We start from the raw sequence: 55,980 nt of genomic DNA on the forward strand, positions 1-55,980 counted from the left end.
ACGGTTTACCTGCCGCCGGCTGCATTGGGTTGTTCTGTCACCGCCGTGCGGCGGCAGATAAACGCTAACTGTTAGGCCTCATGAAGAGCAATCCCGCGCATCCTCCGCAGAAGCCGAAGCGTCGCACGCCGAGCGTCTGGCGAGGGCCTATCCGAAAATACGCCGTTGCCATCGGTGAACTCGTTTGGGCCGCCAACCAAGCCCAAGCATCGCTAGCTGATCTTTTTTCAGTACTGGTGGATCCGAAGGATCTAGATCCGGGTTTGGCCATTTGGCTCTCAATCGCTTCTGACAAAGGCCAGGTTGGTGCTCTCCAAGCTCTGCTAAAGACTAGAGCGGCGCCAACCACTCGCCTCTATCGGAGTATCAACTGGGTGATCGCTGTCGTCGGGAAACTCGCAGAAATTCGGAATGACGCGGCGCACATGGCAACCGCACCGACGATAGGGCCCGCTGGGGGCATGTTGATTCCCAACCCTATAGGAAATCCAGCATCACGTCTGCAACGGCGCAGCAATACTGACTTTCTCAAGCTGTTCTCGCAGGCGAAGGGGGACTATGTTCAGGTTCAACGGTATGTTCATGACATCTTCTGTCATCTGGCATACCCGGACCAGCATTACCCGTTGCCGCTTCGTCCAAAGCTACTTTCAGTTGTCGTGCTGGTTGGCAAGCGCAAAAAATGAGGCCTAACCATTCGCTCAACCGGACCCGCAACGGCATGCCGCCTTCGGGCCTCATTTCATTCTGGCCCTGCGGCGTCCTGCCGTTGCGGGCCGGTTATCTTCAACGTTAGGCATCACTCGGCATGCGCAAGCAGTACCACTTTCGAAAAAGCGAACAAGGCTTGCTCGCCTGGGATGTTCATCGCTTAATTAGTCTGACTCAAGCCATTCAACCCCGTGCCGTACAGCTTTCTGACATCCGGGAAGTTGATGAGTCGTACTGGTACGACACAGAAGACCCGCCGCCTACGTGCCGTGACCTGATTGAGCACATGCAACTGGTCATGGCTACAGACCTCGCCCACCCAATCATCCTTTCGCCTGACGGCCGAGTTATGGATGGGATGCATCGCGTGGCAAAGGCAATACTGCATGGCCACTCGGAGATCATGGCCGTGCGCCTTCAGGCCATGCCCGAGCCAGACTACATCGGCGTTGATCCAGCTGAACTTCCATATGATGAGGCCTAACAATTCATTCAAACCGAACCCGCTTCGCGGGCCGGGTTAATTCAGGCGCTAGAGCGCAATGACTATCTTGCTCCTTCTATTTGCTGCGTTGTTTTCGTATCTGGCTTTAGATGCTTGGCGTCTCAGTTCGTCATCCAAAGATGCTCCGTACGAAATCGAGGCGAAGACAAGAGGTGAGTCATTGCTTGGCATCCCACTGAGCGAACAACTTCGGCGAAAGAACTTGAACCGACGCTACGGACTTGGCGAACCATCTCATATCGTGTTGGTATGGACAGTTCTTACCATCGGTTGTTTGGCTGCTGCCGGATTTTCGGCATTGGCATGAGGCGCGCTCACTGGTCACTCGAGTGGATCTCCGCCAACTCGAACGTGATAGCGCAAGCCATTTCCCACTCCCCGCATTAGCACCATTCAAATTTGGCATTAGGTCGCTGCAATGGCATTCGAATTCAAGAAGGGCACAGGGCGTGAGGACGTTCTGCTGATCACGCGGCCAGATGGTTCTTCAGAGACCCTTGTCTGCCCCAAGCAAGGCATCATTCCGCATGAAATGGTGCATTACGCGGTGGAGTCGGTGCTGAACCGGAACGGCTTCTTGGCCAAGGTGGTCCAGGGTGAAGTGCCTGGCTACACCATGTCGCCATCCGACGAAGCTGAAAGCGTTGAGCGCCTGGTGGAAGCGATGCAGGCGGATGGCTGGTCGGGCTGGACCACCGATCCTGCGGCCATATTGGACATGTACGCGGTGAGTTGCGATGCCCGTGCGTCCAAGCCGCTGCCGCTGCACGTGGGGGAGATCGCAGAGATCCGCGACTTCATCTTGACGCTCACCGCCCAGTGGTCGGAAGTCGCGCCAGGGCAATCACTCAAGCTGCCAGGCTGGTGAATCCCGCAAACTTGGCCAGCGCTCGCTCGACAAGGCTGGCAAGGTCTGGGCAACTTGTGGACCTCATTTCATTTTCGCCCCCCCGGCATCCTGTCGCCTTGGGCTGCATCGCTAGAACCATAGGCATCAAAAAGCCATGACCACTTCCACTTCCGCGTCCGTTTCGCCAGCCCAATCGTCAAGCACTGGCTTGGCCTTTCTTGCTGCATGCGGCGCGGGCGTCCTGTGGGGCACTGGCGCGCTAATTGTGAACTTGCTGGTCGAGAAGCATGGGTTCACACCGGCCAATATCTCGTTCTGGCGTTTCCTTGTGGGTGCCGTCGTACTGCTGGCTGTTTTCGGCAGGCAAATCTCTTGGGGCCGGCTGCGCCCGCTGCTGGGAACCGTGCTGATGGCGGGCCTCGCCATGGCGGGCTATGTGCTACTTTGGTTCCTCGGCATTGAGCAAATGGGGGCGGCCGTGCCGACCTTGATTGCACTTTGCCTGCCGCCGGTGATCGTCACGGCGATTGCCGTCGCTCGTGGACAGGAACGCGCCGACCTCCAACTCCTGCTGGTGCTCGTGGGCGCGATCGTCGGCACGGTGCTCATCGTCCTCCAACATGGCCCTCATGCAAGCAGCAATGGCTCGGCCAACGGGATCACACTCGGCATCGCCTTTTCCATTGGCTCAGCACTTCTCTACGCAGGCTTCTCCACGATCAGCGGACGAATATCTGTAGCGCTCGGTGCTGGTCCTGCCACCACTTGCCTGACCGTGGTGGCTGCCGCTGCCATGGGCTTGTTTGGCTTGTATCGCCCGCTTGCGTGGCCAAGCGATGTGCCGCCACAAGCTTGGTTTCTTTACTTAGGCGTTGTGACCGCTGCACTTGCCCTGCTTGCCTTCAGCTGGGGCGCTGCACGCCTGAAGCCTACGGCCTTGACCGTCGCGACCCTGCTCGAACCGCTGACCGCCGTCGTTTTATCGACCTTGCTGCTCGGCCAGCACCTCGGCGTCACTCAGTGGTTCGGTGGCGTGCTGCTTTTGCTCAGCATCTTCGTGCTGGGTAAGCGTGCGGCAGGCAAGGCGCCGACACACTGATTGCAAAGCGCGGACTCAAGCGAGCTTGCAGCGCCCCGACGGGCTCAACCGTCGGCTAAAGCGATCCTCTCGGCATGGACGGCTCGAACATCTGAAACGTATTGCGCCCTGCTTTCTTTGCCTCGTACATGGCGGCGTCAGCAGCGGGGCACAGGTCATCAAAGCCTTGGTGCCCTTCGTTCATCAAGGTAGCGCCAATGCTGACAGTCGTGGTGCACTGCGCCTCACCAAGCACATAGGGCTGGGCGAGACAGGCCAAGATCTTCTCGGCGATGGCTCGCGTTTTCTTTGTGGCTTCGACGGCATCGGAGCTGAGGTTCTCCAGCATCACCACAAACTCATCCCCTGAAATGCGCGCCACCGTGTCGGCCTCTCTGACCGCAGACCGCAGGCGCGAGGCCATTTCCTTCAATAGCAAGTCACCCGCCTCGTGACCATATTGATCATTGACGCCCTTGAAATTGTCGGCATCCAGAAACAAGAGCGCGCCGATCTGCTGAGTTCTCTTGGCGCAAAAGAGTGCGTGGCTAACGCGGTCGATCAGCAGGCGGCGGTTGGGGAGTTGGGTCAAGGCATCGGTCATTGCCATGTGATGCAGGCTGGCATTCAACTGCTCCAGTTGCGCTTTTTGAGCGGACAGCTCGAGGTTGAGGCGTTTCAGCTCTTCCTCTTGTTGGCGCCGGGCGTGGACGTTGTAGGTGACGCCGATCAAGTGCTTGGCTTCCGGGTGACCCGCTCGCTCGATGATTTTTCCGCTGTTGGCGTACCAAACCCAAGCGCCCGACTTCGCCTTAATCCTGAATTCGCATTGGTATTTGGGCGTCTTGCCGCTCGCGTGCTCATTGAGCGCGTGTTTCATCCGCTCGACATCCTCGGGGTGAACGATGGCGAAGATGTTGTCCATGACGTCGCCCACCTCTTGCGCGGTGTAGCCGAGTTCTGCATAGACCTTGGTGGCATTTCGGGTGACCCGGCCGCTGACGAGCTCGTTTTCCCAAACGTCCAAGTCAGCTGCCTCCATGACCACTTGTAGAAATTCTTCCCGTGGCATCTTCATGGGCTGTGTTCCCTTTGCAATGTCATGGCGCTCATTCTCGAAAGAGAAAGTCAACTGCACAAAGCAAAGTATGGCGCATGCGGAGGGCTAGCCGAGACTTCCATTCGTCCCTGCCGGGTGCTGGCGGCGCCGTCACTGTGGAAAATTTCGCTCGCGTCGGCGCTGGGGAACGCCAAGCGGCTCGCGGCGCGGGCATCAGCAAGTGCCGCTCAAGAATTGCCCGCCCGTCAATGTCGAGCGCCTGATCTCCCTTGGCAGCCAAAGGGAGGAGAACTGGGGTGCCGACCAAGACCCCCAGCAACAAAAGGCCCAGCGCCAACGCGAAGACATGCGGATTCGCATTGTGCGCAAAGCGTACGCCTGCTGACACCGGCCTGCGGCGGCCAGCTTCAGCCTGCACCAGCCAACACCGATCAGGCGCGGCTAGACCTGGAGCCACGCCTTGCGCGCATCGCTATTGCAGCGCGCTCGGCCGGTGTACCCCGTGGCCTTTCGCTTCAGAAGCGATGGCGGATGCCAGCGCCGTAGCTGGCACCACTGCTCAAGCCCGTCAGTTTGTCGCTCATGTAGGCGGCATAGATGTCGGTGCGCTTGGACAGCAAGTAGTCATAGCCGACGGTGAAGGTCGTGCGGTCGGCGCCGGCCGAGGCCGAGATGCGGCCGTACTGCGCCAGCAGCTTGCCGCTGCCCACCGGCACGGCCACACCCACATTGGCGAGCTTGTAGTCGCGCTTGCTGGTGGTGTTCTCCACATCGCTGTATTGGCCGAACAGCTTGGCGACGCCGAAATCGTAGGAGGCCGCCACCTGCATCGTTTCGGTGTCATCCACCGTCGCGCCCTTGGCCACCTTTTGATAAACGGCCGAGGCTGCGAAGCCACCGGCGCCGTAGCCGGCGTTGACACCCCAGTTGCGGCCGCCCGCGCCTTCACCGGCAGCGGCGATCACACCGCCGCTGAAGCCGCCCATTTTCGGTGCCACGTAAAGCACCGAGTCGCTCCAGCCGGAGTCGCCAGTGACGGTGCCGCTGGTGAAGGTGTGGCGGATCGCCGGCGAGAAACCGAAAGAGTCGCCGAAGGCGTTGAACAACAGCGTGCTGACGAACAGCGGCGTGGTGTTGCGGCCGATTTTGAGGGTACCCAGCTCCTGGCTGGACAAGCTAGCAAAGGCATTGCGCGCCCACATGGCGTCGCCATTGAAGCGGCCTGCGGTGCCGCCGTCGGGCTGCAGAAAGCTCTCCATCGCGAAGCCGGCCGTCAGACCGCCGCCCAGGTCTTCACGGCCCGAGAAGCCGATGTAGCTGGTTGTCATGCTGCCGCTTTCGGCCTTCGTGATGGCCTGGCCGCCTGGGGCCTTGAAGGAGCCGACGCTCAGGTCCATCAAGCCATAGAGCGTGACACTGGACTGCGCCTGCGCGGCGGCGCCCAGCAGGGCCAGCATGGCAGCGGCGGCGATCTTGTTGGAGGTCTTCATCGGATGGGTTCCTTTTTTATGGAGGGAGGTGAGATCAGAAAATTTGCGGCGCGGGCTCAGTGGTTCTCGCCACCGCGGTGCGCCCAGCCGGTCAGGCGGCGCTCCAGCACGGCGAACAGCTCATACATAAGCATGGCCATCGCGCCGACGACCACCAGGCCGGCGAAAGCCAGGCCCATCTGCATCGACGCGCCAGCAGAAATCAGCAGATAGCCGATGCCCTCGTTCGAGGCGGTCATCTCGGACACCGTGGTGCCGACGAAAGCCAGCGTGATCGCCACCTTCAGCGCAGCGAAGAAGTAAGGCATGGAGCGCGGCAGGCCGATCTTCATCAGCACATCCCAGCGCCTAGCACCCAGCACCCGCAGCACATCCTCCAGTTCGGGCTCCAACGTGGCCAGGCCGGTGGCGATATTGACCATGATGGGGAAGAAGCTGATCAAAAAGGCCGTCAAGATGGCCGGCCCGACGCCGATGCCGAACCACACCACCAAGATGGGCACGAAGGCCGCCTTGGGCAGCGCGTTGAAGCCGGTCATCAGCGGATACATCGCCCGGTAGGCCAGTTGCGAGCTGCCCATCAGGAAGCCCAGCAGCACGCCCACCACGATGGCGATGCCAAAGCCCGCCACCGTGACCCAGAAGGTGCGCCAGGCATGGCCGAGGATGGTGCTGTGATGCTCGGCCACCGCCTGCCCGATGGCCATCGGGCTGGGAAAGATGAATTCCGAGACCTGCAAGGCGCTGCACAACACCTGCCACAGCAGCACGATGGCCAGCAGCAGCAACCAGGCGGCATAGCGCTGAAACAGCAAATGGGGTTCGCGGCGGCCGGTCATTGGGTCACCTCCGCACTGGGCTTGCCCACATGCCGCAGGGCACCGATATGGCTGCGCAACTCGTGCACGATCTCGGTGAACTCGGGCGTGTAGGTCAGTTCCAACTCGCGCGGCCGCGGCAGCTCGATCTCACGCCTGTGCAGCAGCCGCCCCGGGCTCTTGCTCATCACATAGACCGTGTCGGCCAGGAATACGCTTTCGCGCAAATCATGCGTCACCAGAATCACGTTGAAGCCCTTCTCGGCCTGCAAGTCCCGTAGCGCGCACCACAGCTCTTCACGCGTGAAGGCATCCAGCGCGCCGAAGGGCTCGTCCAGCAGCAGCAGCTGCGGCTCGTGAATCAGCGCGCGGCAGATGCTGGCGCGCTGCTGCATGCCGCCCGACAGCTGCCAGGGGAACTTGTCCTCATAACCGGCCAAACCCACGCTGGCCAGCAAGGCGCGGGCACGCTCGGTGTACTCGGCCTTTTTGGCGCGCAGCTGGCTACGGTGTGGCTCAACGATTTCCAGCGGCAGCATCACGTTCGCCAGCGTCGTGCGCCAGGGCAGCAGCGAGGCCGCCTGGAAGGCCATGCCGCTGATCTTCAGCGGCCCGATGACGGGCTGGCCGTCAACGAAGATCTCACCGCGGCTGGGCTTCTTCAAGCCGGTGGCCAGCTTCATGAAGGTGGACTTGCCACAGCCGGAAGGGCCGACGATGGCGGCGAATTCGCCGCGCTTGAGCGTCAGCGAAATGTCCTCGACGGCAAACTTGCCTTCAGCCCACAGCTGTTCGTTATAGGCCAGCCAGACGCGCTTGAACTCGACGAAAGCAGCGTCTGTCATCACTTTTTCTTCAGCGCCGGCAGCACGTCCAACTCGGCCTTGCTGGGCAGGAAGCTGCCGTTCCACACCGCCTCGGGCACCACCCGCGTCTTGGTGGCATAGGTGTCAGAAACCTGGCTGGCCATCAGGGCCAGACGTGGTGCCAGCACCTGGCCGAAACCTTCGGCACGGGCATCCGGGCTGGCCACCACGGCGTCGATGGCCAGACGCAGACGGCGCTTCTCCAGCGCCTCGTTGATGATGCCGTCACGCTGCTTGACGAAGGCGATGGACGCATCCGGATCGGCCATCACCTCCTTGGCGCCCTGGGCGAAGGCCTTCAGGAAGGCCTTGATCAGCTCGGGCTTTTCCTTAATCAGCTTGGGGCTGGCGATGATGGCGTTGCCATACAGCTTCACGCCATAGTCCGGGTAGGGAAATATGTTCACCTCTTCGGCCTTGATGCCGCGCGCTTCCAGGTTCAGCAGCGAGGTGAAAGAGAAGCCGGTGATCGCATCGACATCGCCGCGCACCAGCATGGTTTCGCGCAGCGGCGGATCCATGCTGACCCAGCTGACGCCCTCGATCTTGTTGGCCTTGGCGAAGATGGGGAAGCCCTTGCGGCCGGCGTCGAACACCGGCGCACCCAGCTTCTTGCCGGCCAGCTGGCCGACCGTATTGATGCCGCCCTTCTTCAGAGTTAGCACCGCGGCCGGCGTATTGTTGTAGACCATCATCACCGCAACCGGCTTGTTCGGCGCGTCGGGGTTGTTGGCGTGGAACTCCATCAGCGCCGCCAGGTCGGCAAAGCCCATGTCGTAGGAGCCCGAGGCCACGCGGGTCACTGCCCCGCCGGAGCCGCTGCCGGCGTCCAACTGCACATCGAGCCCGGCGGCCTTGAAGGTGCCTTTGGCGATGGGTTGCAGGAACAGCGCCGACGGCCCTTCGAAGCGCCAGTCGAGCTGGAACTTGATCGGCGTCTGCGCCAGGCTCAGCGAGCCCAGCAAGCTGAGGGTGGCGCCGAGAGCGGCGTTGCGAAGCCAAGGGCGGCGGGTGAGGCGGGCAATCATGGAGTCTCCGGTCAACAAATGGCGTTGACTCCGTGATTGCAAGCTCCGTGCCATTGCGCTGCGCCCTGCGCTTGTGCGTCTGTGTGGGCAAATGCGTAGGCAAGCAGGCGCCCGGCGCACGCAGATGTGCGTACGGCGGGGCGCGAGGCACCAGTCTGGGGTGCGCGCTTCGCCGATGCCCCACGGCGGGTCAGGCCGCAAGCCTAGACGTCGCTCATAGCGCGCGGCTGAGCGCGTAGGCACTTGGGCAAGCGGGGCGAGCTAGGCGAACTGGGCCTGTCAAGAGCTGGAAGCACGCCAATTCAGCAAGCCTGTCGTCCGGCAAGCGGCGACGCCATGGGGGTGCTGGGCAAGGCGCAAGCCACCCTGCTACCCGACAGCAATGCGAGGCTCTGCAACACAGCCCTGGGGATAGATAGGCCGCCAGCCGACCCCTTCTATGGCCGGATAAGTGCTAGACCTCCAGCCACTCCTTGCGCACATAGCTATTGCCGCGCAGCTCGGCCGGTGTGCCTTCGAAGACGATGCGGCCGTGGCCCATCACATAGCAACGCTGCGAGATCTCCAGCGCGATCGCCAGCTTTTGCTCCACCAGCAGCACGGCAATTCCGCGTTCGCGCAAGGCCTTCAGGTACTCGGCCACCAACTCCACAATCATGGGCGCCAGGCCTTCGGTGGGTTCGTCGATCATGATCAGATCGGGGTCGCCCATCAGGCTGCGGCATAGCGTGAGCATCTGCTGCTCGCCGCCCGAGAGCACGCCGGCCTCGGTGTGCTGGCGCTCTTTCAAGCGCGGGAACATGCGGTACATATCCTCAAAGCCCCAGCGCGACTTCTTCTTCGCGCTTCCTGACTTTTGCCCCAGCAGCAGGTTCTGATGCACCGTCAGCTTGGGGAAGATGTCGCGGTTCTCCGGCACATAGGCCAGGCCCCAATGGGCGATCTCATAAGCCTTGTGGCCCAGCAACTCGCGCTCGCCAAACTTGATCGAGCCTTGCGCATCGACCTGGCCCATGATGGTCTTGACCGTGGTGGAGCGGCCCGAACCATTGCGGCCAAGCAAGCTGACGATCTCGCCCGGCTCGACCCGCATGGTCACGCCATGCAGCACATGGCTTTTGCCGTAGAACGCATGCACGTCTTGCAGTTGCAGCGCGCGACCCATCTCGCTCATAAAACCCCTCCGGCCACCTGCAGCGAATTTGAAAATGCGAGCGTGAGCGTTGTCATGCGTGTGCCTCCGCCAGAACCGAACCCAGGTAGGCCTCTTGCACCTGCACATTGGCGCGTACCTTGTCGGGGGTGTCAAAGGCAATCACCTCGCCGTAGACCAGCACCGCGATCTTGTCGGCCAGGCCGAACACCACGCCCATATCGTGCTCCACCGTCAGCAAGGTCTTGCCCACCGTCACTTCACGGATCAGCTGGATGAAACGCTGGGTTTCGCTCTTGCTCATGCCGGCGGTGGGCTCGTCCAGCAAGATCACGCTGGCGCCGCCGGCAATGGTGATGCCGATTTCCAGCGCCCGCGCCTCGGCGTAGGTCAGGTTCATCGCCAGCACATCGCGGCGCTTATCGAGGCGGATCATCTCCATCACCTCTTCGGCACGATCATTGGCGTCGTCCAAGCCGGCCAGAAACTTCCAGAAGGCATAGCGGTAGCCCAGGCTCCACAGCACGGCGCAGCGGATGTTCTCAAACACCGACAAGCGCATGAACAGGTTCGAGACCTGAAAGCTGCGCGCCAAGCCGCGGCGATTGATCTCGTAGGGCTTGAGGCCGTCAATGCGCGCGCCATGCAGGCGCACCTCGCCGCCGCTGGGCGCAAAGCGGCCGCTGATCAGATTGAACAAGGTGGACTTGCCGGCGCCATTGGGGCCGATGATGGCCACCCGCTCGCCCGGCCGCACCTGCAGCTGCGCGCCGCGAATGATCTCGGTTTTGCCAAAACGCTTGCGCAGGTCCAGCAATTCCAGGGCAAAGGGGCCACCCTGGCCGCCATGGCCCGCCGTGGGGATGTTTGTGCTCAAAGCGCTTCCCTCCGCTTGATCTCTTTTTCGATCTCTTCCTGTGTGGCATCCCACTCGCGCTTGAACTGGCGCCGGGTCAGCTCAAACAAACCCAGGCCCAGCAGCATCACCAGACCGGCGCCAAACCAGGCATCAACATGGCCGCTATTGAGCGTGGCACCCAGAAAGCGCAGCTGCGGACCCATGGCCTCATTCATCTGGCGGTGATAAACCATCTCCACCATGGCCGCAGCGCCGACCAGAATCGTCAAGGCCGTTGCCGCCAGGGCCAGGTAGGCCGTCCAGAGCCGGCGCAGCTTGCCGTAAGCCGCCACGCGCAGATTCATCATGATCAGGCCGGCAAAACCGCCCGGCGCATACATCACCATGAAAACGAAGATCAGGCCCAGGTAAAGCAGCCAGGCCTTGGTCAGCTCTGACAGCAGCACCAGCGCCACCACCATCAGCACCGCGCCGATGATAGGCCCGAAGAAGAAGGTGGCACCGCCCAGAAAGGTGAACAGCAGATAGGAGCCTGAGCGCGCCGCGCCGACGACTTCGGCGGTAACGATCTCAAAGTTCAGCGCACTCAAGCCGCCCGCGATGCCAGCGAAAAAGCCCGAGATCATGAAGGCCATGAAGCGCACCCACTGGGTGTCATAACCGATGAACTCGACGCGCTCGGGGTTATCGCGCACGGCATTGAGCATGCGGCCCAGCGGCGTGCGCGTGAGTGCAAACATGGCCGCGGTGCAAACAAAGCAGTAGACGGCGATCAGGTAGTAGACCTGGATCTGCGGCCCGAAGCTGATGCCCCACACCGCCTGGCCCAGCACCCGGTTGCCGGACACGCCGCCCTCACCGCCGAAGAACTCGGGCAGCATCAGCGACATCGACCAGATCAACTCGCCAATGCCCAGCGTGATCATCGCGAAAGGCGTGCCTGACTTCTTGGTCGACACATAGCCGAACAGCATCGCGAAGCCCAAACCGGCCAGGCCGCCAATCACCGGCAGCAAGCTGACCGGCAGCTGCCAGGCGCCGCTGCTGACCAGATTGAGGGAGTGGATGGTCAGGAAAGCGCCCAGGCCGCTGTACACCGCATGACCGAAGCTGAGCATGCCGCCCTGCCCCAGCAAGATGTTGTAGGCCAGGCAGGCAATGATGGCGATGCCGATCTGCGAGAGCATGGTCTGCGCCAGGCCGCTGGTCCACAGCAAGGGCGCCAGCAGCAAGGCCAGGGCGTACAAGCTCCAAACCAGCCAGCGACCGAAGTTGATCGGTTTGAAATGAAAAGGTTTAGGGGTCCCCATGCTCTTAGTCGTCTCGCGTGCCCAACAGGCCCTTGGGGCGGAAAATCAGGATCAGCACCATCAGCAAATACGGCAAGATGGGCGCCACCTGGGCCATGCTCAGTTTCAGAATCGGATAGCCGAACGTCGTCGGCCCCACGGCCAGGCCCCAGCTCGTGAACAAGCTGGCCAGCGAGCCGTCCACCGTTAACGGCAAGGTCTGCAGCAAGCCGATCAGCAAAGAGCCGACAAAAGCCCCCGCCAAAGACCCCACCCCGCCCACCACCACCACCACAAAGATGATGGAGCCGACGATGACCGCCATATTCGGCTCGGTCACAAAGGTGATGCCGCCAATCACCCCAGCCAGCGCCGCCAAGGCGCAACCACTGCCGAAGACCAGCATCAGCACACGCGGTACGTTATGCCCCAGGGCTTCCACCATCTCCGGATGCGTCAGCGCGGCCTGAATCACCAAGCCGATGCGGGTGCGCGTTAGCAGCAGCCACAGGGCCAGCAACATCAACAGCGCCACGACCATCATGAACAGCCGCGTCAACGGGAAGTTGGAACAGGCCGCGCCCGAACACAGCTGCGCCGGCGCCGCGCCCCAGACCAGGGACAGGCCTTGCAGCGGATGCTGAACAATCGTGAAGGCCGAGCCCTGCAGGGTGGCCGGCGGCGTGAACGGCACGGCCAAACGCCCCCAGATCAGCTGCACCAACTCCAGCACCACATAGGACAGGCCGAAGGTGATGAGCAGCTCCGCCACATGGCCGAATTTGTGCACCCGGCGCAGCGCCAGGCGCTCGAATCCTGCGCCCAAGACTCCCACCAGCAAAGGTGCTAGGACGAGCGCCGGCCAAAAGCCCAGCACGCCAACGAGGCTGTAGGCGATATAAGCCCCCAACATATAGAAGCTGGCATGGGCGAAATTGAGCACGCCCATCATGCTGAAGATCAGCGTCAGCCCCGAGCTGAGCATGAACAGCAGCAGCCCTGAGGACAGGCCGTTGAGCAGATTGATGAGGATTTGGTCCAAGACTTGATCTTTGCAATGGGTTGGACAAGCTGCCTGCACGGCTCACCGTAGCGTGAGCCGGCGGCAGCAAACGTGCCGAGCTGGGTGTGGGGCGGACAGCCCTACTCCCGGTCAGCCTGATTCACAGGCTGCAGCTCGGTTCACGCACTCAGCGAAAGCCTAAAAACCTCAAGGCCGCTTCATCTGGCACGAGGTGGGCGTGCTCGACACATAAGACTCAAAGGTCTTCACCGGTGCCATGGTGTAGCCCGTGCCCTCGGGCGAATAGGGGAACTTGGCATCGGCCTTCTGCCAGACCGAGATATAGAGCGGCTGCTGCAATTGGTGGTCGGTCTTGCGCATCTCCACCTCGCCACCAAAGCTATTGACCCGCAGTCCTTCCATGGCCAGCGCCACCTTGGCCGGATCGGTGCTCTTGGCCTTGGCCATGGCCGAGCCCAGCAAGGTGTAGATGTGAATCACGCTGCCGGTGTAGAAGTCGTCCTTGAAGCGGGTCTGGAACTCGCTCATCCACTTGCCCATCTGGCCGCCCATGTTGTAGTGGTTGTAAGCCACCTGGTAGACCCGGCCGGCGCCCGTGGCGCCCATGGCCGAGGGCGTGCCGGTGACACCGGCGTAGTAGGTGTAGAACTTGCCGTTGTAGCCCGACTCGTTGGCGGCCTTGATCAGCAGCGACAGGTCAGAGCCCCAGTTGCCGGTGATCACCGTGTCGGCGCCGCTGGCCTTGATCTTGGCCACATAGGGCGCGAAGTCGCGCACCTGAGCGATGGGGTGCAGGTCTTCACCAACGATCTGAACATCGGGCCGCTTGCTCGCCAGCAACTCCTTGGCGTACTTGGCCACTTGGTGGCCGTGGGCATAGTTCTGGTTCAGCAGGAAGACCTTCTTCACATCCGGCTGGTCCTTCAAGAAGGTGGTGATGGCCTCCATCTTCATCGAGGTGTCGGCGTCCATGCGGAAGTGCCAGAAGCTGCACTTGCTATTGGTCAGGTCCGGATCCACGGCCGAGTGGTTGAGGAACAGCACCTCTTTGCCGGGATTGCGTTCGTTGTGCTTGTTGATCGCGTCAATCAGCGCCAGCGCCACGCCCGAGCCATTGCCCTGGGCGACGTAGCGCACGCCCTGGTCAATGGCGGACTTCAAGGCATTCAGCGACTCGACCGGGCTGAGCTTGTTGTCGATGGACAAGATCTCGAACTTCACGCCCGCTGGGTTGCTGGCATTGAACTTCTCGGCAAAGAACTGGAAGCTCTTGGCCTGGTTTTGGCCCACCGGCCCCATCAGGCCCGAGAGCGGGTCGATCAGCGCGATCTTCACCGTCTCGCCCTTCTGGGCGTGGGCGGCGAAGGCAGAGGCGGCCAGCAAGCTAGCGATCAGGCTGCTGCGCAAGAGATGCTTGGGCTGTGTCATCGATGTCTCCTTTTTTGTCTCGGGCTTGAACAGGGGGAAAACGGTGTTGTCAGACTCCGGGCAGGCGGTAGTCTTTGAACTGCTGGCGTAGGGCAAGTTTTTGAATCTTGCCGGTGGCGGTGTGCGGAATTTCGTTCACAAAAACCACGTCGTCCGGGACCTGCCACTTAGGGATGCGGCCGTCAAAAAACGCCAGCAAGCCTTCGCGGGTCAACTCGGTGCCGGCCTTTTTAATCACCACCAGCAGCGGCCGCTCGTCCCATTTGGGGTGGACGCAGGCGATCACCGCGGCCTCGGCCACATCGGGGTGAGCCATGGCGACGTTCTCCAACTCGATGGAGCTGATCCACTCGCCGCCGGACTTGATCACGTCCTTGCTGCGGTCGGTAATCTGCATAAAGCCGTCGGGGTCAATGGTGGCCACGTCCCCGGTGGGGAACCAGCCCGGCTCGCCGTCCAGCGTCACCAGCGGCGAAGTGGTCTGGCCGTAATACTGATTGATCACCCACTGGCCGCGCACCAGCAGATTGCCAAAAGCCACGCCGTCCCAGGGCAAGGCGCGGCCCTGATCGTCGGCAATGGCCATATCGATGCCGTAGACCACCTTGCCCTGCTTCTCCAGCAAGCGTTGCTGCTTGTCTTTGGGCAATTCCAGCTGGCGGGTAGTGAGCTTGGCCAGCGTGCCGATGGGTGACAGCTCGGTCATGCCCCAGGCATGAATGACTTCCACCCCGTAATCGTCTTGCAGGGTCTTCATCATGGCCGGCGGGCAGGCCGAGCCACCGATCACCGTACGCTTGAAGGTACTGAACTTCAGCGCATTGGCCTTGACGTAATTGAGCAAGCCCAGCCACACCGTGGGCACGCCGGCGCTGAAGCTGACCTTCTCGGACTCGAATAATTCGTACAGCGATTTGCCATCGAGATGCGGCCCGGGCAGCACCAGCTTGCAGCCGATCAGCGCGCAGCTATAGGGCAAGCCCCAGGCGTTGACGTGGAACATCGGCACCACCGGCAAGATGACATCACGCGCCGAGCAATCCAGCGCATCCGGCAGGGCCGAGGCGTAGGTGTGCAGGAGCGTCGAGCGGTGGCTGTAAACGGCGCCCTTGGGGTGGCCAGTCGTGCCCGAGGTGTAGCAAATGCTGCAAGCGGTGTTCTCGTCGAACTCGGGCCAGACATAGGCGGCGTCTTCGGCGTCCAGCAGCTCGTCGTAGCAGAGCAGGCCGGGCAGGCTAGTCTGTGCGGGCATGTGGGCGCGGTCCGTCATCGCGATGAAGTGCTGCACGCTGCTCAGCTCGGGCGCCAGCTTCTCCACCAGGGGCAGCAAGTTGAGGTCAAAGCACAGGATGCGGTCTTGCGCATCATTGGCAATCCAGGCGATCTGCTCGGGGAACAGGCGCGGATTGATGGTGTGACACACCAGCTGCGAGCCCGAGCTGCCGTAATAGATCTCCAAATGCCGGTAACCATTCCAGGCCAGCGTGGCCACCCGGTCGCCGGGCTCACAGCCCAAGCGGGCCAAGGCCTGTGCCAATTGGCGGGAACGCCGCTCGGCCGAGGCCCAGGTGTAGCGATGTATATCTCCCTCGACCCGCTTGCTGACAATCTCTGTCTCGCCGGCATGCCTGGCGGCATGCTTGATCAGCGAAGAAATCAGCAAGGGCATTGCCATCATCTGCCCCATCAAAGCCACGTTTCGTCTCCTGAATGTTGTCGTCACTCTCACGCTGCCTTGTCGTCGCTTGAAGCGCTCTTGTGCAGGACTTGGCGCAGACTAAGGCACGCTTGCCAGCTTGGATAGTCACCCGCGTTACACCCCGAGGGCAAGCCCTCTAGGGGTATTCACCGGCGCAAGACGCCCTTGTACTCATTAAGGAAAAGACGCGCTGGCTACACTGCGCCCGCAATCACACACCACGCCCTTGGGCTTGAGCTCAGGCGCGGGCCTTCACTTGGGCCTTGGACCCGCCAGCTCGGCCCGGGGCAACGCTGTCACAGACAGCTGCAGCGACAGGAAGCGCAGACATGAAGCAAGACGACAAGACCTACCCCGTGCAGAAAACCGACGCCCAGTGGCGCGCCGAGTTGGACGAGATGCAATACGAGGTCGCCCGCCATGCGGCCACCGAGCGCGCCTTCACCGGCAAGTATTGGGATCATTTCGCAGCCGGGCACTACAACTGCGTCGGCTGCGGCACACCCTTATTCGCAGCCGAAACCAAGTTCGACGCCGGCTGCGGCTGGCCCAGCTATTTCGCGCCCGTCAATGCCGAACTGATCGAACGGGTGGTTGACCATGCGCATGGCATGGTGCGCATCGAGGTGCGTTGCAATAACTGCGGCTCGCACCTGGGCCATGTTTTCCCCGACGGCCCGCTGCCGACCGGGGAGCGCTTTTGCATTAACTCTGCCGCGCTAGACTTCACGCCTTCGCCCCCACACGCGCCTACTTCGGCGACCCCATGAAGCTTCTGCTCGACTTTCTGCCGCTGATTCTGTTCTTCGTCACCTTCAAGTACGCAGACTCACATAAAGACTGGGCCGCCGCTTTTGCCACCGAGCATTTAGGCTTCATGGTCTCGGGCGGCAAGGTCGGGCTGGAAGAAGGCCCGGTGCTGCTGGCCACCCTGGTGGTGATGGCGGCCACCCTGACGCAAGCCCTGATCACCAAGCTACGCGGCAAAAAGATCGACACCATGCTGTGGGTCAGCTTGGCCCTGGTGGTCACACTGGGCGGCGCCACCATCTGGTTCCATAACGAAACCTTCATCAAGTGGAAGCCCACCGGCCTGTACTGGGTGATGGCCCTGGTGTTCTGGGTGTCGAACGCCCTGCTCGGCAAGAACCTGCTGAAGTCCATGCTGGGCGCTGAGCTGGAGCTGCCGGCCGGCGTGTGGAAAAACCTCAACCGCGCCTGGGTACTGTTTTTCTCGGGCCTGGGTATTCTTAATCTCTACGTGGCTTATCACTTCTCCACCTCGGCATGGGCTGACTTCAAGGTGTTTGGCGTGACCGGCATGATTTTGCTGTTCACCCTGGGCCAAGGGCTTTATCTGGCCCGCCACCTGCCTGAATCCGCCGACGAGGGCAAGGAGGATGCCAGCAACAAACACGCCGGCCAGCCGGAATCCAAACCATGAGCCCAACACCCAAAGCCGCTGTCACCGACATCGAAGCCCGTCTGCAGCAGGCCTTGAGCCCGCTGAGCCTGAGCGTGCAAGACGATAGCCACCACCACGCCGGACACGCCGGCGCCCGCGAAGGGGGCCACTACAGCGTGACCGTGGTGAGCGCCCGCTTTACAGGTCTTAACCGGGTGGCGCGCCATCGGCTCGTATATCATTCCCTGGGTGAACTGATGCAAAAAGGCATTCACGCGCTGGTGATTGACGCCCGCACGCCGGATGAACCCAATAAACCCTGAGTCGGTTTGTCATTTGCCCTCAGTACACTGCTGAACTTTACTTCTGCGCCAACCGGCGCAGTTTTTTCACCCAAAGCCAATTGCCCATGATGAAGAAGTTTGTGCTCGCCGCCTCCGTTGTGGCCATGATGTCTGCTGCGCTGCTGCCACTGTCGGCCAGCGCGCAAAATCTCGCCATCGTCAACGGCAAGCCGGTGCCTAAGGCCCGTGCTGAAGCCCTGATCAGCCAAGTCACCAAGAGCGGCCAGCAGCAACGCACGCCCGAGCTCGAAGCTCAGGTCAAGGACGAAGTCGTGCTGCGTGAAATCTTCATGCAAGAAGCTGCCAAGCGCGGCATTCCCGCCTCCGCCGACTACCAGGCGCAGCTGGAAATGGCCAAGCAAAGCATCATGATCCGCGAACTGTTCGCTGACTTCGCCAAGAAGAACCCGGTCTCCGACGCCGACGCCAAGGCCGAGTACGACAAGTTCAAGGCCCAGAACAGCGGCCAGGAATTCCGTGCCCGCCACATCCTGGTGGAAAAGGAAGACGAAGCCATCGCCCTGATCAAGCAGATCAACGGCGGCGCCAAGTTTGAAGATCTGGCCAAGGCTAACTCCAAGGATCCCGGCTCCGCAGTCAACGGCGGCGACCTGGATTGGGCCAATGGCAATAGCTATGTGGCTGAGTTCACCAAGGCCCTGTCGGCCCTGAAGAAGGGTGAGATGACCCAAGAGCCGGTGAAGTCGCAGTTCGGCTATCACATCATCAAGCTGGAAGACCTGCGTGAAGCGCAGTTCCCCGCCTTCGACGACGTCAAGGCTCAGATCGTTCAGCGCCTGCAACAGCAAAAAGTTGCCGCTTTCCAGCAAGAGCTGCGCGACAAGACCAAGACCGACTACAAGTTCTCGCGTTAAGCTGAGCTAACGCTTGATCTAAGGCTCGCACGGGCTTAGTCCTGCCGGCCTCAGAATTCAACCCGCGCCGCCGAAGGGCCGCGCGGGTTGTTCGTATCTGCTCCCTGGGTTTTCACACTTGCCTGCCACCCGATTCGCTCGTCGCATCCTGCCCCACCCCGACGTCTTGGCCAAAACGCCGGGTCTTCGCTGGCTGGGCCATTACCTCGGGCCGCGCCCCTGGCTGTGGGTGGCACACCGCCGCCGCGTTGCCTTGGGCGCTGGTCTTGGCCTGGCGGTGGGCGTGATTCCCCTGCCCACCCAGATGGCCGTGGCCGCGGCCGCGGCCGTGATTTGCCGTGGCAATGTGGCCGCCGCTGTGGTGGCCACATGGCTCACCAACCCCTTCACCCTGGTGCCGATCTGGAGTCTGGCGATTTTTCTGGGCCGCTTGGTGTCAGGCCACACCGGCCCCATCGCCACGCCCGAGATGCTGGCCCTGGAGTGGACGCAGCCCGGCACTTGGCTGGCCTCGGCCTGGTTGTGGATTCAGGCCCTGGGCACGCCGCTGCTGATCGGCCTGCCACTGGCCGGGCTGCTGCTGGGCAGCTTGCTATATCTGCTGGTGTACATCGCCTGGTGGGCGGTGATTCGCGGTGAACGCTGGCGCCGGCTGCGCAGCCGCGCCAAGGCCAAGGTGGGGGCCAACGCGCGCGGCTGATCAAGCCAGCAAATTCAGAGCTTCAATCGCCCGGCCTCGATACGCAGTTGGCGGTCGCAAGCCTGGGCGATCTGCGTATCGTGCGTGACCAGCACCAGGGTCGTGCCGGCTTCACGGTTGAGCTCGAACATCAAGTCCATCACGGCCGCGCCGGTGGCGAAGTCCAGGCTGCCGGTGGGCTCATCGGCCAGCAACAGGGCCGGCCGCATCACAAAGGCGCGCGCCAGCGCCACGCGCTGCTGCTCGCCGCCCGAGAGCACGCGCGGATAGTGCCCCAGGCGCTCACCCAAACCCACCCGGCCCAGCATCTGCGTGGCCAGCGCACGCGCCTCACGCTCGCCGCGCAACTCCAGCGGCAGCATGACGTTCTCCAGCGCGTTCAGATTGGGCAGCAGCTGAAAGCTCTGGAACACAAAGCCCAACTCCGCCCCGCGCACCGCCGCGCGCTGATCTTCATTGAGCGCGAACAAATCATGGCCGCGCAAATGCACGCTGCCGCTGCTGGGTGTGTCCAGCCCCGCCAGGATCGCCAGCAAGGTGCTCTTACCCGAACCCGAGGCGCCGACGATGGCCACCGATTCGCGGGCCTGCAGCTGAAATGAAATGTCGCGCAGAATGGTCAACTCGCCAGAGGCGTCTTGCACGCGCTTGCAGACATCTTTCACTTCAAGCACGGCGATCGATGCGGTTTCGGACATGGAAGGTGACCTAGAAAAATGAGTAGTAGCGATAGCAGCAACAAGAACTCAGCAATGCCACGTCGGGCTTTGAGCCGACGGGCCTTGAGCTTGGCTGCCCTGCACTGTAGCCTGTGGGGCGCAGCTTTGCTGGTGCCAGGTCTTGCGCAGGCGACATCAGCCGCACCGGCAGCTGGCCCCGCTGCCAGCCCCGCAGCCAAAGCCCTGCCGAAGATTTTGGTGCTGGGCGACAGCCTCTCGGCCGAATACGGCCTGGCTCGCGGCGAGGGCTGGGTGGCCCTGCTGGCACAGCGCATCAAGGCGCAAAAGCTGCCCTTCGAGGTACAAAACGCCAGCATCAGCGGCGACACCACCTCCGGCGGCCGGGCGCGCCTGCCGGCCCTGCTGGAGGAACACAAGCCCGCCATCGTCATCATCGAGCTGGGCGGCAATGACGCCTTGCGCGGCTTGCCGCTGATGAGCAGCAGCGAAAACCTGTCGGCCATGGTTCGTGCGGCCACGCATGCCAAGGCCAAGGTCTTGCTGCTGGGCATGCAGGTGCCGCCCAATTACGGCGCCAGCTACGGGCGCGATTTCGCGGCGATGTATGTCGAGGTCGCCAAAGAGCAGCGCACCGCCCTGCTGCCCTTCTTGCTCGAAGGCGTTGCCGACCGGCCGGATGCGATGGAATGGTTTCAGCCCGACCGCATCCACCCCTTGGCCAAGGCCCACCCCGTCATGCTGGACAAGGTGTGGGCCAAGCTCAGGCCGCTGCTGCTGCGTTGAGCTTGAGCGGAGAGCCTCAACCTGGTTTTCTGCGCTGAGCGATCAGCGCTTGTCAGCCTCACCACGGCGCGGTTCACCCTCGCCACGCTCGGCCCGGCGCGGGACACCGCTGTTCTCAACTCGGGCAGGGGCCGGGGCTTGCGGCGCCATTTGCGGGCGCTGCGGCAGCTCAGCGGCGCGAGTTCGCTCGGGTTGGCGCTCGATTTGCCGCTCCGGCGCCCATTCGCGCGTGCGCTCAGGTGTCCGCTCCGGCAGACGCTCCGGGCCACGGTCCGGCATACGCTCCTGCACCCGCTCAGGCGCGCGTTCCTGGCTGCGCTCCGGGGCGCGTTGCGGCAACTGAGCCGGCGACTGCTGCGCACCCCAGCCGGGCCGATTGAAGCCGGGCTCCGGGCTGTGCTCTCGAACTGGCTCACGTGAAGGCTCACGCGCAGATTCACGCATCGGCTCCCGCGCCTGATCACGGCTGCCGCGCCAAGGTAGTTCCCCCGCAGACACCGCAGGCGGATTCACCGGCACTACGGCCGCGTTAGCTGGCGCCGTATTGCTGCCGCGGTTCGGAAGGGCAAGGCCTGGCTCGCGATCACGCGCAAGTTCTCGCTCACGCTCGCGGCGACCCACGTTGTCGCTGCGCCAAGGCAGGTTCTCACCGGGCTGTTGCGTCACTGGGGCCACAGGGCGCTGGGGCTGCACCACCGGCAGATCCTGGCGCCCAGGCGCCACCGGCAAAGGCCGCACCGGGATCGCCTCACTCACAGGCATGGGCCGCACTGCGCCGCCCTGGCTGGGCAAATAGCTGATGGCGCCGACCACATCGCGGTTGCTGCGCGGACGCTGCACCGTGACTGGATCTCGCTCATGGTTCAGGCGTTCGCCATAGGCCGGGCCGTGTCGATAAGAAGGCACATAAACCTCGCGGGGCGCCAGCGGGTACCAGCCATAGCGCGGTGGTGGCGGACGGCCACCACCAATCGTCACGCCCACGCTCACCACCGGCCCGCCCACCCAGGCCACCAGGGCCGGCGCGTACACCGGACGCACCACGTAACGGCCGGGCGACCAGCACCAGCGATTGCCCCAGTAAACCCAACGGCCGTAGTGGAAAGGCGCGAAGCCCCACGGCGCGTCATCCACCCAGCTCCAACCCCAATGGCGGGTCCAGACCCAGCGGCCATGGCGATAAGGCGCCCAGTCCATGGCGACGGCGGAAGGAATCCAGACATTGCCGTAATCAGGCGCTTGTTCCCAGCGGCCGTGGCGATCCAGGTCTTCCACGCCGGTCATCTCGGGCGAGACATAGCGCTGGCTGATGGCGGCAACGGCATCGCCTTCGGCGCGGCCCTGGGCCAACAGCCAGTCGCTGAAGCTATCGGCCTGCAAGCGCTGGCGCTCGACCCTGGGGCCATTGGCCCACCAGACCTCGATCTGCTCGCCACTGTCCAGCCACACCGGCGGCACATTGCCACCGCGCTCGGACTCAAAGCGCAAGCGGCCCTGCATGGCGTCAGCACGGCTGCCGCGGTCCATCTGTGCCAAGCGATACAGGCCCTCACGTTCGGCGAAGAACAGGCCCTCACGGGTCTGCACCTTGTATTCGCTCACCGCCTCTTGCGAGCGCAGCCGCAGGCCCAGATCGCCCTTGGCCAGCAGCAAGAGCACACGACCTTCATCCAAATGGGTGATTTCGAGATCGCTGCGCTCATCCAGCCACAAGCTGCTGGAGCCCACGCGCAGGCTCAGCCGCGCACGCTCATCGGTGCGCAGGCGGTCGCCTTCGGCAATGGTTTGATTGCGGGTGACGCGCGCCCAGGTTCGGGCCTCGGCATCGAAAATCCAGGCCTCACCAATGACCTCGGCCACGCGGCCGGCGCGGGTGGGCGGGTCGGCCGAGGCTGACTGAGCCGACCCGGCGAAACCGGCAAGACCGGTGAATGCCAACAGCACACACAAGCCGGCGCCCAAACGCCGTTTGACCCAAACTGAAAATTTAGCGGCGGCAGTCATGCGTTGCTCCTGTAGTGCAGGCTCAACGCGCCAGCCCCGCTAAAAGACGACGCGAGTTACAAAGCTTTTCACTTCTCTTCTCGTTCATCAATCATCGGCATTTGGGTCCAACTCGGGAAAGAGCACCGAGGTGTAGCCAAAGCGGCTGAAGTCCTTGATGCGCATCGGGTAAAGCATGCCTTGCAGATGGTCGCACTCATGCTGCACCACGCGGGCATGGAAGCCATCGGCCTCGCGCTCAAAGGCCTGGCCAAGCGCATCAAAGCCGCGGTAGTGCAGGCGGGCAAAGCGCGGCACCACACCGCGCAGGCCCGGCACCGACAAGCAACCTTCCCAGCCCTCTTCCAAGTCCTCGGACAAGGGCGTGATGACCGGGTTGATCAGCACCGTGGGCGGCACCGGCGGCGCATCCGGGTAGCGCACATTGCTTTGGTAGCCAAAGATCACCAGTTGCAGATCAATGCCGATCTGCGGCGCCGCCAGGCCGGCGCCATTGGCGGCCCGCATGGTGTCGAACATGTCCTCGATCAGGCTCAGCAGGGCCGGCGTGCCGAACTCGGTCACGGGTTGGGCCACCCGCAGCAAGCGCGGGTCGCCCATTTTCAAAATCTCATGCACGGCCATAAGCGCTCATCCTTGGGTTATCGTTGTTCGAACGATTCTAGGAGGCAGACGGCATGACACCGGACTTTGTAGAAGATTTGGGCCAGGGCATTTACGCCATCGACACCGGCTTTCAGCGCCCGCGTTTCGACGCGGCTTACTTGATGGTGGAGAACGGCCGCGCCGCCTTCATCGACACCGGCACCAATCATGCCGTGCCACGCCTGCTGGCGGCACTCACGGCCCTGGGCCTGGGCGTCGACGCGGTGGACTGGGTCATTCCCACCCATGTGCATCTGGACCACGCCGGTGGCGCGGGTCTGCTGATGCAAGCCTGCCCCCAGGCGCGGCTGCTGGTTCACCCGCGCGGGCAGCGCCACCTGATAGACCCGCGCGCGCTGTGGGAGGGCGCACTGGCGGTGTACGGCGAGGAAGAAATGCAGCGCTCCTACGGCCAGCTGCTGCCGGTGGAAGAGGCCCGCACCCTGGCCAGCAGCGACGAGATGCGCATCGACCTAGGCGGCCGCCCGCTGCTGCTGATCGACACACCCGGCCACGCTCGCCACCACCATTGCCTGTGGGACGCGCGCAGCCACAGCTGGTTCAGCGGCGACACTTTTGGGCTGAGCTACCGCGAATTCGACTGTGAACTGAACGGCGCCTGGATCATGCCCAGCAGCACCCCGGTGCAGTTTGAGCCCGAGCCTCTGCGCCAATCGATTTTGCGCATGCTGAGCTACGCGCCTCGGCAGATCTGCCTGACCCACTACAGCCGCATCGGCCAGAACGGTGATCTGGCGCGGCTGAGCGCCCTGCTCTTGCGCCAAATCGATGAGATGGAAGACCTGGCCCTTGCCACCCCGCCCTCAGCCGATCGGCATGAAAAGCTCAAAGCCGGCTTGGCCGAGATCTATCTGCACCACTTGGCCGCGCACGGCAGTGGGCTGTCGGTGGCACAACAGTTGGAGCTACTGCAAATGGACATCGAGCTCAACGCCCAGGGCCTGGGCGTGTGGCTCGACAAAAGTGCTCAAGCCGGCTTGCGCAAGGACAGCAAGGCGTAAAGCAGAATCGCGCCAAAGGTGGCGGTGCCGATGCCGCCCAGCGTCATGCCGCCGAATTTGAGCGTGTAGTCGCCGGTGCCCAGCACCAGGGTGATGGCCACCACCATCAGGTTGCGAGGCTCGGCAAAATCAACGCCGTTGTCGACCCAGATCTTGGCGCCAGCCACCGTGATCAGGCCGAACACCACAATGCTCACGCCGCCCATCACCGCCAGCGGAATGGCCTGGATCAGCGCGCCGAACTTGGGCGAGAAGCCCATCAAAATGCCCAGCAAAGCCGCCACGACAAAGATCACCGTGGAGTAGATGCGGGTGGCGGCCATCACGCCGATGTTCTCAGCATAAGTGGTCACGCCCGTGCCGCCGGCCGCACCGCTGACCATGGTCGCCAGGCCGTCGCCCATGAAGGCGCGGCCCATATAGCGGTCAAGGTTTTGGCCGGTCATGGCACTCACAGCCTTGATATGGCCCAGGTTCTCGGCCACCAGAATCACCACCACCGGCGCGATCAAGAGTATGGCTTTGGGATCGAACACCGGCGCGGCAAAGTGCGGCACGCCCAGCCAAGCGGCTTGGGCCACCGCGCTGAAATCAATCGGCTTGCCCAGGCCCATGCCATTGGTCAAGACCGCGTAAATCACACTGGCCAGAAGCAGGCCCAGCAAAATCAGCAAGCGCTGCGCCATGCCGCGGCTATACACCGCCACCAGGGCCACGCTAACGAAGGTCGCACCTTGCATCCAGGCATCGAAGCCGGTGGGCGCCATATTCTTGATGGGGATGGCGGCCAGGTTCAGACCGATCACGGCCACCACCGCGCCCGTCACCACAGGCGGCATCAGCCGGTCGATCCAGCTGGTGCCCAGCCAACTCACCAAAGCGCCGACCAAAAAGTACAGCGCCCCGCAAGCAATGATGCCGCCCAGTGCCACAGCGATATTGGCGTTAGGCCCGCTGCCGCCGTAACCGCTGGCGGCTATCACCACGCCGATGAAGGCAAAGCTTGATCCCAGATAGCTTGGCACCCGGCCGCCCACCAGCACAAAGAAAATCAGCGTGCCGATGCCGCTCATCAGCACCGCCACATTGGGATCGAAGCCCATCAGCAGCGGCGCCAGCACGGTGGCGCCAAACATGGCGATCACATGCTGCACGCCCATGGCCAGGGTCTGGCCCCAGGGCAGACGCTCATCGGGGGCCACGGCACGCGCGTCGCTGGGCGCGACCTCACGCCATTTCGGGAAGTAGCTCATCGGGTGATTCCTTGATTTAGATGGCTGGCAGTGTAGTGAAGTGCGAGCCCTTCAACTCGTCAGACTGAAAGCGCTATTCGCGGCCGCCTGCGTCCGCAGCCACCAATAGCAGGCGCGCGAACAAGTCCGCCGCCAAGCTGCCCTCGTCTTCGCTCAGTCGCTGCAGAGCGCTGGGCTGCTGGCCTGCTTCACGCAACAAAAGGTCAATATGCAACCAATCGGTGTCCCGGCCGCCCACCGCCACCACGCGGTGCAGCAGGCCCAGCTGGGCCAGCTGTTTGATCTCAAAGCCGGTGCCGGCGCGGTGCTTTGTCATCCCGCGCAGATCCAGCACGATGGCCGGGCTGAGCTGCATCAGTTGCACCACGGTGGCCTGCCAGGCGGTGTTGAAGCAGAACACTTCGTTGATGCGATAACGGCCCTCTTTGTCGGGCTGGGTGAGCAAGCGGGCCTGCAGATCCGCACGGCTGATGCCGGTGGGCAGAAACAGCTCATGCAAGCGGTTGGCCAGGAACTTCATCAGCTCGTAGGGGTCGACATTCATGGCCACCATGTCCGGCCCGCCAATTTGATGCACGGCCCCCACAAAACGCCAGCGCCCCTGCAACAAGTCCAGCAAATCATGTCGGCGGCTGTCTGCAGAAAACACCCGCAGCATCAAAAGCTGCGGCCCGTGGCCGGCGTCGAGCTCTCGGCCTAAGGCCAGGGCATAGCTGGCGACGGTGCCGCCCAGCCAAACCAGCAGCAAGGCGGCGCCACTGCCTGGGCTGGGGCTGAATTCGGTGGCATAGGCGGCGCTCAGGATCGCCGCCCAGACCACCAGGGTGTAGAGGCTGATCAGCGAGACCTCGCTGAGCCATCCCCGCTCCAGCACACGCACCACCAAGGCCAAAGCGGCAAAGCCCGCCCAGGTCCCCAGCAACATCAACAGGCTGTTCGACAAGGCCCCAAGCAACTGCAGCCCAGTGCCCGCCTTCGGGCTGGCCAAATCGGCCCAGCATGAGCCCAGCTGCGACTGCAGCAGAACGAGCGCTGCGCCCGCGACGCACAGGCCGCTGAGCACAATGATGAAGAGCGGCAAGACCTGGCCCCGCAGGCTGCGATGCAGGCTCACAAAATATGTCGCCCCGACGAGCAAACCCAAGAACAGCGCCTCACCGGCGGAAGTCTCTTTCGCCTCGGCCGCATTGGCGGGCCATGCCGACCAGCACACCAAGGCCGCCAAAGCACAGCTGCTCAACCCCAAGCCCGGCAGCCGCCAGCGCCGGCCGGCAGGCCAATTGTTTTGCACTGCGCCCAGGCCCACCAAGGCGGCGACGGCACTGAAGCCCAGCGCATCCGCCAGTGGCGACCCGGCGTGCCCAAGCAAGAGAAAAAGCCCAGGCAAAGCCACCCAAGCGGCCCAGGCGGCCAGCGAGGCCCGTTGAATGCGGCGCTCGCGCTGCCTGGCCAGGGCCGCCAGGCCTGCGGCATCTGAAGTTCCGAGGCGTGATTCGGGCGCCATTTCAGGCTCGGGCTCGGGCACACAGTTAGGTTCAGCGGGCGCATCGGCCCCTGCCACGCCAAGCTGATTCAGCCCCATCAGGCGGCTGACTTTCTGGCGGTAGCGGCGGCGCATCAACGGCGCCATCAACACCGCAGTGAGCAGTGCGAAGAACAGGCCGCCAATCGCCAGCTCCATCACCGGCGTGTCCAACACCTGCTCACCAGCAGGCAAGGGTGAGCAGGCCGAAAAAATCATGGCCCAGCCTCCTCCTGCGCCACCTTGACCCAGTCATGGCGGTTCAGATACCAGCGATAGCAGCGGCTGGTCAGCGCGCCGATCAACAGCGCTTGCAACAACCAGAGTAGACCCGCCACCTCGACGGGCCAGATCGACTGGGCAAACAGCACCGTCGCCGTGGGCAGCAAGACGGCGAGCAGCACAGCCCAGGCCTTGAAGCCATGAAGCAGCAGCCACAACGGCAGCATGAAGGCGGCCACCCAGGAATAGCCGCTCTCATGCAGCGCGGTGCGGCCGCTGGGATGTCGGTACAGACTCAACTTGCTCAATCCGCCCTCCCCTGCCTCAATGGCGCGGCACTGCCGCGCGGGCGCTTACACGTCCAGGTCCAGCTCTTGAATCTTGCGGGTGATGGTGTTGCGGCCAATGCCCAGCTTTTGTGCGGCCTCGATGCGGCGGCCGCGCGTCACATCAAGCGCCGTGAGGATGAGGCTAGCCTCGAAGCGGCGCGTCAGCAAGTCCCAAACGTCCGGCTCACCGGCACTAAGCAGGCGGCGGGCCTCGCGCGCCATTTCGGCCACCCAGGCATCGGGCCCGGCACCGAAGCTGGGCAGGAGATTGGCGCCAGGCACCAAGCCGGGGCCTGCACCGGCCAAGGCAGCCGCGCCTGTGCCAGCCGCAGCCAGGCCTTCAGACTCGGCGTTAGGGCCAATCGAACCGGCGGCGCGCGGCTGCAGGCCCTCGCCGGCCAGCAACTCGGGCGGCAAGTCCTTGGCTTCAATCATCTGGCTGGGCGCCATCACGCTCAGCCAATGGCAGATGTTTTCCAGCTGGCGCACATTGCCGGGGTAGCTGAACTCGCTCAGGCGCGCCAGCGCGGCTTCACTCAGGCGCTTGGGCTCGACGCCCAGCTCGGTGGCGCTGCGCTGCAGGAAGAAGCGCGCCAGCACGGGCACGTCTTCGCTGCGCTCTCGCAGGGCCGGCAGGCGCAGGCGGATGACGTTGAGGCGGTGGAACAAGTCTTCACGGAACACGCCTTGGCGCACCCGCTCTTCCAGGTTCTGGTGGGTGGCAGCGATGACACGCACATTGGCGCGCATGGGGCTGTGGCCGCCGACGCGGTAGAACTGGCCGTCCGACAAAACGCGCAGCAAGCGGGTTTGCAGGTCCAGCGGCATATCGCCGATTTCATCCAGGAACAAGGTGCCGCCATCAGCCTGCTCAAAGCGGCCGCGCCGGCTGGCCTGCGCGCCGGTGAAGGCACCGCGCTCATGACCGAACAGCTCGGACTCCAGCAAATCCTTCGGAATCGCCGCGGTATTGATGGCCACGAAAGGACCATCCGCGCGCGGGCTGTGCTTATGCAGGGCACGCGCCACCAACTCTTTGCCGGAGCCGGACTCGCCGGTGATCATCACCGTGACATTGCTCTGGCTGAGGCGGCCGATGGCGCGGAACACGTCCTGCATCGCCGGCGCCTGGCCCAGCATTTCGGGCAACTGGGCGGCGGCCTCTTCGGCCACGGCTTCGCGCTGGCTTTCTTCTTGCGCGCGGCGGATCAGCTCCACCGCTCGCGGCAGGTCAAAGGGCTTGGGCAGGTATTCAAACGCGCCGCCCTGGAAAGCGGACACGGCGCTGTCCAGATCGGAGTAGGCGGTCATGATGATGACCGGCAACAGCGGCAGCTTGGCCTTGACCTTGGCCAGCAGGTCGAGCCCCGAGCCGCCAGGCATGCGGATGTCGGACACCAGCACTTGCGGGCTGTCTTGCTCCAGGGCGGCCAGCAAGTCGCGGGCATTGCTGAAGGTGCGCACCGGCAGGCCCTCGCGGCTCAGCGCCTTCTCAAGCACGAAGCGGATGGAGTGGTCGTCGTCAACAACCCAGATGGATTTCATGCGGTGTGTTCCCTGTGCGGATCAAAGCAGATCGGGTTGGATCAAGGCAATGGCAATGTCATTCGAAAATCGGTCCGGCCCGCCTCGCTTTCGCAGTCCAACATGCCCTGGTGTTGTTGGGCAATGGTCTGCGCCAGCGTGAGGCCGAGGCCGGAGCCGCCTTCGCGCCCCGACACCAGGGGGAAGAAGATGCGATCCCGAATCTCGGCCGGTATGCCAGGGCCGTTGTCCTCCACATGCAATTCCAATGCCAAGCGCCAACGCTGCTTGCCGATGGTGACCTGACGGGCCACCCGGGTCCGCAAAAAGATGCAGGCGTCCCCCGCTTGAATGCGCGCTTGCAAGGCTTGCGCCGCGTTCTGCACGATATTGAGCACCGCTTGAATCAGCTGCTCGCGGTCCCCGCGGAAGTCGGGCAGCGAGGTGTCGTAATCGCGCTGTACCTTGAGCCCGCGCGGGTACTCGACCAGGATCAGCGAGCGCACCCGCTCGCAGACCTCATGGATGTTCACATCACCCACCACCTGCGCATGGCGGTGCGGCGCCAGCAAGCGGTCTACCAGGGACTGCAGGCGATCCACCTCGTGGATGATGACTTGGGTGTACTCCTGCAGCTCGGGCTGCAAGTCCATGGCCAGTAACTGCGCCGCGCCGCGGATGCCGCCCAGCGGATTCTTGATTTCATGCGCCAGATTGCGGGTCAGCTCCTTGGTGGCTTGCACCTGGTCGAAGCTGCGCTCTTCGCGCTCTTGGCGGTTTTGTTGGGCGTTCTCGATCAGCTCGACCAGGATCAAATCGTCAAACTCGGTTTGCGACACGATCACGTGCACCGGCAGATCTTCCACGGTGAAGCCGGGGCCGCTGGGCCGCGTGCCGCGGCGCAGCACGGCGTCAAAGCGGCTGCTGGAGTAGCTGTTGCGGGCCAAGCCCTGCACGGCATCGCGCAGGCGGCTGGCGTCGACAAACCAGTCGTACAACTGGCTGCGCTGCACGGCGCGGCGCGATAAGCGCATGGCGTTCTCAAACGCGGCATTGGCGAACAGGCATTCGCCGTCGGGCTGCACCACCGCCACCATGGTGGCCAGGGTGTCAAAAGCTTCGAAATTAGGGCTGTGGGTCATGGGGAGGTGGCCGGCCCAAAGGTCAAACTCAGGGCAGCTTGCTGATCTCTCGTTTCAGGGCCTGAACATCGCTCTCTTGCCGGCTGACATTGGCCTTGAGCTCAAGCATGCGATCCAGGTAGCGCTGGTAATTGCGCTCGTCACCGCGCCGCTCGGAGTTGCTGGCCAATTCACGCTGGGCCGCAGCCAAGCGCTCTTCGGCCTCGCGCAACTCGGTCTCCAGCACGCGGCGGCGTTCACCGTCGCGGCTGCGTTGCTGGCCGGGCTCAACGCGCTGCGCTTCAGAGCCGGCACTGGCGGCACTTGGTGCCGCAGCGCTGCCGCTGCCGCTGCCGGCGGGCCGGGGCTTGCTCGTCTGCATCACCGTGATGGGCGTGCCTTCGATGGTGCGGCAGCCCTGCGCCGCCGCCTCCTTGGCCGAAAGCGCGTCGGTGTAAAGCACGGGTGGGCCGGGGCAGCGGTAAACCGGTGCACCCGACTGAGCCTGCGCATGGGCGGCAGCAACCACCAAGACGGTGGCCAGACAATTCTGCAAAGCGGATCGAATCAGCATGGCGCGATTGTGGACCAAGTTATTCAGCGGCAATGCGACAAAGACAGGCACAAAAAAGGGCAACCGAAGTTGCCCCCTTGTTCAGCTCAGGCGAGCCGCACGCGGTTTACAGCGTGTAGTACATGTCGAACTCGACCGGATGCGTGGTCATGCGCATGCGCGTGACTTCTTGCATCTTCAGTTCGATGTAGGCGTCGATGTAGCTGTCGGTGAACACGCCACCCTTGGTCAGGAAGGCACGGTCCTTGTCCAGATACTCCAGCGCTTGTTCCAGGCTGTGGCAGACGGTAGGCACCAGCGCGTCTTCTTCCGGCGGCAAGTGGTACAGATCCTTGGTGGCGGCTTCGCCCGGATGGATCTTGTTTTCCACGCCGTCCAAACCTGCCATCAGCAGGGCCGAGAAGCCCAGGTAGGGGTTCATCAGTGGATCGGGGAAGCGTGCCTCGATGCGGCGACCCTTGGGGTTGGCCACGAAGGGGATACGGATCGATGCCGAGCGGTTGCGGGCCGAGTAAGCCAGCTTGACCGGGGCTTCGTAGCCAGGCACCAGACGCTTGTACGAGTTCGTACCGGGGTTGGTGATGGCGTTCAGCGCACGAGCGTGCTTGATGATGCCGCCGATGTAGTACAGGGCGAACTCGCTCAGGCCACCGTAGCCGTCGCCGGCGAACAGGTTCTTGCCGTCCTTCCAGACCGACTGGTGCACGTGCATGCCGGAACCGTTGTCACCAACGATGGGCTTGGGCATGAAAGTGGCAGTCTTGCCATAGGCGTGGGCCACGTTCTGGATCACGTACTTTTGCAGCTGTGTCCAGTCAGCGCGCTCAACCAGCGAGCTGAAACGGGTGCCGATTTCCATCTGGCCGGCATTCGCCACTTCGTGGTGATGCACTTCAACCGGGATGCCCAGTTGTTCCAGGATCAGGCTCATCTCCGAGCGCATGTCTTGGCCCGAATCAACCGGAGGCACGGGGAAGTAACCACCCTTGACGCTCGGGCGATAACCGGAGTTGCCGTGGTCGTATTCCTTGCCGGTGTTCCAAGCAGCTTCTTCGGAGTCGATCTTGACGAAGCAGCCGGACATGTCGACGTTCCAGCGGATCGAGTCGAACACGAAGAATTCGGGCTCAGGACCGAAGAAGGCGGTGTCGCCCAGGCCGGAGGCCTTCAGATAGGCTTCGGCGCGCTTGGCCAGCGAACGTGGGTCACGCTCGTAAGCCTTGCCATCGCTGGGCTCGACCACGTCGCAGCTCATGATCAGCGTCGGCTCTTCGAAGAAGGGGTCGATATTGGCCGTGTTGGGATCGGGCATCAACAGCATGTCGGAGGCTTCAATGCCCTTCCAACCGGCAATCGATGAGCCGTCAAACGCGTGGCCAGAGACGAATTTGTCTTCGTCGAAATGCGACACGGGCACAGACACATGCTGCTCCTTGCCACGGGTATCGGTGAAGCGGAAGTCAACAAACTTGACTTCGTTTTCCTTCACCATCTTCATCACGTCGGCGACGGTCTTGGCCATCAATAGCTCCTAGCGGGTAAATCTTGGGTGGGACTCAAAGAAATTGTTCGACAGGCACGTCGGTCAACATGCGCCGTGCTGTGTATTAAGCAGTTTGCGTGCCAGCACGGTGCATGGCCTTACGGCCCGGCGCCCAGCGGAATTATGCGGGGATTGCCAGGGCTTGCCAGCGCTTTGGCAAAAACAAACTCCCACAACAGCCCTGTTTTGGTGCCAATGGAATTGGTCTAGCGCACCATTTCAGTGCTGATGACGGCACCAAAATCGAGCACGCCTGTTTTCAGTGCGGCGTAGGCGGCCTCCATCTGCTCGGGCGCACCCTTCACGCCCAGCTCGATATGACGCCCCCATTGCGGATGATCGACGCTGGGCAGGCTGAAAACCTTGATGCCAGCGAACTGCGCCTCCACCGCCTCCATCAGCGGCGTCAGCGAAGCTTCCATGGCGCCCTGCACGATCAGCGAACGCTCTTGCAGCCCCACCGTGCGGTGCAGATCGGCATGGCGCTCATCCAGCACCCAGGCCATCATCGGATGCGCCATCACCGGGAAGCCAGGCACGAAGTAAACCGTGCCGACCGAGAAGCCGGGAATCTTGTTGAAGGGGTTGGGAATGATCTCGGCGCCGGCCGGGAACACGCCCATCTGCAGGCGCCGCAAGGTATCTCCAGCTTCGGGGTCAGGGCTTGCCTGGCCCTGCTCTTGCGCCATTTGGGTAATGCGCTGCCAGATCAGTTCCTTGGCCTCGGGATGCAAGACCAGCTCAGCCCCCAGGGCCGCGGCGGCCGCTTGGCGGGTGTGATCGTCCGGCGTGGCGCCGATGCCGCCGCAGCTGATGACGAGGTCGCCGCTGGCAAAGGCTTGGCGCAAATGCTCGGTGATCTGCGCTGGGTCATCGGCCAGATACTTGGCCCAGTCCAGCTGCATGCCGCGGGCGGCCAGCAGTTGGATGAAGCTGCTCATATGCTTGTCCTGGCGCTTGCCGGACAAGATCTCGTCACCAATGATGATCAGGCCAACTTTCATGGGGTTTGCTCCTGCGCTTGAATCACGGGCGGCTGCTCCGCCTCAATCACCGGCCCGCCCTGTCCGCCCTGTCCACGAGCCATGCGCAGCTCCTGCAAGGCATTGAGCGCATAGTGGATGAACCACAGGGTGGAGAAGGCAAACACCAGGGTGTAAAGCCAGATCGACACCAGCACCAGCAGCGGCGCCAGCGCCACCGCCATCACGCCAAATGCCCAGATGGCGGCGGGTGCGGCGCCCAGGAAGCCGGTCACCAGGCCCAGCGTCATCATCGGCACCTTGTGGGCGCGCATCAGCTGACGGCATTCCTGCGCCGAGGCATGCTCGGCCAGGGCGTCAAAAGCAAACACCTTGTAGCTGAGCCAGCCAAAGATCAGCGGCGGCACGATCAGGGCCAAGGGCGGAATCAGCCAGAAAGGCAGGCTCACCAGCAAGGCGAACAGCGCCAGCACCGAATGCATCAAGGACCAGCCCAGCGACTTCCAGAAGGTGCCGCCCTGCTTTTTCTCCAGCATGGGGAAGCGCCGCTCGGCCACCAGCTTGATCAAGGTGGGTGTCATCATCAGCGCCACCAGCAGCAGGCTCAGCACCACGATCACAGGCAGGGCCAGGGCCAAGACCAGCAAAGGCGCAATCACGCTGCGCAGAGCACTCGCACCGACACTGTCGAGCCAGCCCAGCAAGGAGTTGATCAACTGCCAGGACTCCAGCGTGCCGCGCATGCCGGTCACCGCGTCTTCCCAGAAAAAGTAGCCCAGCCCGAAGGCCAGCGCAGCCGACAGCAGCAGCGGCAACAAAGAAAGGGCAATCACCCGCGGATGCAGGCAATAGGCCGCCGCACGCCAAAAGGCGTCGGCAAGCTGACTCATGGACTTGACCATTGCTTGACTTCTCTCGTTTAGCCGTTCAACTGGCGCCAAACAGGCGCCGCAAACCCAGCCATTGCTGGGCCCAGAATCCGCGCCCATAGTCGCGCCCGCCCTCTTCCGGCAATTGGTCGCGCACGCCGGTGGCATCCCATTGCAGTTTGAAGTCGGCGGTGCGGAAGATCACATCCCAAAACGCGAACAACACGCTGAAATTGTGCCCGCCCAAGGTGCCTCGGCCGCCCGACTCATGGCCGATGCCGATGGAGTGATGGCGGCGATGAAAACGCGGGCTGACCACCACACGCTCCAGCACGGGCCCGAACCACAGGCGCACATTGGCGTGCTGCAGGTTTTCCATCAGCTGCGAGAAAGCCACCAGGGCGATGAACTGCCCCGGCTCCACGCCAATCAGGCGGGCCAGCAGCACAAAAGCAGCGTCGCGGAGCACATCGTCGAGCAGATGGTTGCGGTTATCGGTCCACATGCTCATCTCACGCTGGCTGTGATGCAAGCTGTGCAAGGCCCACCACCAATTCCACTGATGCTGGGCGCGATGCAGCCAGTAATTGACGCAGTCAAACACCAGCAAATAGAGGCAAAAACTCAGCAAGGGCTGGTCGGTGACGCCGGGCCACAGCGCATCGAGCTGAAAGCTCGGCACGCCCACCATGCGCATCTGGCCGGCCAGATAGTCCCACATCGGATCGATGCTGAAGAACATCAGCAAACGGAACAGGCCCAAGCGATGGATCAAGGTGTAGATCACATCCACCCGCTTGGCGGCGCGGTCCGTCTGCGCCTCCACCGGGCGCCAACGCTCCAGGCCGCGAATGGCGGTCAGCATCACCGCAATTTGCAGCAAGCCCACCAGCAACCAGCCGGTCGCCGCAAAAGCGTCTTCCAGCAGGTTGCCACCGCCCAAATTGAACACCAGCGGCTGCACCAGGGTTTCAAACAGCCAGAGCTGGCCCTGGGCAAAGAGATCAGTCAAGAATTCCATCATCGTCAGGGTTTGCTGGCGACGGCCTTGCCCTCGCTACGCTTGGCTTCCAGGCTGGCAAACAGGGGCGCAAAGCGGGGGTGTTCGCGCAAGGGCGCGAAGCACATGCCCTTGTCCTTGAGCCCTTGCATCAAAGGCTCCAGCACGGCAGGCGCCCACGGGTCTTGGCGCGACCAGATGCCCAAATGCGCCATGAGGATATCGCCAGGCTTGATGTCGCGCAGGGCGCGCTCCAGCAACTTGGCATTGGGGTGGCTTTGGCTGGACAACTCATCGCCCAAAAAACCCGCCGCGCTCCAGCCCACATGGGTGTAGCCGCAGGCCTTGGTGGCGGCCAGCAGCGCGGGTGAGCTCTTGCCGGCAGGGGCGCGGAACAGCGGGCCCATTTTCTTGCCGGTCATCTCGGTGAAACGCTGAGCCACCTTGTCCAGGCTTTCGCAATATTGCTGCGCCGTGAGCTCAACGATCTGCGGCTTTTGCACACCGGCGGCGCGGCGCATCTTGAAGCGGCCGTCGGGCAAGTCTTCCAACCAGGTGTCGTGATCCCAGGTGTGGGGGCCAAAGTCATGGCCTTGCGTGGCCAGGTTCTTCCACCAAGGCGCCCACTGCGCGTCCAGGGTCTGGCCGCCGGTTTGGGTGGGCTCGTTGGCTAGGAAAAAAGTGGCCTTGGCATCGAAGCGTTTGAGCGTGTCCGCGATCAGCGGGGCCACGCCCATATGGCCGGTATCAAAGCTCAGATAGACCGGCTTGTCGCAGGCCGGGGCGGCCTGCAAGGCCGTGCCGATCAGCGTCAGGGCCATGGCCATGGCTGTGGGCCTGGCAAAGCGACCTGACAAAGACTCACACAGGGAAGCAAGCATCACTGGCGCGGCATGTGATTCAGCGTCCACACGCCATGCGGCGATTTGCCGACCTTGACCTGCTGGATCACCTTCTTGCTGACGGTGTCGATCTTGGTCAGCTTGCCGGCCCAGCGCGAGGTCACCAGCAAGGTCTTGCCGTCGCCCAGCACTTCCATATCGTCCGGGCCGCTGGGGCCGGGGAATTGGTCAACCACCGCAAAGCTCTGCAGATCGATCTTGCTGATGGTGTTGCCGGCGCGGTTGCTGACCAGCACATGGCGCTTGTCACCCCAGGCGCGGAAGGAATGGGCGCCCTTGCCAGTGGCGATGCGCTTGACCAATTTGGGCGCGCTGCCGCTGACGTCGTAGACCTCCACTTCCTTGGCGCCGGTCAGCGCCACGAGGATGTGTTTGTCGTCAGGGGTCAGGAAGATGTCCGCCGGCATGGGGCCGACCTTGGTCTTCCAGCGCGGCGCCTGCGTGGCCAGGTCAACCGCCAGCAACTCATCGCTGTCTTGCAGGCTGACGTAGAGCACCGTGCTCTTGCTGTCGATGAACAAATGGCTGGGCGTCTTGGGCGCGGGAATGCGCTTGACCAGCTGGAAGGGCTTGGCCGTGTCGGCAGGCACCCAGCGGTACAGATTGACATGGTCCAGGCGATTGGCCGCGGTGACAAACCACTTCATGTCCGGCGAGAAGCGCAGGTGGTAGGGGTCGGCAATGCCGTTGACCACGCGCTGCACCTCGGCCGTGGCCGGGTCGATGAAGGTCAGCGAATCACCCAGGGCATTGGCCACCACCAGGGATTTTTCATCCGGCGTGAGGTAGAGGTGATGCGGCTCTTTGCCGGTGGGAATGCGCTTGATCTGGGTGAAGCTGACCGGGTCAATCACGCTGATGTCGGCATCCAGCGAATTCAGCACAAAGATGGGTTTGCTGACGGGCCCCGCCGGCGGGGCAGCCAAGGCGCTGGTCGCGGTCAGGAAACTCAGGGCCAAGCTGGCAAGAACACGCGGCCGGAACAAAAAAGACATCGATCAACCTCTGGCAAAAATGGGCGCTGCTACCCTTGTAGCAACGCCCGCCAGTGTAGTTGCCCCGTCGGCGGCCGGTCTTGCCTAGTGTGGTGTTTCATGCTGTGTGGAACTTAAGAAAACCGATGAATTTGGCCCTATGGCAAGGCGCAAACCGCAGACATAGCCGTAGCTATGGCGAGGATTTGCAAGGCAGCCATGGGGACAAAGACGCGGCTTTATGTTGCACACAGTGTGAAACACCGCACTAGGGTCAAGGCCCAGTGCGGGCTGCGGCTCAGTCTTCGTCGCCGCCCAGCAAACCGCCGAGCAGGCCGCCGGCGGCCACGCCGCCGAGCAAAGAGCCTTCCTCACGACTGCCGCCGCGCTGCGGTGCGGCCGCAAAAATACGCGACGCCAGGCGCGAGAAGGGCAGGCTTTGCAGCCAGATCTCGCCGGGGCCGGTCATCTTGGCCAGGAACAAGCCCTCGCCACCGAACAGCGCGGTCTTGATCTTGCCCACGTACTGGATCTCGAAATTGACATTGGGCGTGTAGGCCACCACGCAGCCGGTGTCCACCAGCACGGTTTCACCCGGCTGCAGTTTGCGCCGCACCACGGTGCCGCCGGCATGCACAAAGGCCAGGCCGTCGCCGTCGAGCTTTTGCATGATGAAGCCCTCGCCGCCGAAGAAGCCCACGCCCAGCTTTTGCTGCAAGGCAATGCCCAGCGATACGCCACGTGCGGCGCACAAGAAGGCGTCTTTCTGGCAGATCAGCGTGCCGCCGAGCTGGCGCAAGTCCATAGCCAAAATCTTGCCGGGGTAAGGCGCCGCGAAGGCCACCTTGGCCTTGCCATGGCCCTGATTGGTATAGACGGTGGTGAACAACGATTCGCCCGTCACCAGGCGTTTGCCCGCGCTCAGCAGCTTGCCGAAGAAGCCGCCCTGGGCGGCTGCACCGTCGCCGAACACGGTATCCATGCTGATCGCCGAGTCCATATACATCATGCTGCCGGCCTCGCCGATGGCGGCCTCGCCGGGGTCGAGCTCGACCTCGACGAACTGCATCTCGGCACCCTTGATTTCAAAATCGACAACATCCATGGCCATGCTTCTAACTCCTGTTCTGAAAAGCGCGGCGCCATCTTAACGAGTGCTACCTATACTTGATCCATGACAGGACTCTCGCCCGTGCCCGCGCCAGCGCTCACGTCAGCATCATCACCCAGCCCCACGCCAGCCGCCTCGCTCAAACCGGGCGACAGCTACGTGCAGTCATTCGCGCGCGGCCTCTCCGTGATCCGCGCTTTCAATGCCGAGGCGCCGCGCCAAACCCTCACCGAAGTGGCCAAGCGCTGCGAGCTGACCCGGGCCGGCGCCCGGCGCATTTTGCTAACGCTGGAAACGCTGGGCTACGTCAGCTGCGACGGCCGTCTGTTCGCGCTCACGCCCAAGATCCTCGACCTCGGCTTCGCCTATTTATCGACCCAGCCGCTCTGGCACTTCGCTGAACCGGTGATGCAAAGCCTGGCCAGCGAGCTGGGCGAGAGCGTTTCCGCCGCGGTGCTGGAAGGCAATGACATCGTCTACGTGCTGCGCGTGCCGGCGCGCAAGATCATGAGCATCAACCTCGGCCTGGGCAGCCGCTTGCCGGCCTGGTGCACCTCGATGGGCCGGGTTTTGCTGGCCGGGCTGGAGCCCGCCGCGCTGGAGCAGTACCTGGAACGCCTGCGCCAGCAACCTCTGGCCCGCCACACCGTGCGCACGGTCACCAACGAGGCCGATTTGCGCCTGCGCATCCATCAGGTGCGCGAACAGGGTTGGTGCTTGCTGAATCAGGAGCTGGAGGAAGGCCTGGTCTCGCTGGCCGCGCCCATCGTTGATCGCAACGGCCAAGTGCTGGCGGCGCTCAATATCGGCGCCCAGGTGAACCGGCGCCCGCCGGAGGCACTGCTCGACACCTGCTTGCCCAAGCTGCTGGAAGCGGCGCGGCAGATCTCGCGCCTGCTCGAACTCAAGCGCTGAGCCGCTGCGGCGCCACGCAGGGCATGACGATTTCAAACGCCGCGCCGCCACCCGGCGGGCTGCTCACCGCAATAGTGCCGCCCAGCATTGAGCGCACGATGTTGTAGCAAATATGCAGACCTAGGCCACTGCCGCCCTGCCCCAGGCGCGTGGTGAAAAAGGGGTCGAACACCCGTTCCAAATGCTGAGGCGGGATGCCCACGCCGTCGTCGGAAAAGCGCAGGCACACCAAAGCCATGCCAGTTTCAGTTTCGGCGGGCGTTGCGCTGAGGCGAATCACGCCGTCCAGGCGCTCCCGCAGGCCGTGCACCAAGCTGTTGATGATCAGATTGCTGAGCACCTGGCCCAGCGGGCCGGGATAGCTGTCTAGCTGCAAGCCCGTGGGCACATCGATGACCATGCGGTGGCCGGCCAAGTTGACACGCTGGCGCAGCGTCAGCGCCACTTCGGCACACACCTTGGCGAGATCGAACTGGCGGCGCTGGTCCGAGGTTTGGTCCACCGCCAGTTGCTTGAAGCTGCTCACCAGCTCCGCCGCCTTCTCGATATTGCGTGACAGCAAGCCGGCAGAATCGCCCAGGGAATGGGCGTACTGCGTCAACTCCGAGCGCCGCAAGGCGCCCGCTTCGAGCTGGCGCAGCAGATGCTGGCTGCTATCGCGCAAGGTGCTGGCCACCAGCAAGCTATTGCCGATGGGCGTATTCAGCTCATGCGCGATGCCGGCCACCAGGGCACCCAGCGAGGCCAGCTTCTCATGGTGAATCAGTTCGTCCTGCGTTTGCTTCAAGCGGTTCAGCGCCAGGTCGGCGCGCTTCTGGGCGCTGGCGGCCTGGGCATAGGCGGCGGCATTGTCCAGCGCGATGGCGCCGTAGGCACACAAGGTGCGGAAGATGGCCAGCTCCCGTTCACCATAGGCATCGCGCTGCGGCGACTGAATCGTCATCACGCCGATCAGGCGCTCACCCGCGAGCAAGGGGCCGTAGAGCAAGCTCCAGGTCACCAAGGTGCCGGGCCAGACCGGTGGGCTCTCATCAAGGTCGTCGGGTGCCAGATTCAGCGCGATCTCGGCACGCTCGCGGGCGCAGCGGGCGACAACGCGCTCGGGGTCGTCGAGTGTCAGGCGGTCCGGCTCCAGGGCCTGGCCGTTCTCGACGCCCAGAGCCATCGCCAAGTCACCGCTGGGCTCGTCGACCAGGTAGATCACAAAGCAAGCGGCATCCAGCAACTCGTTGACATGGCGGCGCAGGGCTGCCAGCACCGCCTGCGTGTCCAGGCTGGCAGTGATCTCGCGACCGATCGCGCCTAGGCTTTCCAGCGCCCCAATCGAGGCCTGCAGCGCCACCGCCGCTTGGCGATGGTGGGCCGCCTCGGCCCGCGCGCTGTCGAGCTGATGCTGGATCTGCAAGGCCAGGCTGCGTTGCTCCAGCGCCGCGGTATGGGTCTTGGCGTGCGCCTCTTGCGCCGCCAGGGCCCTGGCGTAGGCGGCCTCATAGTCACCGCAGGCCGCATGGGCTTTGGCCAGTTGGCGATGTAAATCAGCCGGCGTGGCGTATCCCTGGATGCCTTGGCCAAGCCGCAGGGCCTGTTGCAAAAAAGCCAGCGCTGACGACCCATCCGAAGCCTGTGCCAGCAAAGACAAGGCCCTGATCTGCCCAACGCTGTCGCCCTGCGCGCGCGCTTGCTGCAAGGCCTTGTTGGCGCAAGCCTGGGCTTCCTCAACCCGGCCCAGGCCCAAAAAGCTGGCGGCTTGACCCCGCCAGGCGAACTCCAGCATGTCCGCAGCCATGCTGGCCTGGGCATGAAGCTCCAGGGCCTGAAAGCGCGGCAGCGCCTCGGCCGGCTCGCCACAGTCCAGCGCCAGCAAGCCCAGCACATTGAGCACGGTGTTGAAAGGGCGAGAGCCGCTCAGGCAGGCCAGTTGCGCTTCACTCTCCAGCAAAAAGTGGCGCGCCTCATCGAAACGCCCGAGCAGGCGCAGCACATCGCCCAGCTTGCTCAAGGCGCCACCCAAACAGGCCGGCCAAGGATGGCGACGGGCCAGTTGCAAGGCCCGCTCATGCCATTCCAGGCCATGCTCAAAATCGCCCAGCCGTACAAAAGAGTCGGCCACGTTATTGGCCATGACGGAGGCCAGACGCGCCTGGCCGAAGGCCTGCGCCAAGGTGTGCGCTTGCATGAAATGCCGGATGGCGCCACCCAGATCGTTGGTCATTGCCTCGACGAGGCCGCGAGCCACCGCCACGAACAGGCCAAGTTCTGGCGGCAGCGCTTGATCGCCGTCGGCAGGGAATTGCTGGCGCAGAGCCTCGGCTGCGGCCGCCAGATCCCTGAAGGCCAGCGCGCGAATCTGCCGCGCCTGCGCCTGGCGAGCGCGCAAGCCGTCGCCGCCCGTCAGGTAAGCCGTCAAGGCATCACCCAGCGCAGCCATTGCGGCCTGACCCCGGCCCAAATCGTCCATGACAAAGGCCTCAAGCCAGCAGCAGTCGCCATGGCCGATGTCATCACCCAGGGCCAGAAAAAGCGCACTGGCCTCGCGCAATACCAAACTTGCCCCCTGCAGATCGGCAGCCAGCCAACGCAGCTCCGCACGCAGCAGCAGCAAGCGGGCGCTTAGGCGCTGCCGCAACGCGACCGGCAAGCTGTCAGCCGCCATCAGGGCTTGCTCGGCCACTTGCGCCTGAATCAAGGCGGCCTCACCGTCGCGCTGGCGCAGATGCCAGGCCAGACTCACGCCCGCAGTCACACCCGTCTCGCCGGCCAATGAGGCCCGCTGCCGCAGCACGGCGAGTTCCTCGCTGGTGGCCAGTAGATTCATGCGTGTGAATATTGACGTTTGCCGGTCGATCATATCGACGAGCACTCACCAGCGGCGGGCTTGGCGGCAGACAGATGAAGTTTGTGTGAAGAAACCTTCAGCGCAAGCGCTGTCGGCGCCATCCGGCCTGGCCTTGAGAGAACGCCCGCATCACCTTGTCGGCAAAAAAAAAGAGTGCCCAAGGGGCACTCTTTGACTTGCATCGAAGCAGGGGCAAGGGCCAATGCGGCCCCGGCAGCTCAGCCCATGTGCAGGCCGCCGTTGCAACTGAAATCGGCGCCGGTGGTGAAACCAGAGTCTTCACCCGCCAGCCAAGCCACGATGGCAGCGATTTCCTCGGGCGTGCCCAAGCGCTTGATCGGGATGGTGGCCACAATCTTCTCCAGCACCTCGGGGCGAATGGCCTTGACCATATCGGTGCCGATATAGCCCGGGCTGACGGTATTGACCGTCACGCCCTTGGACGCCACTTCTTGCGCCAGGGCCATGGTGAAGCCGTGCATACCGGCCTTGGCGGCCGAGTAGTTGGTCTGGCCGAACTGGCCTTTCTCACCGTTGACCGAGGAGATGTTGATGATGCGGCCCCAGCCCCGCTCCAGCATGTCTTCAATCACCTGCTTGGTGACGTTGAACATGGAGTTCAGATTGGTGTCGATCACCGCATCCCAATCGCCGCGGCTCATTTTGCGGAACATGCCGTCACGGGTGATGCCGGCGTTGTTCACCAGCACATCGATGGGGCCATGTTCGGCGCGCACCTTGGCGAAGGCCGCCACGGTGGAATCCCAATCCGAGACATTGCCGACCGAGGCGTAAAAGGTGTAGCCCAGGGCGGACTGCTCATTCAGCCACTTATCGAAATCACGGCTGGGGCCGCAGCCGGCGATGACCTTGAAACCTTCTTTGTGCAGGCGCTGGCACATCGCAGTCCCGATGCCGCCCATTCCGCCGGTCACATATGCAATCTTCTGGCTCATAAAAACTCCTTGCCTCCACGGCTGGCTATTCGGTGTGGCCACTGGCTGCGCCGCGTCTAGAGCGCCGGCAGCGACCTATTGATATTCGAAAAAGACGCAGGAAAGTGCGGGTGAAAACAAGCCTCACGCAAGACCCCGGGAGGGTCAAGCGGGTTGGCCCTATGCGGGTAAACCGAGGGCTTGTTAGCGTTCCACCGTCAAGGCCACGCCCATGCCGCCGCCAATGCACAGCGAGGCAATGCCCTTCTTGGCATTGCGACGCTGCATCTCGTGCAGCAAGGTGACCAAAATGCGCGCGCCGGAGGCGCCGATGGGGTGGCCCAGCGCAATGGCGCCGCCGTTGACATTGACCTTGCTCATGTCCCAACCCATTTCCTGATGCACGGCACAGGCTTGGGCGGCGAAGGCTTCATTGATTTCAAGCAGATCGAGGTCTTGCGCCTTCCAGCCGGCGCGCTCCAGCGCCTTGCGGGCCGCGGGCACCGGGCCCATGCCCATGATGGCCGGATCCAGGCCCGCGCTGGCATAAGACGCGATGCGCGCCAGCGGCGTCAGACCCAGTTGCGCCGCCTTGGCCGCCGTCATGATCAGCAAGCCAGCGGCGCCGTCATTCAGGCCAGAGGCATTGCCGGCGGTGACGCTGCCGGCCTTGTCGAAAGCGGGGCGCAGGCCAGCCAGCACTTCGGCATTGGTCTTGCGGTTGATGAATTCGTCGGTGTCAAAAATGATGGGGTCGCCCTTTTTCTGGGCGATGCTGACGGCGGCAATCTCGTCCTTGAAGCGGCCGGCGTCCTGAGCCGCGGCGGCCTTTTGCTGCGAGCCCAGCGCCAGCGCGTCTTGCGCCTCGCGGCTGATGCTGTACTGCTTGGCCACGTTCTCGGCCGTGATGCCCATGTGGTACTGGTTGTAGACGTCCCACAGGCCGTCGGTGATCATGGTGTCGACCAGCTTCCAGTCACCCATGCGCTGGCCGTCGCGCGAACCGGGCAAGACGTGGGGAGACAAGCTCATGCTTTCCTGGCCACCGGCGATGACGATCTCGCTGTCGCCATCACGAATGGCTTGCGCCGCCAGCATCACCGCCTTGAGGCCGGAGCCGCAAACCTTGTTGATGGTGAAGCCAGGCACCGATTGCGGCAGGCCGGCCTTGATGACGGTCTGGCGAGCCGGGTTCTGGCCCGCGCCGGCGGTCAGCACTTGGCCCAGGATGACCTCATTGATTTGCGCGCCATCCAGGCCGGAGCGACGCAGCAAGTCCTTCACCACCGTCGCACCCAGCTCCACCGCCGAAGTCTTGGCCAAGGTGCCGCCGAACTTGCCGATGGCGGTGCGGGCTGCGGCCACAATCACGATATCTGTCGTCATGTCTTCTTGCTCCGTTTTAATTTCAAGTTAGGCTTTTTGCTTGACATAGCGGCCGGGGGCCGCCTCGATGGACTTGTACTTGCGATTACCCGCCGCCTTGGGCGCAGGGATCTGCTTGCCGGCATGGGTGGCCAGCCAGGCGGACCAATCGGTCCACCAGCTACCCGGCTTCTCGACCGCAGTGGCGAACCATTGCTCGGCCGTGCCCGGCAGGGCCGCCGACTTGCCGACCCAGTAATTGCGCTTATTCTTAGCCGGCGGGTTAATGACCCCGGCGATATGGCCGGAAGCGCCCAGCACAAAGCGCTTATCACCCTTGAACACCTGGGTGCTGCGGTAGGCAGCGTCCCAGGGCACGATATGGTCTTCGCGCGAGCCGTAGAGATAAACCGGCGCCTCAATCAGGCCGAGGTCGATCTTCTCGCCGCATACGGTCAGGGCGCCCGGCACTTTCAGCTCATTTTGCAGATAGGTGTGGCGCAGATACCAGCAGTACATCGGGCCGGCCATATTGGTGGCGTCACCGTTCCAGTACAGCAGGTCAAAGGCCGGCGGCGCTTCGCCCTTGAGGTAGTTGCCCACCACATAGTTCCAGACCAGATCATTGGGGCGCAGGAAGCTAAAAGTAGTGGCCAGCTCCTGGCCCTTGAGCAAGCCTGGGCCCTTGGGGGCATTCGGGCCAATGCTTTTTTCGCGCATCTGCACCAAGCCCTCATCGACAAAGATGTCGAGGATGCCGTTGGCGGAAAAGTCGATCAACGAAGTCAGCAAGGTCACGCTGCTGGCTGGCTGCTGGCCGCGCGCGGCCAGCACGGCCAAGGCGGTGGCCAAAATGGTGCCGCCGACGCAAAAGCCCAGGCTGTCGATCTGATCAGCGCCGCTGATCTCACGCGTTACTTCGATGGCCTTGATGGCGGCGTGCTCGATGTAGTCGTCCCAGGTCCAGGCTGCGCAAGACGCATCCGGGTTGCGCCAACTGACCACAAACACCCGGTGGCCCTGCGACACCGCATAGCGGATCAGTGAGTTCTCGGGCTGCAAATCGAGGATGTAGAACTTGTTGATGCAAGGCGGCACCAGCAAGAAGGGGCGCTCGAAGACGGTAGGCGTCAGCGGCTTGTATTCGATCAGCTGGAAGAAATCGTTCTCGAAGACGATGTCGCCGGGCGTGCTGGCCACATTGCGGCCGACTTCGAAAGCACTCTCATCGGTCTGCGACACATGGCCGCGCTGCACATCGGCCCACAGCTGCTGCATGCCCTTGGCGATGCTCTCGCCCTGGGTTTGCAGGGCCAGCTTTTGCGCCTCCGGGTTAAGGGCCAGGAAGTTGCTGGGCGAAGCCGCGTCGACAAACTGCTGCACGGCGAAGCGGATGCGCTGGCGGGTCTTTTCCTCGCCCTGCACCTGGTCGGCCATTTGCTGCAAGGTCTTGGCATTGAGCAGATAGAGCTGCGCCATGAAGGATGCGGCCGGGTTGGCGTTCCAGGATTCGTCAGCAAAGCGGCGGTCGCCCAAGGGTTTGGGCGGGGCGGCGGGTGCAGCCGCGGTCAAATTACCCAGGCTGCTCAGATGGAGCGCGTTGTTCCACAGCTCGGTGGCCTGCTTGATGTAGTTGCCTTGCAACTCGCTCAGCGCCGCGGGCGAAATCTGCAGGCTCAGCATGGAGTTCCACATCTCGCCCAAAGCACCGACGCCATCGCTGGCTGGCTTTGCGCCACTAGCCGCACCGGGGGCAGCGCCCTCCGACCTATCCTGAACAGCCTCGGCGGCTGCCGCTGAGGCTTTCGATTTACGTGCCATGAGTCTCCCAACCATTGACCAGACGATGAACTGATGATGATGAATGCACGGAGGCCTAGGAGCGCTCCGCATGAACCCGCGCCAGACTCTTCGTCGCTGCGCAATAGCCCATGAGGATCATCCTATTCAAATGCTGTTGTAACCTCCATCCCTTACCTTGTAATGACACCTCATGTACTTAATCGCAATTGCTTGGGGCTATGTGGCCGTGATGATGGCCTTGGCCGAAGCCACCAGCAGCCAAGGCAGCATTCTTGGCGCCGTGATCACTTTGCTGCTCTACGGCGTGCTGCCCATCACCATCTTGCTCTACATCCTGGGCGCCCCGGGGCGCAAAGCTGCACGCAAGAAGCAGGCCATGGCCGAGGCTGAACTGGCCGCTCAGGCTGCTGCTACAGCTCAGGCTCAACAATCAACGCAAGCTGATGGCGGCGACCATGCGCCCGCCCAGCCGCTCCCGCCGGTAGGAAAAGAAACGTGAGTCTTCGCTGTAGGTGCACCAAGCGCCACCGCTGATCGAGCCCAGGCCCAGAGCCTGCAGCCGCTGGCGGGCCAAGCCCACCAAATCAGCGCGCCAGCGCGGCTCGCCGGCCGCATTGGGGCGATAGCTGAACAATGGCTGATCGTGCAAGAGCGGCGCCCGACCGAAGGCTTGCAGCACATCGGCACCCACTTCAAATGCGCTAGGGCCTATGCATGCACCCATCCAGGCTTGCACCTGCCCGGGCTGGCATCCGGCCGCAGCACACAGTTCGGCCACCGTGTTCTCCAGCACCCCGCCGGCAAGTCCTCGCCAGCCGGCATGTGCGCCGGCCACCCCGCCTGGGGCGGCGAACAGCACCGGCAAGCAGTCCGCCACCTGAATCGCCACCGCCAAGTCGGGCCGCGTGCTGACGCTGGCATCCACCTTGAGCTGCGGCACGCCCGGCAAGACATGCTCCGGCGCCAAGCGGGCGACGTCGCTGCCATGCACTTGATGGAGAAACACCGCTTGTGCCCCCAGCGCCTGGCTGACCCGGGCACGGTTGGCGGCCACGGCGGCGGGGTCGTCCTCGACCGCCCCGCCCACATTCATGCTGGCATGCGCACCCTGGCTGACGCCGCCGGCGCGCGTGGTCATGAAGGCCTGCACGGACAGGCCGGTGAACTCAGGCCGCAGCCAATCGGGGTCGATCAGCGCTGCTTCACTCAGCATCGGGGCAGGCGCTGGGTTGCGTTTTGGCGAAAGCGTCCAGCGCCATGCAGTTGGCAAATACCCGCATCACGCCGGGCACATGGTCGAGTCGGCAATCGAAACGCTGGGCGTTGAAGATTTGCGGCACCAGCACGCAGTCGGCCAGGCCGGGCGTGTCGCCAAAGCAGAATTGGCCGGCGCTGTGGTTCAGGCGCTGCTCCACCACGGCCAAGCCCTGCTCGACCCAGTGGCGGTACCAGCGATTCTTGTTGTCCTCGTCCACGCCCAGCTCCTTGCTGAGGTAGCGCAGCACCCGCAGATTGTTCAGCGGGTGGATTTCACAAGCGATGTCTTGCGCCATCGCCCGCACTTGGGCGCGGCCCAGGGCGTCGGCCGGCAGCAGGGGCGGCTTCGGGTGGGTTTCATCGAGGTACTCGATGATGGCCATGGACTGGCTCACCAGCGCATCGCCATCGCGCAGCAGGGGCACCAGCTTGGAGATCGAGGCTTCGGCGTAGCTGGCGTTGAACTGCTCGTTCTTGGCCAGGTGGACGCTGCGGTAGTCGTAATCCAGCCCTTTGAGTGCCAGCGCGATGCGCACCCGGTAGGAGGCGGAGGAGCGAAAGTAATTGAAGAGTTCCATGAGCGTGGATGATGCCACGGCGCTGTGACGGCGGACAGCTCGGGCGTGCGCTGCGCCGCCTTTAACACGCCACTCTTCGTAAGCATCTTCGGCGCCACTTGAGGGGCATTCCGCGCGTCATCTTGCCCACGCAAGCGCCCGGCTACACTGCGGCCCATGTGGCTGCCCCCTCGTTTCAAGTTTTGCTCCAGCTGCGGCGCTGCCGTGGACTACCGCGTGCCGGCTGACGACAACCGCGAGCGTGCGACCTGCGGCACCTGCGCCAGCATTCACTACCAAAACCCCATCAATGTGGTGGGCACGGTGCCGATTCTGGGTGAACCCGGCGCAGAGCAAGTGCTGCTCTGCCGCCGTGCGATTGAGCCGCGCCTGGGCCTGTGGACCCTGCCGGCCGGCTTTTTGGAATTGGGTGAGAGCTGCGAAGCCGGCGCCCTGCGCGAAACCATCGAAGAGGCCGGCGCACAAGTCGAGATGCAGCCGCTCTACAGCTTGATCAATGTCTTGCGCGCCGGTCAGATTCATCTCTTTTACCGCGCCCGCCTGCTCTCGGCCGAGTTCGACCCGGGCCCCGAAACCCTAGAAGCCAAGCTCTTTTACGAGCATGAAATTCCCTGGGACGAGCTGGCCTTCCGCACCGTACGCGAAACCTTGCAGCGCTATTTTGAGGACCGCCGCTTGGGCCGGCCCTTCGCGCTATTCAGCTCCGAAATCAGCTGATTCAGGCCCGCCCGGCTTGCTGCGTCGTCGCCCAAGGGCCGGTCACGCCGTCCAGCTCGCAGTCCCACAAGGCCTGCACATCCATGGCGTCGACCACGCCCTCGGCATAGACCTTCAGCGCCAGGCTGCGCAGCATCACCACCATGCCGCGCACAAAGGCGGCGCGCGCCGCGTCACCCGACACCCCGCTGACCACGGCCACGTCCAGCTTCACATAGTCCAGGCCGGCTTGGTAAAGACGCTCCACCTGGGCCAGGCCGGCGCCGGCATGCTCCAAGCCCAGTTTGAGCCCCAGCGGGCGCAGTTGCCGGCCCATTTCCAGCAAGAGATCAAAGTGGGCAATGGCCGCGCTTTCGGCAAGCTCCAGGCCGAGCTTGCGCGCCGCCTGCGGCGCTTGAAACACCTGCTCGCGCAGCCGCGCCACAAAGCTGCCGTCCAGCAACGAGGCCGGCGCCACATTGATGCAGCGGGCTTGGCCGTCGCGGGCGATGGCTTCCAGTGCCAGGGTCACGGCCAGCACATCCACATCGGCCGTCAAACGGCTGCGCAGGGCCAGGGGTAGCCAGCGCGAGGCTGGCTCAAAAGCACCGCCCTGCTCCAGTTGCAGCTGCATCGGGCTTTCTTGATGCAGCACTTGACCCGCCTTGTCCAGCAGCGGGTAGGCCAGCAAACGCCCGCGCTTTTCAGCCAGCGCTTCCATGATCTGCGCCCGCCAAGCGCGCTCGCCCAGGGCCAGCAGGCCGGTGACGGCTTCTTGCGCCCCGGGCCGCAGCTTGCTGAACTCGACCACAAAGCCGCTCTGGCTTTCGGCCCGCGCCAAGGCCGCATCGGCTTCACCGAACCACACACCCATGGCCTGATCGCGCGGCAGATCCACCGCGCCGACGGCCACATGAATGCCATTGCCAAAGGCCGGCAGGCTGGCGCGCAAGGCTTCGCTCAAGGCCTGGGCTGTTTCCTGCGCCACATCCGGCGCGGGCAGCCAAAGCGCGAAGTCCGCACCATTCAAGCGGCCACCCAGGCAGCCACGCACCCGGTCGGGATAGGCTTTCACCGCTTTGCCCACCGACAGCAAAATCTGATCCACGGCCGGCCGACCGAGGCGCTGGTTGAGTTCGGTCAAATCACGCAGGCGCAGCAGCACCAGGCCAGCATGGCTGGGGCCTTCGTCGCGACTCAGGGCCGAACTCAGCTCGGCCATGAAGTGCTTGCGCGTGCTCATGCCGGTCAGCGGATCGCAATGCGCTTGCAGGCTCAGCACCTGCAGTTGTTCGGCCTGGGCCTCAAACATGCTCTTGACCCGCAGCACCATGGCGTTCATGGCTTGGCTGAGGCCGCGCAACTCGGGCACGTCGGATTCAGGCACCACCGTGAAGCTGCCCTCCACCACCGCCCGGGCTTGGGCGGCCACATTGTCCAAAGGCCGGCGGATGCGGCGCAACACCCAAGCCGCCGCCAAGCTGGCCAGCACGCCGACCACGCTCAGCAGCAGGCTGATGCGGGTGACACTGCGCCACAACTCGTCATGGGCATAGGCCGACTGGCTTTGCACCTCCAGGCTGCCGACGGCATTCCAGCCATTGCTGACCTGGGCCACGCCGGGCTGCGCCTCAATCGGTGTCAGGGCGACAAACCAAGCTGGCGCGCGGGATGCGAGGGCTGATGCGCGGCGCTCAAGGGCCACCTTGCCGTCGGCATGGCGCAGCACCACGCTCTGGTAGTAGCCGGTGTCAAACAGCGCCGACATCTGCAACTCCATCAAGGTCGGGTCGCCCTGCTGCTGCGACAAGACCAAGGCCAGGGCCTGGGCGTTGTCGCTGTTCTTCATCTGCAACTGGGTCTGCAGCAAAAGCCGCACTGACAGGGTTGATACCGCCACGCTGCCCAGGAGCGATGCGAGCAGCGCGGCCAGAACCAGCAATCCAACCTGACGCATCAAGGACATGGAAACTCCCCAACAAGACTATTCACTTCTCAGCACCCTTAAAAACCTTCGGCCCGCGCCTTGGCCAGCAAATCGCGCCACAAGGATAGACGTTGCAGCGGGTCCCCCGCCGACGTTGCCCCTACCCCTTGCCACAGCCCTTCGCCGTTGAAACTGAACACCGGCTGCAAGTCAGGCCGCTGCGAGGCCGGCCGTACATCGGCGATCAGATTGTCCAGAATCAGTGGCTCCGCACTCGGCTGTGCATAGTAGGCCAGCACCATATGCGCAATGGAGCGGCCACCCAGACTGGCACGCACATAGACCATGCGCAGCTTGGCCACCGGCATGCCGGCCGATAGCAGGGCGAAATACTTGGCAATGGCGTAGTCCTCGCAATCGCCCTGGCCTTTGGCTAGCGATTCCAGCGGGCTGGCCCAGTAGTCGATCTTGCCCCAGACCTCAATGTCATCGCGAAATTCGATGTGCTTGTTGACGAAGCCATTGACCTCGCTCACCCGCGCCACTTCGTCCATGGCGGTGGCACGCTCGATCAGCTGCAGCATCTGCTGCGCCTCGGCCAGCGCCCGCGGCGAGACCTTGGTCGCGGCCTCCAGCCAGCGGCCACGGTCCAGCGCATAGCTCAGCGTAGGCAGCACGCCGGCCGTCAAGGCCAGGCTGGCGCAAACGCGCAGCAGCCAGCGCCGGGTCAAGCCCGGTCTAGGCACTTTGGCACGTTGAGCGCAAAAGAGCATGCGTTGTTGCGTCCGAAATCAGCTGGCGAGGGGCCTGCAAAGCGATGCAGCAAGCCATAATCCGATGCACTTTACAGGCTGCGCCTCATATGGCGGCCAGGTGCAGGGCCAATTTCCTTTGTATTCCATGAGCACCCAGACAATCCGCCAAGAAGTTGACAAAGCGCGCCAGACCGGACCGCTCAAACAAATCATCATCCCCCCATGCCCTGAGCTGCTGGCCCGGCTGCAACAGGCGATGGCAAACAACCCGCCAGATTTGACCGAAGTGGCACGCATCGCCGCCAGCGATGTGGCCATGTCAGCCACCCTGCTGCGCCTGGCCAACAGCCCCATTCACCTGTCCGACGGCATGCCCTGCAACACCGTGGGCCAGGCCATGACACGGATTGGCCTGGACGAGACGGCACAGGTGATGACCGCCTTTCTGCTGCGCAATGCCTTCCCGGTCAACAACGCACATCTGACCCGCTTCTGGGAGCGCTCGGCCAAACGCGCCCGCGCCATGGCTTTTGTGGCCCGGCAGCTGCCGGGCTTGTCGCCCGACCTGGCACACACCTTCGGCCTGTTTTGCCATGTGGGCATTCCAGTCCTGCTGCAAAGCTTGCGCGGCTATGGCTCGACCCTGGTGGAGGCTGCGGCGCGTATTGACCGCTCCTTCATCGCCACCGAAAACGCCAACCACCGCACCGACCATGCCGTGGCCGGCGCCCTGCTGGCCCGCGCTTGGAATATGGCGCCGGAGCTGATGGCGGCGATCCGCCTGCACCACAGCCTCGAATCCATGGGCGCCTCGGACATCGAACCCGAAGTCCACACCCTGGTTGCCGCCGGCCTGATCGCCGAGCACCTGATGCGCATGCACGAGGGTCTGGACGAGGAAGCCGACTGGGCCGCCCACCACGCTGCCGCCATGGCCTGGTTGCACATCAGCGCGGAAGACCTGGAGCATTGGGACGACCAATTGCGCGCCTTGCTCGATCACGCCTGAACCCATCCTCCGGCCCCCACTCGCCGGGCCGGCGAAGGCGGATCAAGCCAACTCAAGATAGCGCGCCAGCTCCCAATCCGTCACGCATTGATTGAAGCGCGCCACCTCAGACTGGCGGGTTTCGACAAAGTGATTCACGAACTCTTGGCCGAATAACTCTTTGGCCAGGCTGGACTGGCTCATCGCGGCCGTGGCCTCGGCCAGGGTGGCGGGCAGGCGCTGCACGTCTTCCGCCCCATGATTGGCGCCATTCACCGCCGGCAGCTCAAGCGCTAGCTGATGTTCGATGCCGTAGAGACCCGAGGCCAATGCCGCTGCAATGGCGAGGTAGGGATTGGCGTCCGCGCCGGCGCTGCGCGTCTCCAGCCGCAGCGATGAGGCCGCGCCGGGGATCACCCGCAGCGAGGCATTGCGGTTGTCAATCGCCCAGGTCGGCTTGACCGGCGCCAGGTTGTTGTCCACCAAGCGCTTGTAGCTGTTGATAAAGGGCGCGTACATCGGCAGCAACTGCGGCAGGCCATGCAGCTGACCGGCGATGAAGTGGCGCATGGTGTCGCTCATGCCGGCCGCGCCCTTGGCATCATGGAAAGCGTTGCGGCCATCGCGCCAAAGGCTTTGATGCAGATGCTGGCCACAGCCGGGATAGTCCACCGAGAACTTGGCCATGAAGGTGTTCAAGAGCCCATGGCGGCGGCCAATCTCCCGCACCGACTCCTTGAACAGCACCGCACGGTCGGCCGCCTGCAAGGCCTCGGTGTAGCGGATCGCGGCCTCAAAATTGCCGGGACCGGCTTCGGTATGCAAGGCCTCCAGCGGCACATCCATGGCGTTCAGGCTGGTGAACAAGTCGCGCACAAACGCCTGCTGAGCATCGATGCGAAATGGCGAGTAGTTGGTGGCGCCATGGGTGGCGGTGACCAGGTCGCGATAACCCTTCTGCCGTACCGACAGCTCGGTCTCCGCCAGCACAAACCATTCGAACTCAACCCCGACCTGGGCCGTGAAGCCCATGCGCTCGGCCTTTGTCAGCACCCGTTTGAGCACCTGGCGCGGGCAGATCGGCAAAGGCTGGCCATCGGCCTGCACATGCTCGCCCAGGATCAACCAGCGGCCACCATCCCAAGGCAGCTGGCGTGCGGTGCTGGGGTCAAGCCGCAAGCCAATATCAGGGAAGCCGGTGTGAAAGCCGGTGAAGCTGACGCGGTCGTAGAGCCGATCCTCAATGTCCCAGCCAAACACCGCGCTGGCAATCGTGCCGCCGCCCTCCAACATGCTGGCCATCTTCTCGCCGCTGAGGTGCTTGCCGCGGCAGACGCCGTCGATGTCGGTGACGGCAAATCGCACATAAGGCTCTTTTTCCAACACCATCCGGGACAGCTTGATTGCCGACGCATCCGCCATGAAAAGGCTCCAAAAAATGCCCTTCTCGGCAGGGCGATATCAGCCGAGGTCCCCGGGAGGGACGCCGGCGCACGATGAGCCCCATATTAAGATCGAATGCGCGGGCCATTCGCCCGTGTTTACCTTGCACTGCTGCATTCAGAACCTGATCCTCGACTGCCCCAAACGGCCCGCCATGACCCTGCGCTACCTCACCGTTCCCGTCACCGCTTTCGCGCAAAACTGTTCTATCGTCTGGTGTGATGAAAGCCGTGAGGCCGCCATCATCGACCCCGGCGGCGACCTGCCGCGTTTGTTGGAAGAGGTGCGCCAGCAAGACCTGACCCTCAAAGCCATTTGGCTCACCCACGCGCATATCGACCATGCCGGCGGCACCGGTCAGCTGGCGAGTGAATTGGGCTTGCCCATCATCGGCCCGCATCCGGGCGATCAGTTCTGGATCGACGGCCTGGCCAAGCAGAGCCAGATGTTCGGCTTCCCCGCCGCCGAGCCCTTCACCCCGACGCGTTGGCTGGCCGACGGCGACACCGTCAGCATCGGCAAGCAAACCCTGAATGTGCGCCACTGCCCCGGCCACACGCCCGGCCATGTGGTGTTCCATAGCGCCGCGATCAAGCGCGCCTTTGTCGGCGATGTGCTCTTCGCCGGCGGCGTGGGCCGCAGCGACTTCCCCGGCGGCGACCATGCCACCTTGATCAACTCGATCACCCAAAGGCTTTGGCCCATGGGCGACGACACGGTGTTCATCCCCGGTCACGGGCCAGAGAGCGACTTCGGCACCGAGCGCCGGACCAACCCTTACGTCCGCGGCACCTGAACGCTGGAACTTGCTGCAACGGCAACGGCAGCGGCAGCGGCAGCGGCCGGTCAGGTCCAATTTTGATGGCATATTTGCAGCCGCCACGCCAAGTTCCTTGCCGCGCTGCATCGTGCTTGAGCTGTCTCTTTGTCTGAAGTCACGCCATGTCTGATGCCTGAAACCGCCACCAGCTCACCAACCGAACTTGCTCGGCCCGCCTTGGCGGGAACAAAGGCGTCCGCAGTACGCGCCAAAGCGCCGCTGGTGCCTAGCTATCTCGAACGGGTCTACTGGTGGGCCTATGTTCACCCCAGGGCGGTGCAGACTTTTGAGCGCGGCTGGCTGGTCAATGCCATTTTGTTTGGCAACTACGCGCGTTTGCGCGACGCGGCCATCAAGGACTTGACCGAGCCCGGCGGACTCGGCCAAGCCATGCCGAGCCGCACGCTGCAAGTGGCCTGCGTCTACGGCAATCTCACAGCACGCCTTCAACAGGCCATGGCACCCCAGGCACAACTGGATGTGCTGGACATCTTGCCCGTGCAACTGGACAACCTGGCAAAGAAACTGCCCCAATCGAAGCCGCTGCGTTTGCTGCATGGCGACTCCTCCGCCTTGCCGGCTGCCGACGCTAGTTACGAGCAGGTACTGATGTTCTTTCTACTGCACGAGCAGCCCGAGGCGGTGCGCCGCGCCAGCATGGCGGAAGGGCTGCGCGTACTCAAACCCGGTGGCAAGCTGGTCATCGTCGACTATCACCGCCCAGCAGCCTGGCACCCCTTGCGTCCCTTGATGCGGCTGGTTTTCAAATGGCTGGAACCCTTTGCCATGGACTTGTGGCGACATGAGGTGACGAGCTTCCTGCCTGCGCAAGACCCGCCGCTCAAGGTCGAAAAGCATTTGTACTTCGGCGGCCTGTATCAGAAGCTGGTCATTCGCCGCTGAACATTGATGCGGTGGCGGGGGCTCAGCTCATTCAGCTGCGCCGACAATCGCGGCCATGTCAGAACGCCCCGCCGAAAGTTCAAGTGCAGCACCCCAGGGCTCAGTTAGCCGCCTGCGCGCCCAGTTGCCGCGCTTGGCCCTGGCACTCGCACTGCTGGCCCTGAGCTTGCCTTTGGCCTATCGCCTCTTCGGTCCGCGCGGTGTGGAGGTGCAAATACTGCGCAAGACCTGGCGCCTGGAGATCGAGGTGGAGCGGCAGATCGCCGAGCTGGGCTCGGCCTGGTGCGACGAGCTGCCCGCCGGCGCGCAGATCCAAAGCCAGCGCTTGGTTGGAGCAGCCGTCGATGCACCCGCTACCGCGGCCGCAAGTGCCGAGGCTGCCCTTCGCGCCCATTGCCGCTACACCTTGCCAACCTGGCGCACGCTTTGGCAAGCCTCCCGACAAGGCGTGGACCCCGAGCCACCGCGTTGGCCCGAGCCCGAGTTGACGCAAGGCACGCAAGAGTTGAGCCGCCA

The 55,980-nt window shown here is 63.4% G+C and carries 55 protein-coding genes (1 of these 55 only partly in view); 19 read left to right on the forward strand and 36 right to left on the reverse strand.

Translation table 11 applies throughout. The features are described from left to right. Positions 1-80 precede the first annotated feature (80 nt). From AABB87_RS20875 to AABB87_RS20895, 5 genes are all read left to right on the forward strand, one after another. Positions 81-686 (forward strand): hypothetical protein, encoded by a 606-nt coding sequence (locus AABB87_RS20875; RefSeq protein ID WP_341973235.1) that lies wholly within the window; start codon positions 81-83, stop codon positions 684-686. A 122-nt stretch (positions 687-808) separates the two neighbouring features. Next, entirely contained in the window at positions 809-1,195 is a 387-nt protein-coding gene (locus tag AABB87_RS20880; RefSeq protein ID WP_341973236.1) for a hypothetical protein, read from the forward strand. A 58-nt stretch (positions 1,196-1,253) separates the two neighbouring features. After that, on the forward strand, positions 1,254-1,523 hold the full coding sequence (locus AABB87_RS20885; protein ID WP_341973237.1) for a hypothetical protein: 270 nt from the start codon (positions 1,254-1,256) through the stop codon (positions 1,521-1,523). A 111-nt stretch (positions 1,524-1,634) separates the two neighbouring features. Further along, on the forward strand, positions 1,635-2,084 hold the full coding sequence (locus AABB87_RS20890) for a hypothetical protein (RefSeq protein ID WP_341973238.1): 450 nt from the start codon (positions 1,635-1,637) through the stop codon (positions 2,082-2,084). Between the two features lie 136 nt (positions 2,085-2,220). Next, positions 2,221-3,165 (forward strand): DMT family transporter, encoded by a 945-nt coding sequence (locus tag AABB87_RS20895; RefSeq protein WP_341973239.1) that lies wholly within the window; start codon positions 2,221-2,223, stop codon positions 3,163-3,165. 55 nt (positions 3,166-3,220) lie between these two features. Here AABB87_RS20895 and AABB87_RS20900 read toward each other — a convergent pair whose 3' ends face one another. The 11 genes from AABB87_RS20900 to AABB87_RS20950 all read right to left on the reverse strand — a co-directional run bounded on the left by AABB87_RS20900 (position 3,221) and on the right by AABB87_RS20950 (position 15,846). After that, a complete protein-coding gene (locus AABB87_RS20900) occupies positions 3,221-4,222 on the reverse strand; it encodes a sensor domain-containing diguanylate cyclase (RefSeq protein WP_341973240.1) in 1,002 nt (333 codons plus the stop codon). Between the two features lie 497 nt (positions 4,223-4,719). Continuing rightward, positions 4,720-5,694, reverse strand: a complete 975-nt coding sequence (locus tag AABB87_RS20905) for a porin (RefSeq protein WP_341973241.1) — start codon at positions 5,692-5,694, stop codon at positions 4,720-4,722. Between the two features lie 56 nt (positions 5,695-5,750). Further along, a complete protein-coding gene (locus AABB87_RS20910) occupies positions 5,751-6,533 on the reverse strand; it encodes an ABC transporter permease (RefSeq protein WP_341973242.1) in 783 nt (260 codons plus the stop codon). Then, positions 6,530-7,357 (reverse strand): ABC transporter ATP-binding protein, encoded by an 828-nt coding sequence (locus AABB87_RS20915; RefSeq protein ID WP_341973243.1) that lies wholly within the window; start codon positions 7,355-7,357, stop codon positions 6,530-6,532. Before AABB87_RS20915 ends, AABB87_RS20910 begins: the two co-directional genes overlap by 4 nt. Next, a complete protein-coding gene (locus AABB87_RS20920) occupies positions 7,357-8,406 on the reverse strand; it encodes an ABC transporter substrate-binding protein (protein ID WP_341973244.1) in 1,050 nt (349 codons plus the stop codon). Before AABB87_RS20920 ends, AABB87_RS20915 begins: the two co-directional genes overlap by 1 nt. Before the next feature lie 454 nt (positions 8,407-8,860). After that, positions 8,861-9,571: an ABC transporter ATP-binding protein gene (locus AABB87_RS20925; RefSeq protein WP_058722056.1), complete on the reverse strand. Its 711-nt coding sequence runs from the start codon at positions 9,569-9,571 to the stop codon at positions 8,861-8,863. 61 nt (positions 9,572-9,632) lie between these two features. After that, the gene (locus AABB87_RS20930) at positions 9,633-10,436 is read right to left on the reverse strand and encodes an ABC transporter ATP-binding protein (RefSeq protein WP_341973245.1); all 804 of its coding nucleotides are present in this window, start codon (positions 10,434-10,436) and stop codon (positions 9,633-9,635) included. Then, positions 10,433-11,728: a branched-chain amino acid ABC transporter permease gene (locus tag AABB87_RS20935; protein ID WP_341973246.1), complete on the reverse strand. Its 1,296-nt coding sequence runs from the start codon at positions 11,726-11,728 to the stop codon at positions 10,433-10,435. The genes AABB87_RS20930 and AABB87_RS20935 overlap by 4 nt, the downstream gene beginning before the upstream one ends. Positions 11,729-11,732: 4 nt before the next feature. Next, on the reverse strand, positions 11,733-12,692 hold the full coding sequence (locus tag AABB87_RS20940; protein WP_445944895.1) for a branched-chain amino acid ABC transporter permease: 960 nt from the start codon (positions 12,690-12,692) through the stop codon (positions 11,733-11,735). 225 nt (positions 12,693-12,917) lie between these two features. Then, positions 12,918-14,159 carry a branched-chain amino acid ABC transporter substrate-binding protein gene (locus AABB87_RS20945; RefSeq protein WP_341973248.1) on the reverse strand — a complete coding sequence of 414 codons (1,242 nt, stop codon included), beginning with the start codon at positions 14,157-14,159 and terminating at the stop codon, positions 12,918-12,920. A gap of 49 nt (positions 14,160-14,208) precedes the next feature. Continuing rightward, positions 14,209-15,846: a 3-(methylthio)propionyl-CoA ligase gene (locus AABB87_RS20950; RefSeq protein ID WP_445944896.1), complete on the reverse strand. Its 1,638-nt coding sequence runs from the start codon at positions 15,844-15,846 to the stop codon at positions 14,209-14,211. A 341-nt stretch (positions 15,847-16,187) separates the two neighbouring features. Here AABB87_RS20950 and msrB point away from each other — a divergent pair, with 341 nt between their 5' ends. The 5 genes from msrB to AABB87_RS20975 all read left to right on the forward strand — a co-directional run bounded on the left by msrB (position 16,188) and on the right by AABB87_RS20975 (position 19,182). Then, positions 16,188-16,628 carry a peptide-methionine (R)-S-oxide reductase MsrB gene (msrB, locus tag AABB87_RS20955; RefSeq protein WP_341973250.1) on the forward strand — a complete coding sequence of 147 codons (441 nt, stop codon included), beginning with the start codon at positions 16,188-16,190 and terminating at the stop codon, positions 16,626-16,628. Further along, the gene (locus AABB87_RS20960) at positions 16,625-17,302 is read left to right on the forward strand and encodes a septation protein A (RefSeq protein WP_341973251.1); all 678 of its coding nucleotides are present in this window, start codon (positions 16,625-16,627) and stop codon (positions 17,300-17,302) included. The genes msrB and AABB87_RS20960 overlap by 4 nt, the downstream gene beginning before the upstream one ends. Beyond that, positions 17,299-17,586 (forward strand): BolA family protein, encoded by a 288-nt coding sequence (locus AABB87_RS20965; RefSeq protein ID WP_341973252.1) that lies wholly within the window; start codon positions 17,299-17,301, stop codon positions 17,584-17,586. The genes AABB87_RS20960 and AABB87_RS20965 overlap by 4 nt, the downstream gene beginning before the upstream one ends. Before the next feature lie 89 nt (positions 17,587-17,675). After that, complete coding sequence (locus AABB87_RS20970) at positions 17,676-18,482, forward strand: peptidylprolyl isomerase (protein WP_341973307.1); 807 nt, start codon at positions 17,676-17,678, stop codon at positions 18,480-18,482. Positions 18,483-18,600: 118 nt separating this feature from the next. Continuing rightward, positions 18,601-19,182, forward strand: a complete 582-nt coding sequence (locus AABB87_RS20975; protein ID WP_341973253.1) for a DUF2062 domain-containing protein — start codon at positions 18,601-18,603, stop codon at positions 19,180-19,182. A gap of 14 nt (positions 19,183-19,196) precedes the next feature. Here the strand turns inward: AABB87_RS20975 and AABB87_RS20980 are convergent, their stop codons facing one another. Continuing rightward, the gene (locus AABB87_RS20980; protein ID WP_295077797.1) at positions 19,197-19,880 is read right to left on the reverse strand and encodes an ABC transporter ATP-binding protein; all 684 of its coding nucleotides are present in this window, start codon (positions 19,878-19,880) and stop codon (positions 19,197-19,199) included. An 18-nt stretch (positions 19,881-19,898) separates the two neighbouring features. Here AABB87_RS20980 and AABB87_RS20985 point away from each other — a divergent pair, with 18 nt between their 5' ends. Further along, a complete protein-coding gene (locus tag AABB87_RS20985) occupies positions 19,899-20,645 on the forward strand; it encodes an arylesterase (RefSeq protein ID WP_341973254.1) in 747 nt (248 codons plus the stop codon). A gap of 42 nt (positions 20,646-20,687) precedes the next feature. Here the strand turns inward: AABB87_RS20985 and AABB87_RS20990 are convergent, their stop codons facing one another. Together AABB87_RS20990 and def are read right to left on the reverse strand one after the other, a co-directional pair. Continuing rightward, complete coding sequence (locus tag AABB87_RS20990) at positions 20,688-22,649, reverse strand: DUF6600 domain-containing protein (RefSeq protein WP_341973255.1); 1,962 nt, start codon at positions 22,647-22,649, stop codon at positions 20,688-20,690. A gap of 87 nt (positions 22,650-22,736) precedes the next feature. Next, positions 22,737-23,273, reverse strand: a complete 537-nt coding sequence (def, locus tag AABB87_RS20995) for a peptide deformylase (RefSeq protein WP_341973256.1) — start codon at positions 23,271-23,273, stop codon at positions 22,737-22,739. Between the two features lie 53 nt (positions 23,274-23,326). Here def and AABB87_RS21000 point away from each other — a divergent pair, with 53 nt between their 5' ends. After that, entirely contained in the window at positions 23,327-24,316 is a 990-nt protein-coding gene (locus AABB87_RS21000; protein ID WP_341973257.1) for an MBL fold metallo-hydrolase, read from the forward strand. Here AABB87_RS21000 and AABB87_RS21005 read toward each other — a convergent pair. The 13 genes from AABB87_RS21005 to AABB87_RS21065 form a co-directional block, all read right to left on the reverse strand. Then, positions 24,283-25,569: a solute carrier family 23 protein gene (locus tag AABB87_RS21005; RefSeq protein WP_058718861.1), complete on the reverse strand. Its 1,287-nt coding sequence runs from the start codon at positions 25,567-25,569 to the stop codon at positions 24,283-24,285. The two genes, AABB87_RS21000 and AABB87_RS21005, sit on opposite strands and share 34 nt — an antisense overlap. 73 nt (positions 25,570-25,642) lie before the next feature. Continuing rightward, entirely contained in the window at positions 25,643-27,310 is a 1,668-nt protein-coding gene (locus AABB87_RS21010) for a hypothetical protein (protein WP_341973258.1), read from the reverse strand. Continuing rightward, positions 27,307-27,621, reverse strand: a complete 315-nt coding sequence (locus AABB87_RS21015) for a DUF2628 domain-containing protein (RefSeq protein ID WP_341973259.1) — start codon at positions 27,619-27,621, stop codon at positions 27,307-27,309. Before AABB87_RS21015 ends, AABB87_RS21010 begins: the two co-directional genes overlap by 4 nt. A 45-nt stretch (positions 27,622-27,666) precedes the next feature. Continuing rightward, positions 27,667-29,187 (reverse strand): nitrogen regulation protein NR(I), encoded by a 1,521-nt coding sequence (gene ntrC / locus AABB87_RS21020; protein WP_341973260.1) that lies wholly within the window; start codon positions 29,185-29,187, stop codon positions 27,667-27,669. 41 nt (positions 29,188-29,228) lie between these two features. Next, positions 29,229-30,308, reverse strand: coding sequence for a nitrogen regulation protein NR(II) (glnL, locus tag AABB87_RS21025; RefSeq protein ID WP_058718857.1), 1,080 nt, complete (start codon positions 30,306-30,308; stop codon positions 29,229-29,231). 28 nt (positions 30,309-30,336) lie between these two features. After that, positions 30,337-30,861 (reverse strand): hypothetical protein, encoded by a 525-nt coding sequence (locus AABB87_RS21030; RefSeq protein WP_341973261.1) that lies wholly within the window; start codon positions 30,859-30,861, stop codon positions 30,337-30,339. A 106-nt stretch (positions 30,862-30,967) separates the two neighbouring features. After that, positions 30,968-32,383 carry a type I glutamate--ammonia ligase gene (glnA, locus tag AABB87_RS21035; protein ID WP_058718855.1) on the reverse strand — a complete coding sequence of 472 codons (1,416 nt, stop codon included), beginning with the start codon at positions 32,381-32,383 and terminating at the stop codon, positions 30,968-30,970. Positions 32,384-32,610: 227 nt separating this feature from the next. Continuing rightward, entirely contained in the window at positions 32,611-33,408 is a 798-nt protein-coding gene (locus tag AABB87_RS21040; protein ID WP_341973263.1) for a competence/damage-inducible protein A, read from the reverse strand. After that, a complete protein-coding gene (locus AABB87_RS21045) occupies positions 33,405-34,277 on the reverse strand; it encodes an EI24 domain-containing protein (RefSeq protein WP_341973264.1) in 873 nt (290 codons plus the stop codon). Before AABB87_RS21045 ends, AABB87_RS21040 begins: the two co-directional genes overlap by 4 nt. A 37-nt stretch (positions 34,278-34,314) precedes the next feature. After that, entirely contained in the window at positions 34,315-35,277 is a 963-nt protein-coding gene (locus tag AABB87_RS21050; protein WP_341973308.1) for a sterol desaturase family protein, read from the reverse strand. A 5-nt stretch (positions 35,278-35,282) separates the two neighbouring features. After that, positions 35,283-36,083, reverse strand: a complete 801-nt coding sequence (locus AABB87_RS21055) for a polysaccharide deacetylase family protein (protein WP_341973265.1) — start codon at positions 36,081-36,083, stop codon at positions 35,283-35,285. A gap of 53 nt (positions 36,084-36,136) precedes the next feature. Then, complete coding sequence (locus AABB87_RS21060; RefSeq protein WP_341973266.1) at positions 36,137-37,153, reverse strand: YVTN family beta-propeller repeat protein; 1,017 nt, start codon at positions 37,151-37,153, stop codon at positions 36,137-36,139. 277 nt (positions 37,154-37,430) lie between these two features. After that, complete coding sequence (locus AABB87_RS21065; RefSeq protein ID WP_341973267.1) at positions 37,431-38,243, reverse strand: TIGR00266 family protein; 813 nt, start codon at positions 38,241-38,243, stop codon at positions 37,431-37,433. Positions 38,244-38,306: 63 nt separating this feature from the next. On the opposite strand from AABB87_RS21065, the gene AABB87_RS21070 reads away from it, so the two are divergent. Continuing rightward, on the forward strand, positions 38,307-39,158 hold the full coding sequence (locus AABB87_RS21070; RefSeq protein WP_341973268.1) for an IclR family transcriptional regulator domain-containing protein: 852 nt from the start codon (positions 38,307-38,309) through the stop codon (positions 39,156-39,158). Here the strand turns inward: AABB87_RS21070 and AABB87_RS21075 are convergent. The 4 genes from AABB87_RS21075 to phaC all read right to left on the reverse strand — a co-directional run bounded on the left by AABB87_RS21075 (position 39,148) and on the right by phaC (position 45,989). Next, positions 39,148-41,973: an ATP-binding protein gene (locus AABB87_RS21075; protein ID WP_341973270.1), complete on the reverse strand. Its 2,826-nt coding sequence runs from the start codon at positions 41,971-41,973 to the stop codon at positions 39,148-39,150. The two genes, AABB87_RS21070 and AABB87_RS21075, sit on opposite strands and share 11 nt — an antisense overlap. A 239-nt stretch (positions 41,974-42,212) precedes the next feature. Further along, positions 42,213-42,950, reverse strand: a complete 738-nt coding sequence (phbB, locus tag AABB87_RS21080; RefSeq protein WP_058718847.1) for an acetoacetyl-CoA reductase — start codon at positions 42,948-42,950, stop codon at positions 42,213-42,215. Between the two features lie 183 nt (positions 42,951-43,133). Next, positions 43,134-44,315 (reverse strand): acetyl-CoA C-acetyltransferase, encoded by a 1,182-nt coding sequence (locus AABB87_RS21085; RefSeq protein WP_341973271.1) that lies wholly within the window; start codon positions 44,313-44,315, stop codon positions 43,134-43,136. Between the two features lie 27 nt (positions 44,316-44,342). Next, positions 44,343-45,989 carry a class I poly(R)-hydroxyalkanoic acid synthase gene (gene phaC, locus AABB87_RS21090; RefSeq protein ID WP_445944897.1) on the reverse strand — a complete coding sequence of 549 codons (1,647 nt, stop codon included), beginning with the start codon at positions 45,987-45,989 and terminating at the stop codon, positions 44,343-44,345. A 298-nt stretch (positions 45,990-46,287) separates the two neighbouring features. Between phaC and AABB87_RS21095 the strand changes: the two genes are divergently transcribed. Continuing rightward, positions 46,288-46,596: a hypothetical protein gene (locus AABB87_RS21095; protein WP_341973273.1), complete on the forward strand. Its 309-nt coding sequence runs from the start codon at positions 46,288-46,290 to the stop codon at positions 46,594-46,596. On the opposite strand, the gene pgeF is transcribed toward AABB87_RS21095, so the two are convergent. Both pgeF and maiA read right to left on the reverse strand, forming a co-directional pair. Next, the gene (pgeF, locus tag AABB87_RS21100) at positions 46,528-47,310 is read right to left on the reverse strand and encodes a peptidoglycan editing factor PgeF (protein ID WP_341973274.1); all 783 of its coding nucleotides are present in this window, start codon (positions 47,308-47,310) and stop codon (positions 46,528-46,530) included. The genes AABB87_RS21095 and pgeF overlap by 69 nt on opposite strands. After that, entirely contained in the window at positions 47,300-47,932 is a 633-nt protein-coding gene (gene maiA, locus AABB87_RS21105; RefSeq protein WP_341973275.1) for a maleylacetoacetate isomerase, read from the reverse strand. The genes pgeF and maiA overlap by 11 nt, the downstream gene beginning before the upstream one ends. A 156-nt stretch (positions 47,933-48,088) precedes the next feature. Here maiA and AABB87_RS21110 point away from each other — a divergent pair, with 156 nt between their 5' ends. Continuing rightward, on the forward strand, positions 48,089-48,649 hold the full coding sequence (locus tag AABB87_RS21110; RefSeq protein ID WP_341973276.1) for an NUDIX hydrolase: 561 nt from the start codon (positions 48,089-48,091) through the stop codon (positions 48,647-48,649). A gap of 1 nt (position 48,650) precedes the next feature. On the opposite strand, the gene AABB87_RS21115 is transcribed toward AABB87_RS21110, so the two are convergent. Continuing rightward, positions 48,651-50,594, reverse strand: coding sequence for an EAL domain-containing protein (locus tag AABB87_RS21115; protein ID WP_341973277.1), 1,944 nt, complete (start codon positions 50,592-50,594; stop codon positions 48,651-48,653). A 38-nt stretch (positions 50,595-50,632) separates the two neighbouring features. Further along, the gene (locus AABB87_RS21120) at positions 50,633-51,301 is read right to left on the reverse strand and encodes a transglutaminase-like cysteine peptidase (protein WP_341973278.1); all 669 of its coding nucleotides are present in this window, start codon (positions 51,299-51,301) and stop codon (positions 50,633-50,635) included. A 154-nt stretch (positions 51,302-51,455) separates the two neighbouring features. Between AABB87_RS21120 and AABB87_RS21125 the strand changes: the two genes are divergently transcribed. Continuing rightward, complete coding sequence (locus AABB87_RS21125) at positions 51,456-52,319, forward strand: HDOD domain-containing protein (RefSeq protein WP_341973279.1); 864 nt, start codon at positions 51,456-51,458, stop codon at positions 52,317-52,319. Positions 52,320-52,361: 42 nt separating this feature from the next. On the opposite strand, the gene AABB87_RS21130 is transcribed toward AABB87_RS21125, so the two are convergent. After that, a complete protein-coding gene (locus AABB87_RS21130) occupies positions 52,362-53,720 on the reverse strand; it encodes a glutamine synthetase family protein (RefSeq protein WP_341973280.1) in 1,359 nt (452 codons plus the stop codon). Positions 53,721-53,895: 175 nt separating this feature from the next. Here AABB87_RS21130 and AABB87_RS21135 point away from each other — a divergent pair, with 175 nt between their 5' ends. The 3 genes from AABB87_RS21135 to AABB87_RS21145 all read left to right on the forward strand — a co-directional run. Next, positions 53,896-54,537, forward strand: coding sequence for an MBL fold metallo-hydrolase (locus AABB87_RS21135; RefSeq protein WP_341973310.1), 642 nt, complete (start codon positions 53,896-53,898; stop codon positions 54,535-54,537). 246 nt (positions 54,538-54,783) lie between these two features. Further along, on the forward strand, positions 54,784-55,464 hold the full coding sequence (gene rquA / locus AABB87_RS21140; RefSeq protein WP_341973281.1) for a rhodoquinone biosynthesis methyltransferase RquA: 681 nt from the start codon (positions 54,784-54,786) through the stop codon (positions 55,462-55,464). 55 nt (positions 55,465-55,519) lie between these two features. Further along, positions 55,520-55,980, forward strand: the 5' portion of a protein-coding gene (locus AABB87_RS21145) for a hypothetical protein (protein WP_341973282.1). Its footprint extends 175 nt past the window's final position; the window shows 461 of its 636 coding nt (coding positions 1-461); it begins with the start codon at positions 55,520-55,522; its stop codon lies off the right edge, out of view.

The organism is Roseateles sp. PN1 (assembly GCF_038419725.1).
GTDB lineage: Bacteria > Pseudomonadota > Gammaproteobacteria > Burkholderiales > Burkholderiaceae_C > Paucibacter_A.

Excerpts from the sequence above, each read along its gene's own strand:
- AABB87_RS21030 (WP_341973261.1), bottom strand. The coding sequence starts at position 30,861 with ATGCTGATTCGATCCGCTTTGCAGAATTGTCTGGCCACCGTCTTGGTG.
- AABB87_RS20970 (WP_341973307.1), top strand. The coding sequence starts at position 17,676 with ATGAAGAAGTTTGTGCTCGCCGCCTCCGTTGTGGCCATGATGTCTGCT.
- AABB87_RS20960 (WP_341973251.1), top strand. The coding sequence starts at position 16,625 with ATGAAGCTTCTGCTCGACTTTCTGCCGCTGATTCTGTTCTTCGTCACC.
- AABB87_RS21130 (WP_341973280.1), bottom strand. The coding sequence starts at position 53,720 with ATGGCGGATGCGTCGGCAATCAAGCTGTCCCGGATGGTGTTGGAAAAA.
- AABB87_RS20940 (WP_445944895.1), bottom strand. The coding sequence starts at position 12,692 with ATGCTCAGCTCGGGGCTGACGCTGATCTTCAGCATGATGGGCGTGCTC.
- AABB87_RS20935 (WP_341973246.1), bottom strand. The coding sequence starts at position 11,728 with ATGGGGACCCCTAAACCTTTTCATTTCAAACCGATCAACTTCGGTCGC.
- AABB87_RS20895 (WP_341973239.1), top strand. The coding sequence starts at position 2,221 with ATGACCACTTCCACTTCCGCGTCCGTTTCGCCAGCCCAATCGTCAAGC.
- AABB87_RS21125 (WP_341973279.1), top strand. The coding sequence starts at position 51,456 with ATGAGCACCCAGACAATCCGCCAAGAAGTTGACAAAGCGCGCCAGACC.
- AABB87_RS20905 (WP_341973241.1), bottom strand. The coding sequence starts at position 5,694 with ATGAAGACCTCCAACAAGATCGCCGCCGCTGCCATGCTGGCCCTGCTG.
- AABB87_RS21005 (WP_058718861.1), bottom strand. The coding sequence starts at position 25,569 with ATGAGCTACTTCCCGAAATGGCGTGAGGTCGCGCCCAGCGACGCGCGT.
- AABB87_RS20965 (WP_341973252.1), top strand. The coding sequence starts at position 17,299 with ATGAGCCCAACACCCAAAGCCGCTGTCACCGACATCGAAGCCCGTCTG.
- msrB (WP_341973250.1), top strand. The coding sequence starts at position 16,188 with ATGAAGCAAGACGACAAGACCTACCCCGTGCAGAAAACCGACGCCCAG.
- AABB87_RS21065 (WP_341973267.1), bottom strand. The coding sequence starts at position 38,243 with ATGGCCATGGATGTTGTCGATTTTGAAATCAAGGGTGCCGAGATGCAG.
- AABB87_RS20880 (WP_341973236.1), top strand. The coding sequence starts at position 809 with ATGCGCAAGCAGTACCACTTTCGAAAAAGCGAACAAGGCTTGCTCGCC.
- maiA (WP_341973275.1), bottom strand. The coding sequence starts at position 47,932 with ATGGAACTCTTCAATTACTTTCGCTCCTCCGCCTCCTACCGGGTGCGC.
- pgeF (WP_341973274.1), bottom strand. The coding sequence starts at position 47,310 with ATGCTGAGTGAAGCAGCGCTGATCGACCCCGATTGGCTGCGGCCTGAG.
- AABB87_RS21060 (WP_341973266.1), bottom strand. The coding sequence starts at position 37,153 with ATGTCTTTTTTGTTCCGGCCGCGTGTTCTTGCCAGCTTGGCCCTGAGT.
- ntrC (WP_341973260.1), bottom strand. The coding sequence starts at position 29,187 with ATGAAATCCATCTGGGTTGTTGACGACGACCACTCCATCCGCTTCGTG.
- AABB87_RS21115 (WP_341973277.1), bottom strand. The coding sequence starts at position 50,594 with ATGTCCTTGATGCGTCAGGTTGGATTGCTGGTTCTGGCCGCGCTGCTC.
- glnL (WP_058718857.1), bottom strand. The coding sequence starts at position 30,308 with ATGACCCACAGCCCTAATTTCGAAGCTTTTGACACCCTGGCCACCATG.
- AABB87_RS20915 (WP_341973243.1), bottom strand. The coding sequence starts at position 7,357 with ATGACAGACGCTGCTTTCGTCGAGTTCAAGCGCGTCTGGCTGGCCTAT.
- AABB87_RS21040 (WP_341973263.1), bottom strand. The coding sequence starts at position 33,408 with ATGAAAGTTGGCCTGATCATCATTGGTGACGAGATCTTGTCCGGCAAG.
- AABB87_RS20950 (WP_445944896.1), bottom strand. The coding sequence starts at position 15,846 with ATGGGGCAGATGATGGCAATGCCCTTGCTGATTTCTTCGCTGATCAAG.
- AABB87_RS21085 (WP_341973271.1), bottom strand. The coding sequence starts at position 44,315 with ATGACGACAGATATCGTGATTGTGGCCGCAGCCCGCACCGCCATCGGC.
- AABB87_RS21050 (WP_341973308.1), bottom strand. The coding sequence starts at position 35,277 with ATGGAATTCTTGACTGATCTCTTTGCCCAGGGCCAGCTCTGGCTGTTT.
- AABB87_RS20990 (WP_341973255.1), bottom strand. The coding sequence starts at position 22,649 with ATGACTGCCGCCGCTAAATTTTCAGTTTGGGTCAAACGGCGTTTGGGC.
- AABB87_RS20890 (WP_341973238.1), top strand. The coding sequence starts at position 1,635 with ATGGCATTCGAATTCAAGAAGGGCACAGGGCGTGAGGACGTTCTGCTG.
- AABB87_RS21075 (WP_341973270.1), bottom strand. The coding sequence starts at position 41,973 with ATGAATCTACTGGCCACCAGCGAGGAACTCGCCGTGCTGCGGCAGCGG.
- AABB87_RS20875 (WP_341973235.1), top strand. The coding sequence starts at position 81 with ATGAAGAGCAATCCCGCGCATCCTCCGCAGAAGCCGAAGCGTCGCACG.
- AABB87_RS21135 (WP_341973310.1), top strand. The coding sequence starts at position 53,896 with ATGACCCTGCGCTACCTCACCGTTCCCGTCACCGCTTTCGCGCAAAAC.
- def (WP_341973256.1), bottom strand. The coding sequence starts at position 23,273 with ATGGCCGTGCATGAGATTTTGAAAATGGGCGACCCGCGCTTGCTGCGG.
- AABB87_RS20920 (WP_341973244.1), bottom strand. The coding sequence starts at position 8,406 with ATGATTGCCCGCCTCACCCGCCGCCCTTGGCTTCGCAACGCCGCTCTC.
- AABB87_RS20985 (WP_341973254.1), top strand. The coding sequence starts at position 19,899 with ATGAGTAGTAGCGATAGCAGCAACAAGAACTCAGCAATGCCACGTCGG.
- AABB87_RS20925 (WP_058722056.1), bottom strand. The coding sequence starts at position 9,571 with ATGGGTCGCGCGCTGCAACTGCAAGACGTGCATGCGTTCTACGGCAAA.
- AABB87_RS21045 (WP_341973264.1), bottom strand. The coding sequence starts at position 34,277 with ATGAGTCAGCTTGCCGACGCCTTTTGGCGTGCGGCGGCCTATTGCCTG.
- AABB87_RS20885 (WP_341973237.1), top strand. The coding sequence starts at position 1,254 with ATGACTATCTTGCTCCTTCTATTTGCTGCGTTGTTTTCGTATCTGGCT.
- AABB87_RS21070 (WP_341973268.1), top strand. The coding sequence starts at position 38,307 with ATGACAGGACTCTCGCCCGTGCCCGCGCCAGCGCTCACGTCAGCATCA.
- AABB87_RS20910 (WP_341973242.1), bottom strand. The coding sequence starts at position 6,533 with ATGACCGGCCGCCGCGAACCCCATTTGCTGTTTCAGCGCTATGCCGCC.
- AABB87_RS21000 (WP_341973257.1), top strand. The coding sequence starts at position 23,327 with ATGACACCGGACTTTGTAGAAGATTTGGGCCAGGGCATTTACGCCATC.
- phbB (WP_058718847.1), bottom strand. The coding sequence starts at position 42,950 with ATGAGCCAGAAGATTGCATATGTGACCGGCGGAATGGGCGGCATCGGG.
- phaC (WP_445944897.1), bottom strand. The coding sequence starts at position 45,989 with ATGTGGAACTCCATGCTGAGCCTGCAGATTTCGCCCGCGGCGCTGAGC.
- glnA (WP_058718855.1), bottom strand. The coding sequence starts at position 32,383 with ATGGCCAAGACCGTCGCCGACGTGATGAAGATGGTGAAGGAAAACGAA.
- AABB87_RS21010 (WP_341973258.1), bottom strand. The coding sequence starts at position 27,310 with ATGATTTTTTCGGCCTGCTCACCCTTGCCTGCTGGTGAGCAGGTGTTG.
- AABB87_RS20900 (WP_341973240.1), bottom strand. The coding sequence starts at position 4,222 with ATGAAGATGCCACGGGAAGAATTTCTACAAGTGGTCATGGAGGCAGCT.
- AABB87_RS20980 (WP_295077797.1), bottom strand. The coding sequence starts at position 19,880 with ATGTCCGAAACCGCATCGATCGCCGTGCTTGAAGTGAAAGATGTCTGC.
- AABB87_RS21110 (WP_341973276.1), top strand. The coding sequence starts at position 48,089 with ATGTGGCTGCCCCCTCGTTTCAAGTTTTGCTCCAGCTGCGGCGCTGCC.
- AABB87_RS21055 (WP_341973265.1), bottom strand. The coding sequence starts at position 36,083 with ATGGCCATGGCCCTGACGCTGATCGGCACGGCCTTGCAGGCCGCCCCG.
- AABB87_RS21095 (WP_341973273.1), top strand. The coding sequence starts at position 46,288 with ATGTACTTAATCGCAATTGCTTGGGGCTATGTGGCCGTGATGATGGCC.
- AABB87_RS20945 (WP_341973248.1), bottom strand. The coding sequence starts at position 14,159 with ATGACACAGCCCAAGCATCTCTTGCGCAGCAGCCTGATCGCTAGCTTG.